Raw genomic sequence first — 44,676 nt, forward strand, 5'->3', positions numbered from 1 at the left:
TTACAAAATAAAAAGAAGGTTTTAGTATTTATTAAGTGGTAGAAAATCAGAAAAGTTATTTAGAAATTTTATTTAGTAGTAATACTTTAATTTAATATTTTTAATTGACCATAGTTGATATTTTTGGTTTTTGATATAAAATATTAATTTTTATAATGTATTGTATCTTTTTTATTTTTGGAGGATATATGAAAAAATTATTTTTAACTTTAACGCTTGGTTTTACAAGCTTATTGGCTAATGAAAAAATATTAAATATTTACGAAAGTCCCACTTGTGGATGTTGCGATCTTTGGGCTAATTATATGAAAGATAAAGGCTATAAAGTACAAATACACAAAAGTGAAGATTTTTTAAAAATAAAAGAAAAAATGAATATTCAGCCTATGTATCAAAGCTGTCATACTGGCGTGATTGATGACTATGCTATAGAAGGGCATGTTCCTGAAGATGCAGTTGCTTGGCTTTTGGAAAATAAACCTGAGGATGTTATAGGTATTTCTGCTCCTGGTATGCCTCAGGGAAGTCCTGGAATGGAACAAGGTTATGAAGAAGAATATCCTGTAGTTTTGATGCTTAAAAATGGAGATTATAAAATTTATGGGATCTATAAAGGACATAATTTAATCAAGACAAACTAAGCAATTTTGCTTAGTTTATTTTATATATTAATGGTATTCTTATATGAAAAGTTTTTTCATACTGTGGAAAATTCTTAGACGCTATATGTATAGTTTCTAAGGCACTATCGTTCAATAATTCATATTTTGATGGTTTTAATATTTTTAAGTTTAATAGATTTTTATCTTTAGTCCATGTAAATTCTACTAAAATTTCGCCACTCATCCGCATTTTTCGAGCTTGCCTAGGATAAATTAAAGCTTTATCTATAGCTTGCTTAACTTCTTTTAAAAGTTCATTGTTATTAGTTAAAGATATACTTTCTTGAGAATTTATCAGGATGTTTTTTTCTTGAGATGTTATTTTTTGAGATTTTATTTCCTCTTTTAATCGATTTGTTGCTTTAGTATCGGTTGAAGTATTTATTTTTTTAGGTTGAACGATAGGTTTTTCTTTTACTTGTTCTATTTTTTTTATTTTTTCTTGTTTAGATTGTTCGTTTTTTACTTTAGGAGAATCTTGTAAAAATTGTTTTATAGCTATATTAAATTTTTCTTCCTTTGTAGTGTTATGTTGTATATGTAAAAAATTCTTAGTATAAAGAAAAACAAAAAGTAAAGGTAAAAAGATAAATAAAGTAATGAAAAATGATTGATTTTTATGATTACTTATAAAAGTCTTCATCTTTTTTGCTCTGTTAAAATTTGAAAATTTTCATGATTTTTATTTTTTAAAATATCAATAATTTTTACAAAGCTTTCAAATTTTGCTTCTTTATCGCTTTTTAACTCTACCAAGGTTTTAGAATTTATAGTGTCAAAATTTTCTTTTATTTCTTCTATGGAAACTGTTTTTCCATCGATATAAAATTTATTTTCTTTATCGATTAAGATGCTTATTTTGTCTTTATTTTCACTTATGGAATTTGAATTTTCACTTTGAGGTAGATTGATTTTGATTTCACCATGTGCGATAAAAGTGGATATACTTAAAACAATGGCTAGTAAAACAAGCATTATATCTATAAAAGGAATAATATTTAAACCTTCATTTTTTGGCAATTTAAGCATTTTTATCCTTAAAAATACGATATGCATTACTCAAAGTTGATATTTTTCTAAGCAATCCATTATAAGCCATCAAAGAAGGGATGGCAACTAAAATTCCCAAAGCAGTAGCCTTTAAAGCTAGCGATAAGCCAATAACAATAGATTTTACATCAATATTTCCACTTGCTCCCATGTCGTAAAATGTAATCATAATCCCTACTACAGTTCCTAAAAGTCCTACATAAGGAGCGTTAGTGTAAATAATATAAAGCATAGTGATATTTTCACTAATTGCATCATCAAATTTTTCTTGGCATTGATAATCATTTAGTTTAATTTTTCTAAAAAATAAGATGCGTTCTATAGTGCACCATATAGCAATAAATGCCATTAACCCTAAAACAATAAATATAATTAAGTCAATATAAGTTTTTAAAAATTCCATACATCCTCGCTTTAAAAATTTTTGTGATTATATTACTGAAAATTAAATTATTTATTAATAACAATTATCATAATTGATATAATAAATTTATTTTAAATTAATAATTATTATCATAATATTCCAACTTTGAAAATTTTGTTTATTTATGAAAGGAAATAATGAAAAATTATTGCTTGTCAGTTTGTGTTGCTAGTCTTTTGGTCTGTAATGCTTTATCACAAGAAGTTTTATTAGATAGCTCTATAGTGAGTGCTTCGGGATTTTCTCAAGATATCAAAGAAGCTCCTGCTACTATAAATGTGATTGGTAAAAAAGATTTAGAGAGTAAGCCTTATAGAGATGTTGCTGAAGCTATTGCTGATATTCCTGGTGTAGATTTATTTGCTAGTAAGGGAAAAACTGGATCTTATAATATCACCATGAGAGGTATTACCGGATATACTTTAGTTTTGATTGATGGGCGCCGTCAAGGGATAGGTGGAGAAGTAGGACCTAATGGTTTTAATGAGATTTCAAATTCATTTTTACCTCCAATTTCTAGCATAGAAAGAATAGAAGTGATAAAAGGACCAATGAGTACTTTATATGGTTCTGAAGCTTTAGGTGGTGTTGTAAATATCATCACAAAAAAAGTAAGCGATAAATGGGAAACATCAGTTAGTTTAGATAGTATTTTTAATGCACATAAAGAATGGGGCAATACTTATGGCACAAGTATATATTCAAGTGGCCCATTGATGAATGATCGTCTAGGATTAACCTTACGTTTTAGAGAGTTTTATAGGGAGCAATCTAATGTTGAATTTAGTAATGGAAGTGGACAAAGAGTGCAAGGTGATCAGGCTCAAAGTCCTACAAAAGCTAATAATTTTAGTTTAGGAACTAGGTTAAATTACTTAGTAGATGATTATAATACCTTGATATTTGATATTGATTTTTCAAGAAATCACTATGATAATAAAAAAGGCCAACTAGGCACATTAACAAAACCAACAGATAAAAATGATGGCTCTTTAACAGGTGGTTATACAGACACTATGCAAGTGGATAAGTTGGTAACTTATTTAAGTCATGAGGGTGTGTATGAAGATTTTTCGATTACTTCTACCTTGCAGTATAACCGTGTAAGTAACGATGGGCGTGAGGTGGTTGGCCAGGCAAATCAGTCATTTTTAGGGCAAAATAGAGATATAGTTGCTGAAGATATTATCGTAGATACAAGATCAGTTATTCCTTTAGGTCAAAGTCATATTTTAAGCGTGGGTGGTGAATATAGACTTGAAAAAATGCAAGATAAAATCGCTAATCCTACGAATTTTGATCAGTATTTATTAGCTCTTTTTGCAGAAGATGAGTATAGTATAAGAGATGATTTAAGATTTACTTTTGGTGCAAGATATAATTATCATGAAATTTTTGGAAATAATATTTCACCAAGGGCTTATTTGGTTTATAATCCTACTAGCGAGCTTACTTTAAAGGGTGGTGTTTCAACGGGCTTTAGAACTCCATATGCTAATAGATTGATAGCTGGTGCTTATAATTATAGTGGACAAGGTAAGTACCCTATGTATGGAAATCCGAATTTAAAAGAAGAAACATCGCTTAATTATGAATTAGCTGCTGTTTATAATAATGACTTATTTTATATTTCAGCTACTGGGTTTTTGACAAATTTTAAAGATAAAATTTCTAGTCAAAAATTCGACAAAGATAGTATGATTTCGGGTATTGGAAAATGTGAAGCTGATATATGCTATCAGGCGATTAATCATGGCAAGGTTGAGTATAGAGGCATAGAACTTGGAGCTGGGATTACTCCTATAGAGCATTTAAATTTAGATCTAGCTTATACTTATCTTGATAGTGAAATTAAAGATGCGCAAGATAAAACCATGATAGGAAAACCAGAAATTGATAGTCTAAAACACAATATCATGCTAAAAGCAAGTTATAATATCTTTAGTAAATTCACTCCATGGATAAAAGGCGAATGGCAAATAGATCGTTATATGGGTGATACAAATATTAATAGAGAGTATTATCAAGATGTCTTTTTAGCTTCTATGGGTGTGCGTTATGATATTAATAAAAAATGGAATATTAATGCGGCAATTTATAATCTTTTTGATAAAAGTTTTACAAATGATTGGGAGTCTTATAAAAACAAAGGTGAAGATACTTGGGTAAATACTTATAATCGCATAGAAGAAGGAAGAAGAATTTATATTTCAATCAACGGCAGTTTTTAATTTTGTATAGTTGGGGAGCCAAAGAGCTTATTGAGAGCTTCTTTGGTTTCGTCTTTAGGATCGTATTTTTTAGCATCTTTTTTAAAATTTTCAAAATGTTCATTTAAATTCGGAGTACTTTTTATTTCTTGTTTTATAGGAGTTTTGAATATATCTTGTAATTTTTGGGTATCTATAGTTTCTATTTTTTGAATTTTAATTTGTGTTTTTTCTCCAAAAAGTTCATGAAGTAAGACTTTGATTAATTTAAAGCCATTGTTTAGGATTTTTCTATCATCATCTTTAGCATGTGAGCTAATACTTAAAATATCATCTTCAAAGGAAATAAACTGCGTAGTTTTTTTGAAAACTTCAGCTAAATCATAATCTCTTTTGTAAATAGCTTTTAACAAACTTTCATAAGGATTAAGTTTTTCTTCTTTAATTGTTTGTATAGAAAGAATTTCTTGTTGTTTTGGATTTGGTGTGTTATCTTGTTTTGGACTTTTGCTGTAAATAGCTTCATCAATACTTTTTAGATAAGTTGCTTCTATAAGCATGAAAGCCATAACACAAAGTACAAAACTATCATCATCGCTAGAATTTAACATAGTCTTAGCGCGCGAAAGAATTCTAAAAAATCTTTCGTAAATTAACATAGAAAAAAGATTGTTTTTGGCAAAAAATGCTTCTTTTAAAAAAAATATCATCTCATCGATGACATTACTTGCCTCGTAATCTTCAAATTCTTTTAAAAACTCAAGAACTTTATCTTTATCGCTAGCTAAAATGGCTTGATAAAATTCTTCAATTTTAGATGGATCTAAAAAGCCTAGCATCGCAGTAATTTTTTGTGTTTGTATATGATTTTGACAATATACTATGGCTTGATCTAATAAAGTTAGAGTATCTCTTAAAGATCCGTTTCCACTTCTTGCTATGAGTTTTAAAGCTTCTTTTTCATAATTGATATTTTCTTTTTCTAAAATCCACTCAAGATGATTTAAAATATCGTGGATAGAAATTTGCTTAAATCTAAAATGCTGTGTTCTTGAAAGAACCGTAGCAGGAAGTTTTAAAGGGTCAGTTGTTGCTAGTATAAATTTTACATAGCTTGGTGGTTCTTCCAAGGTTTTAAGCAAGGCATTTGCTGCTTGTGGGGTAAGCATATGCACTTCATCGATAATAAAAATTTTAAACCTAGCTAAAGATGGAGCGTATTTAACTTGCTCGATAAGCTCTTGAATATCTTCTAAGCTTCTATGGCTTGCAGCATCCATTTCTATAATGTCTATATTAGAGCCACTGAGTGAAGATAAACATTGAGAACATTCTCCACAAGGGTTAGCACTTGGTCCTTTTTCGCATACTAGGGCTCTTGAAAAAATTCTTGCACTTGAAGTTTTTCCACTTCCGCGTAATCCTGAAAATAAATAAGCATGTGCTAAGCGGTTATTTTCAAGAGCATATTTTAAGCTTGTAGAAACAGTATTTTGTCCTACAAGCTCATTGAAATTTTTTGGTCTGTATTTAACAGCAAGAGCTTGGAGCATTACTACTCATTCATGATGGATAACAACTCTTCATTGCTTTTGGTTTTTAGCATTTTAGAGTATAAGAATTTTAAAGCTTCTATATCATCCATTTGTGAAATAGCTGATCTAATCGCCCAAATTTTTTGAAGTTTTTCAACACCTTGGAGTAATTCTTCTTTTCTAGTGCCTGATTTTATGATGTTAATTGCAGGGTAAATTCTTCTGTCTGAAATATTTCTATCAAGAACGATTTCGCTATTTCCTGTTCCTTTAAATTCTTCAAAAATCACTTCATCCATTCTTGAGCCTGTTTCTATCAAAGCAGTTGCTATAATGGTTAATGAGCCACCATGCTCTATATTTCTAGCTGCACCAAAAAAGCGTTTTGGCTTATGCAAGGCATTTGCATCAACCCCACCACTTAAAACTTTACCACTGCTTGGTGTGGCAGTATTATAAGCTCTTGCTAATCTTGTAATAGAATCAAGTAATATAATGACATCTTTACCTGTTTCTACCATCCTTTTTGCTTTTTCTATAACAAGTTCAGCCACTCTAACATGATTATAGGCAGGTAAGTCAAAAGTAGAGCTAAAAACCTCGCCTTTAACACATCTTTGCATATCTGTAACTTCTTCAGGACGCTCATCTACTAAAAGTACAATCAAATGAGCCTCTGGATGATTTTTAGCAATAGCGGTAGCTAGTTCTTTCATTAACTCAGTTTTACCAGTTCTTGGAGGTGCTACGATTAAGCTTCTTTGACCTTTTCCTATAGGGGCAAATAAATCAAGCATTCTGCCTGTTAATTTTAAAGGATCATATTCTAATTTGATTTTTTCAGTTGGAAAAATTGGAGTAAGATTGTCAAATAAAGGTCTTTCTCTAGCTTCTTTTAATGGAAGATAGTTGATTGCTTCAATTTTTAATAAAGCATAGTATTTTTCTTGATCTTTTGGCTCTCTAACTTGACCAGTAACTATATCTCCTACACGCAGAGCAAATTTGCGAATTTGTGAGTTTGATACATAAGCATCATTTACACTATCGCTTAAATTTGAGTCCATTCCACGTAAGAATCCATAACCTTCAGGCGAAATTTCTAAAATTCCTGTAAAGAGTATAAAGCCACCTTTTTTGGTTTGTGCTTTTAGAATTTCAAAAATAAGATCTTGTCTTCTAAATTCTCTTGGATTTTCTATTTCTGCTTCATTTGCTATTTTTACTAAGCTTTCTAAATCAAGCAACTTTAAATCTTCTATTTTATAACCTTCAACAGGAATGTGTGTTCTTTGGTGTTGTTTCTTTTCTTTTGTATTTTCCATATATCCTCATAAAATGTAGAAAATGTAGTTTTTGTTTTAGTTTATTCAAAAAAGATTTTATTAAAAAAAATACTTTTTTGTCAAATTTTGGAAATTATAATATAGCTTTGTAAATAATTTTTAAAATTGAAAGTTTGAAAAAATGATAAAATATTGTAAAAACTTATAAAGAAAGTATAAAATGAGATGTAAGCATTGCCAATTAAGCTTTAAACAAGAACAAATGATAGAAAAAAATGGAAATTATTTTTGTTGTAAAGGCTGTGAAAGTGTATATGAAATTTTACAAGAGAATAATTTGGAGGAATTTTATGAAAAACTTGGTAATCAAACTTTAACCCCAGTAACAATAGAATATAGTATTAAAGACTATGAAAAATACATACAAAAAACAAAAGAAGGTTTTAGTGAGGTTTTTTTGCTAATAGAAGAAATTCATTGTGCAGCCTGTGTTTGGCTTAATGAAAAAATTCTCATTAAAAGCGAAGGAGTGATAGAGGTTGATATTAATTCTATTACCCATAAAGCTAGAATTGTTTTTGATGAAAAAAGTATTAATCTAGTAAAAATTATCCAAAATATAGAAAGCATAGGCTATAAAGCTAGTGTGTATTTACCTACAAAAAATGAACAAAGAGCAACTCAAACCAAAAGAGATTTTTATGCGAAATTAATAGTTGCTATAGCTTGCGTAATGAATATCATGTGGATATCTGTAGCTAAATATGCCGGGTTTTTTAGTGGTATGGAAGCTGATATTAAAGATATTTTACATTTTGCTGAATTTTTACTTTGCACTCCTGTACTTTTTTACACAGGCTCGATTTTTTATAAAAATGCCTATTATGCTTTGAAATTTAAAAATGTTAATATGGATACTCTAGTAATTAGTGGAGCAAGTTTAGCTTATATATATTCAGTGTGGGCAATGTTTTCAAGAGTTTCACAGGTATATTTTGACTCTGTGGCGATGATTATTTGTTTTGTTTTTATAGGAAAGTATTTAGAGCTTTTAAGTAAGAAAAAAGCCCTTGATACGCTCGATCATTTGAGATCATTTTTAGGTAATGAAGTAAGGGTATTAAAAAATGAAAAAATAGAAAATATTGATGTAGAAGAGGTGCAAATAGGAGATATTATAGAGTTAAAAGAAGGTGATAGGGTTTTAATAGATGGAGTGTGTATTAGTGGTAATATTAGTTTAGATATATCTAGTTTAAGCGGGGAGAGCTTACCACTTGATGTGCAAAAAGATGATATGATTTATTCTGCTTCTTTAGTTTTAAGCGGGAATGCTTTATGTAAGGCAAATGCGCCTTATAAGGATTCTAAATTAGCTAGGATTATTAATTTACTTGAAAATTCAAGTGCTAAAAAAGCCAAAATAGAAAAAATGGTACAGCAAGTAAGTAAGTATTTTTCGCCTATTATTTTAATTTGTGCTTTGTTGTGCTTTGTTTTTACTTTTTTTGTACTAAATTTAGGTTTTGAAGAAGCCATGATACGCATGGTTTCTGTGTTAATTATAGCTTGCCCATGTGCTTTAGCTTTGGCTACTCCGGTAAGTTCTTTAGTAGCAATTAGTGCTGGTTTGAAGGAAAAAATTTTATTTAAAGAAGCAGGTGTTGTGGAAGATTTGAGTAAGTGCAATGTGACTGTATTTGATAAAACAGGGGTTTTAACAAAGGCTAGTTTGGAAGTTAAAAAAAGCTTTTTAGACGAAAGGTTGGATAAAAATGAATTATTAAATTTCTTACATTTAACTAACCACCCAGTGGCTAAAAGTATTTTAAAATTTTTAGATAGAAAAATAGATAGTAGAATAGAATTTGAAAAAGTTCAAAATTTTCAAGCAAGAGGCTATAAAGCCTTTTTAGACAAAGATGAATTTTTAGGAGGAAACGAGAAATTTTTCAAAGAAAATCATATACAAGTGCAAGAATTTCAAACTACGCATTTTATATTTGCTAAAAATAAAACTATATTAGCAGTTTTTGAATTAGAAGATAGTATGAGAGAAAGCTCTGAAGAGTTGATTGAATTTATGAAAGAATGTAAAATGCAAATTTATATATTAAGTGGCGATAATTTAAATGCTGTGAGTAAGGTGGCTGAAAAATTAAAAATAAATAATTTCAAAGCCTCATGCATGCCAGAAGATAAGATGCAAACAATAGCTAGGTTAAATCAAATAGGTAAAGTTTTAATGGTAGGAGATGGAGTAAATGATGCTTTAGCACTTTCTTATGCAGGTGTTGGAGTTTCTTTAAAAGAAGGTTCTGAGCTTGCTATGGAAAATAGTGATATTATATTGTTAAAAAACGACTTGAAAAGCTTGCAAAAGGCTATACAAATAGCTAAAAAAACTTATCAAATTATTAAACAAAATTTAGCTTTTTCTTTATTTTATAATGCCTTGAGCATGCCTTTAGCTTTTTTTGGTTTGATTAATCCTTTAATTGCAGCTTTATCGATGTCTTTTAGTAGTATAATAGTGATTTTAAATGCTTTAAGGATTAAAAAATGAATGGTGTTTTAATGATGATGATAGGTGTTTCTATGGTTGCTTTATTTTTGGCAATTTGTGCTTTACTTTGGGGGATCAAAAATAAGCAATTTGACGATGATTATAAATTTACTACTTTAAATGATAGCGAAGAAGCTTTAAATGATGCAGTAATTTTGGAAAAAAGAAAAAAAGAAGCTTTGGAAAAGAAAAATCAAGAAAAACAGCCATAAAGGCTGTCAAATTATTTTTTTAAGCTCTCGATGTATTCTTCAATTGCTTTAAAATCTGCTTCTGTTAAACCTTTAAGGTTAATCTTCATGATTGCACCTTGGCCATAAGCATTTCTTTTACCTGCTGCATAATCTTTCATGTATTGTAATCTTTCAGCTGCAGTTAAAGTATTTAAAGCAGGAACTTTATTAAGATAAACTTTATCTGCTTTAGCACCATGACATACTGCACATTTTTTATAAAGTGTAGCACCATCCGCAGCAAAAGCTGAAACACTAAGACATGCCAAAGCTGATAAAACAAGTAGCTTTTTCATTGTATCACTCCTATATAAATTGAAAATAAAATGTTTTTAATTATATGCTTTTTTTATTTAAAGTCGCTTAAAAAACTTTTTTACTTGATAAATTATAAAATCTTAAAAAAAATTCATTATAATTTTTTTATGAAAACAAAGGCGTTATTTTTAGATAGAGATGGAATTATAAATATAGATAAAAAATATGTTCATAAGATTAGTGATTTTGAATTTTGTGATGGTATTTTTGAACTTTGTGAATTTTTTCAAAAGCAAAATTTTTTAATTTTTGTAGCTACTAATCAATCAGGTATTGCAAGGGCTTATTATAGTGAAAAAGATTTTGAAATTTTAAGCTCGTATATGCTAGGTGAGTTTTTGAAAAAAGGCATTAAAATAGAAAAAATTTATCACTGCCCACATTTAGAAAATTGTGAATGTCGTAAGCCAAAACCTGGCATGCTTTTAAAAGCACAAAAAGAATTTAATATAGATTTTTCACAATCTTTTTTTATAGGAGATAATTTAAGTGACATGCAAGCTGGAATTAATGCTGGTATAAAAAATCTATTTTTGATTAATGAAAATTATAATGATAATAAAAACTATAAGGTCTTTAAAAATTTAAAAGAACTTTTGTATTATTTAAAGGATAGGAAATGAAAATTGTGATAACAGGTGGAGCAGGTTTTATAGGCTCTGCTCTTGCTCTAGAATTTCAGGATAAACATGAGGTTTTGATTGTGGATAAAATGCGATCAAGTGCTACTTTTGAAAATGGAAATTTAGAAAGTTTTGGTCATTTTAAGAATATTTTAGATTTTGAAGGTGAGCTTTATGTGGGCGATATTAATGATGAAAAAACTTTAAAAGCTATAAAAGCTTTTAAACCTGATGTGATCTTTCATAAGGCTGCAATTTCAGATACAACTGTTTATGATCAAAACAAAGTTTTAAAGACCAATTTAAACACTTTTAAAGATTTTATAGAACTTGCTTTAGAACTTAATGCAAAACTAATCTATGCAAGTTCAGCCTCAGTTTATGGAGATGCTCCAAGCCCGCAAACTGTAAATTTAAGTGAAGCCCCTAAAAACCCTTATGCATTTTCAAAATTAATGATGGATAAATTAGCAAAAAAATACTTTAATAAAATGCATATAGTTGGGCTTAGATATTTTAATGTATATGGCAAGGGAGAATTTTTTAAAAATAGCACTGCTTCTATGATTTTGCAATTTGGACATCAAATTTTAGCGGGTAAAAGTCCGCGTTTGTTTGAAGGAAGTGATCAAATTTATCGTGATTTTGTGTATATTAAAGATGTTGTGAGTGCAAATTTACAAGCTTTAGAAGCAAAAAGTGGAATTTATAATGTAGCTACAGGTAAAGCAAGAACTTTTCAAGATATAGTAGATATTTTGCAAAAAGAATTAAACACTAATTATCCTTGTGAGTATATTCCTAATCCTTACAAAAATTCTTATCAATTCCATACTCAAGCAAAATTAGATGAGAGTTTTTCATATAAAGCTAAATTTAGTCTTGAAGAGGGTGTAAAAGATTATTTAGATGAGATCAAAAGGCTTTATGAAAAGGAAGTAAATGTTTGATTTTTTAAGTTCTAAAAAGCCAAAAATTTTAGTTGTCGGGGATTTTATGGTGGATCATTATATATGGTGTGATTGCACTAGAATTTCTCCAGAAGCTCCTGTAATGGTGATGAAATCACAAAAAGAAGATAAAAGACTAGGTGGAGCTGGTAATGTATATGCAAATTTAAAAAGTCTTGGTGCTGAGGTTTTTGCTCTGGGGCTTGTGGGTGATGATGAGAGTGGGAGGTTTTTAAAAGAGAATTTAAATGCAAAATTATTAGTAGAAAAAGATAGAAAAACCCCTCTTAAGAGTAGAGTTTTATCACATTCTCAGCAAGTTTTAAGACTTGATGATGAGAATGATTTTGATACTAAATTAGAAGATGAAATTATTCAAGAGTATAAAACAATTGCAAAAGATTATGATGCGATTGTTTTGAGTGATTATGCCAAAGGGATTTTAACTTCAAAAGTAACAAAAGCTTTGATAGAGCATGCAAATACTTTAAATTTACCTATTTTGATTGATCCAAAAGGAAGTGATTTTAGCAAATATCAAAATGCAACCTTGCTAACTCCAAATAAAAAAGAAGCTATTCAAGCTTTGAGTGTAGAAAAAATTGATAATTTAGAAAAAGCTTTGAAAAAATTAAAAGATGATTTAAATTTAGCTTATTCTATTATAACTTTATCTGAAGAAGGAATAGCACTTTTTGATGAAAAATTACATATTATTCCCGCAAAAGCTTTGGAGGTTTATGATGTAACAGGAGCTGGAGATAGTGTTATAGCTATGCTTGCTTATGCTTTAGCCTTAAAAGTTGATATTGTAAAAGCATGTGAGTTAGCAAATGATGCAGCAGCTGTTGTGGTAGCAAAAGTAGGAAGTGTGAGTGCAAGTTTAGAAGAGATTAAAAATCTAAAAAAAGCTTCTTTTGAAGATAAAATTAAAAGCAAAGAAGAGCTTGTGAAGTTGATACAAAATCAAAAAGTAGTTTTTGCCAATGGATGTTTTGATATTATGCATTATGGTCATATAAAATACCTTGAAAAAGCTAAAAAACTAGGAGATATCTTAGTTGTGGGTTTAAATTCAGATGAAAGCGTAAAAAGACTAAAAGGAAACTCAAGACCTATAAATTTAGAATTCCAACGCGCATGTGTGCTTGCGAGTATGTATTTTGTAGATTATGTAGTGATTTTTAATGATGATACTCCTTATGAACTGATAGAGTTTTTAAAGCCTGATGTGCTAGTTAAAGGAGCTGATTATAAAGGTAAAGAAGTAGTGGGTTCAAATTTAGTAAAAAAAGTAGAATTAATTGACTTTGAAGATGGATTTAGTACTACTAATATAATTAATAGGATTGCAAATGATAAATAAAATTGAAAAGGAATTTATTCAACATCAAAAAACTTTAGAGCAAAGTTTGAATTTAAAAGAGCAAATTGTTGCAGTTGCTCAAGAATTAAAAGTGTGCTTGAAAAGTGGTGGGAAAATTTTAATTTGTGGAAATGGTGGAAGTGCTGCAGATAGCCAACATTTTGCAGCTGAACTTAGTGGAAGATATAAAAAAGAAAGAAAGGCTTTAGCTGCTATTGCTCTAAGCACTGATACTTCTGCTTTAAGTGCTATAGGAAATGACTATGGTTTTGAATTTGTTTTTTCAAGACAAGTTGAAGCTTTAGCTAGCAATAATGATGTATTGATTGGAATTTCTACTAGTGGAAAAAGCCCAAATGTGATCAAAGCTTTTGAAAAGGCCAAAGAAATTGGCACTAAATGTATAGGACTTAGTGGAAAAGGTGGTGGAGCGATGAATGCATTATGTGAGCATAATATAGTCATTCCAAGCGATGATACGGCTAGAATTCAAGAAATGCATATTTTAATCATACACTGCTTATGTGATTTGATAGAAGAAGAATATTAAGTTTGGGTTATTTTCCCAAACTTAAATAATATTCAATTTGATCTTTTTGTAAAATTCTAATTAAATTTGTACTTCCTGCAACACCTACTGGAAATCCTGCAGTAAGGGTATAAACCCCATCTTTTTTCATAAGGCCTTTTTCAACTCCAAGTTTTACAGAATTGCTTAAAAGTTCTGTTAAATTTTCATGCTTTTCTATCAATATAGCAGGTTGAACTCCCCAAACTATACTTAAAAAATTTAAAGCTTTTTTAGAATGAGTAATAGCTATGATATCCATTTTTGGACGATACCTTGCTGTTTTAACTGCAGAAGCACCACTGCTTGTAATGGTAAAAATTGCATTTGCATTTAAATCAGTTGCTAGTTGTGTGCTTGATTTGGCAATGATATCAGTTTCGTTAAAACATTTAAAATTTTCAAATTTTTCATAAGGATAGTTTTTTTCTGTTTCTATAATGGTTTGAGTCATAATATCAACCGCATTTGCCGGATCAATCCCCACTGCACTTTCTTCGCTAAGCATAACCGCATCAGTGCCATCAAGTACAGCATTAGCAACATCTGAAATTTCAGCTCTTGTGGCAGTTTTTGATTTTGCAAGCGAAAAAAGCATTTGAGTAGCAGTGATTACAGGCTTATTGGCCTCATTAGCTTTTTTAATGATGAGTTTTTGTATATTTGGCACTCTATAATAAGGCACTTCAATGCCTAAATCTCCTCTTGCTACCATTATACCATCGCTGCTATTTATAATTTCATCGATATTTTCAACAGCATCAAATTTTTCTATTTTTGCAAAAATAGCAATTTTGGCATTATTTTCATCAAGTATTTTTTTAACTTCATCAATATCATGAGCATTTTGCACAAAAGATATAGCTAAAAAATCAACATCGTTTTTAATGCCCCATGCAAGATCGTCTTTATCTTTTTGAGTTATAACATCGATATTGATTTTTGTATTTGGAAAGTTAATTCCTTTATTTGAACTAAGCACCCCGCTATTTTCTACTTGGGTTTGGATAAAATCTTTTTCAACTTGTATAACTTTAGTTTTAATAGAGCCATCACAAAGATAGATGTATTCTCCCACTTTTAGCATAGAAAGAATTTCGGGATGATTAATACAGACTTTATAATGTTCATTAGAAAGTTTTTCGCCTTCAAAAGTATCTTTGTAGAAGTCTAGTCTATCTCCACTTTTTAGCTCAAAAGCTTCTAGAATTTTTAAGGTTCTAATTTTTGGCCCGCTAATATCTTGTAAAATTCCAATCCTTGCATTAAGTTCAGCTGCTACTTTTCTAATGGTGGCTAGATTTTGACTATGATATTCATGAGTTCCATGTGAGAAATTTAAGCGAAAAACATTCACTCCATTAATAATCATTTGTCTTATTGTAGTTTCATTTTCACTTGCTGGCCCAATTGTTGCGACTATTTTTGTTTTTTTTAACATTTCCTATCCTTTTTATAGCAGTTCACTAGTAAATAAATCTTCATTAAAATTAGCACCCAAGTATTGACAAATAAGTTTTGCATCTCTATAACCATTACCAAGACAACTCGTAGCACCTGGGCTTGGTGTCATATTAAAAATTATACCCGGAATTTCAGTGATGCTAGCCTCTCCAAGCATTAATTCTCCTGCTTTTTTATCAAGCACTTGAGGTCGCACTCCTCCAAAATTTTTAGCATAGTAAATATCATCTGTTTTTAAACTAGGAACTATTTTTTTAGCATCTTTTACAAAAAGTTTTTTGTTGATATAAGGAATTTCAAATAAATAATTATAAAGAATATAATTTCTAATAGTAGAATCTTTAAAAAGATTAAAACAAATTTTAATTACATTCATATCAAGATTAAGTGTTTTAAAAAATTCAGGTAAAGATTTAAAGCCATGGTATCTTTCTAGCATAGGAATAACTAAAGCAGTAGGACCAAAACGGGTGTTCATGTTAGTTAGTAAATCAGGATCGCCGTGTAATGCAGCAAATGGGAGTTTTGGATTTTGCACCATATAAACCTTACCATTTAAAATTTTTCTTTTTGCCATGTAAAAACTTCCTGCAACAGGAAAGCAAGATTTGTCTAAACCTATACCCATTTTATGTGCTAAAAATAACGAGTGTGCGCCTGCATTGACGATAATGGATTTTGCACTATATTCTTTAAAATCTCTTGTTTTTATATAAAAAATATCATCTTTTTTTTCTATAAACACAACTTCTTGATTGTAAGCAACATGAGTATCTTTACCTTGTTTGCAAGCTTGCTCTATGAGATTTTGACTCATAAGTCCAAAATCTACTGTGGTATAAATTTCACCTTCTTCTACACCCATAGCTACTATATTATCCGCCCTATCATTGACACCATCTTCACCTAAAACAACATTTGGTTCTATTTGTTTGATTTCATTTTTTGTGTAAAATTTAATATAAGGATATAATTCTTTAAATTCTTCATATCTATTTTTCATATATTCACATTCTTTTTCCCCAACTGCAAGTGCAAGTTTTTGGTGTGAATACATGAATTTATTTTGTGCATTTTGCAAGAGCCCATATTTTACAATCATATCTGCTGTTTTTTTAACTTTTTTTGCTTTTTCCAAGGTATAGTTAGTTTCTATATCACCGCAGTGGATGGTTTGTGAATTACTTGTGCTGTGACTATTTAATGTTGCAGCGTTATTGTATTTTTCTAATAATGCAATACTTTTAATATCAGTATATCTTGCTAATTCGTAAAATGCTGCAGCACCAGAAATCCCACCGCCAATCACTACGGCATCAAAGTGTTTTCGATCCATTATCATCAATTCCTTTTGTGTATGTTTGATTTTGCTAATAATATCAAAATATAGTTGTTTTGAGTTTAAATAAAGCTTATAATTGAAAAGCCAAAGATATGGTTAATCTTTTAAAGTATAAAATTTTCACAAACAGCTTTTTTCATACCTCTAAAAATCAAAAATTTATCATAAATTGCATAATCAAAAAAATTTGCAAGAAATTGCCCATCGCCACCTGTGAAATATAACTTTTTATCATATGCACTATCTTTTATAAGTAAATATATACTTTTAAAAACTCCATAACTTAAAGCATCAATAGTTCTTTGGGGAAAGGCATCAAAGTTTATTTGAGTGTTAAGTTCGTGTTTTAAGCGAGAAGAAATACTAGCAAAAGATTTTTTGTAGCTTTCAATACCAGGCAGGATAAATCCTCCAAGATGGATTGAATTTGAAACAATATCCACAGTTATTGCAGAGCCAGCATCAACTACTACCCCATCTTCTATGGTATAGCAAGCTGCTATTCTATCAACTCCTAAATTCTTATAAATAGTATCAAAATTAAAATATGGAGCAAGGTTAATAAATAAAGGATTTTGCTTTAATCTTTGCTCTAAATTTGGATTAACATTGATGTAAAACACTTTTTGTGTCGGCTCATACTGTAAAAATTGCTCTATGCTCATAGAATGAAATTTTTGCTCATTTAAAAAACTTGCAGTTGTATTGCCAATATCACACAAAAGCATAACTTTGAATTCCTTTGGTGAATAAATATTCTTTTGCTTTTGAGCAAATTAGAGACTGATGAAAAATAAAATGATTTTTAAATTTTAAATTTAAAATTTGACTTATGTTTTGAAAAATATTTTCAAATTCTAAACCATCTTTTTTTAAAATCTTACTTTTTGCAAAAGAAAATAAAAATAAGCAATATTGTTTTTTTGTATTTTCTCCATAAAAGCAAATTAGTTTTTTCTTTTTGCTAAAAGCATGGATATCCAAAGAATTAATATTTTTTAAAATAATTCCATGTTTAATAAGAATATCGCTAAGTTCTTGATTCATCTTAATTTAATTGTAAAACTTTATTGTTATAGAAAAATTTACCATTAGCCATAAAACTTTTTTTATCAATAGCTTCATTTAATTTATATACGGTAAAATCTTTCAGATTTGTATTTAATTTAATTAAATAGCCAGTTTTTTCAAATACATACAAAGAATCATTATATAATGTGCTTTTGGAAAATAAAGCAAATTGAAATTTTATTTCATCAATTTTTCTAAGATTATAATCATTTTTGATAACTCTTCCATCTTTTGTTAATATAAAAATTTCTTTATCGTTAATATTTACTTCTTTAATGTTTTCGTTTAAGTATAAAGTTCTATTTGGTGTTACAACGATGATTTTTTGTGCTGTTGCGGCAACCATTGTATCGTTTTTAACATGAAGATAGATGATATTATTAAAAAATTCTTCACTACTTACTAAAATTTCTTTACTAACTTTTAGTGTACTTTTGTTAAGTATGGCTAATTTTCCATTAAGCATAGGGTATATGATAATGGTATTTAAAAAATAAGGATTAGCATAGCGACTATCTTGAGCATAAGCAGTGCCTAAATTTTGTAGCATTCTTATACCAAGATTTTTATTAGCATACACTAAAGTATTACTTGCTAAAATCAAAGCTATATCATCACCGTCTACATTAGCACTTACTACACTTTCGTTAAATTTATGAGAAAATAATTCTTCACCTTGTAAATTTAAAATTTTAAAATTCCCATCATTATCAGCTATAAGAATTTCTTCTTGACGGATATTTAAAATATTATAGTTTTTATCTATTTTTAAAGCAGTAATATTTCCTTTATTGTCTATAAAAGTATTATTATTTAACTGAGCAATGTTGTTGTTAAAATTAACTATTTTTCCATTAATATTTTTAGAATTATAAGGAAGTTGTTCTAATTGTGTTGGTTGATAGTATTCCCTTTTAGTGCCACAAGCACTAAAAAATATTAAAGTAATAATAAATAAATAAAAATGCTTCATTTTATTCCTTGATAGTGTTTTAAGCTTGTGATGATTTGCCATAAAGGAGAATTTATAGGTATTTTATTAAATTCAACATCCGCGTTTTTAAAATCATTTTGTTTTAAAAATTCAAAACCTATTAATAGAGTATTATAATCTTTTAGAAAATCTGATTTTTGATTATTTTGGGCAAGCACTATTTGTTTTAACAAAGGATCTATATTAAGACTCAAGGTTTGATTAAGATCTTGATTATTTTGACCCATAATATATATGGTGTATAAATTTGCATTTTTTTGCTTTAATTCCTCAATTAATTTTTGATCTGAAGGATTTTTTAACAGATTATTAAAAATGATATTACTTTCTTGGATATTTTTTTCTTGTTTTATATTATAAATATAACTTCCACTAAAATAAAGAATTAAAAGAGTAATAAGAGCAATAAAATAATATTTGTATTTTCTTATAAAGCGTTCTGATTTGATAAAATTTTCCATCATTTGCTCTTGAGAGCTTAATTCTTCTTTTACTGCTTTCAAATTTTCTTTTAAAGCCATATTTTTCCTTTATTAATATAAAAAATGTTATTTTGTAATTTTAAAGTCTATAATTGTAACATATAAAAATGAAAAAATAAATTATTTTATGTTATAATTTTCAATCTAAACCAAAGAGTTTTATAAAATTAAAATTAAGGTAAATGATGCAAATTGATGATAAATTATTAACTAAACTTGAAAAGCTAAGTGCTCTAAAAATAGCAGATGAAAAAAGACAAGAACTAGAAGAGCAATTAAGCCAAATTGTTAATTTTGTGGAAAAATTAGATGAATTAAAACTTGATGATATAGAAGCCATGACTAGCACAACAAATGGTGGAACCTTATTGAGAAATGATGAGAGTAAAAAATCTGATGTGATAGATACGATAAGTAAGCATACTCCAAATTCTCAAGATGGATTTTTTATAGTCCCTAAAATAATTGAATAAAATATTTGGAGTTTAGCGTAGATGGAAAATTTTTCGTGGTTTGATGTTTTTGTTTTAGGTTTGACTGTAATTTTAGGCTTAAAAGGCTTGGTGAGTGGCTTATTTAAAGAAATTTTTGGTTTATTGGGTATAGTTGGTGGGGTTTTACTTGCTTCAAGATATGCTAAAGAGGTAGCAGAGATTATCAATAATAATTTTTATGTAATTGAAAATGAAAATCTTGCTATTTTTGCAGGTTTTTTAGTTTTGTTAATCGTGATATGGATAGCATGTATGGCCTTGGGAAATATATTATCAAAAATGTTTAGCATGAGTGGTCTTGGTTTTATAGATCGTATAGGTGGATTTTTATTTGGAAGCGCTAAAATATTTTTAATTTTTGCAATTTTAGTTGCTTGTATTAATAATATAGAATTTTTAAATTCAAGTTTAGAAAAATATGCAAACAATAGTCATACTTTAAATTTACTTAGAAAAACAGGTGAATTTATAATGAATACTGATTTTACTCAAAATAGTTTAGAAAAAATAGAAGAAAGAATTAAAGATTCTAATATAAGTCTAAATTCGGAGGTAAATAATGCAAATTGAAAATATAGAATATGATGTTTTACTTGAGCGCTTTAAGAAGACACTTAAGGATAATGGCTTAAAATATACCAAACAAAGAGAAGTGCTTTTGAAAACTTTATATAATAGTGATATGCATTATACCCCAGAAAGTTTGTATGTGGAAATCAAGCAAAAAAATCCTGAATTAAATGTAGGTATTGCTACAGTTTATAGAACTTTAAATTTATTAGAAGAATCGGGCATGGCTACTTCTATATCTTTTGGAGCTTCAGGGAAGAAATTTGAACTTGCAAATAAACCCCATCATGATCATTTAATTTGTAAAAGTTGTGGAGAAATAGTTGAATTTGAAAATTCTATTATTGAGCAGCAACAAATGTTAATAGCAAAAGAATATAATTTTAAATTAACAGGGCATTTAATGCAACTTTATGGGTTATGTCCGCAATGTAGTAAAAAATAAAGGTAAAATTAATGTTTGATAATATTTTAGAACAACAAAAAATTCAAAAAGCGCAAGAATTAAAAAAGCTAGGAATTAATCCATATCCACATTTTTTGAAAAAAGAAATGAGTATAGTTGAATATAAAAATAAATTTGCATACATTAAAGATACGCAAAATCAGCGTGATGAAAAAGTATATGGAGTGTTAGCAGGAAGATTAAAACTTCTTAGAATAGCTGGTAAATCGGTATTTGCCAATATAGAAGATGAGCAAGATAATATTCAAATTTATTTTAATCAAAATATTTTAGGAGAAGAATACTTTGCTATTTTAAAAAAATATCTTGAAGTAGGGGATATTGTTTTGGTTAAAGGTTTTCCTTTTATGACTAAAACAGGAGAATTTAGTCTTCATGTTGAGCAAATTCAAATAGCTACAAAAGCCATAGTGCCTTTACCGGAAAAATATCATGGGTTTACTGACATTGAGCAAAGATATAGAAAAAGATACCTTGATATGATCATGAATAGTGAAGTAAGAAAAGATTTTATTTTGCGTTCTAAAATTGTTTCTTATATTAGATCTTTTTTTGATAATAAAGGATTTTTGGAAGTTGAAACACCAATGATGCATCCTATTGCAGGAGGAGCAAATGCAAAGCCTTTTGTGACTTATCACAATGCTTTGGGCGTGGAAAGATTTTTAAGAATAGCTCCAGAATTATATCTAAAGCGTTTGATTGTAGGTGGTTTTGAGGCAGTTTATGAGATTAATAGATGTTTTAGAAATGAAGGGATGGATTTAACGCACAATCCTGAATTTACTACAATTGAGTTTTATTGGGCTTATCATAATTATCATGATTTGATGGATTTAACAGAAGAGCTTTTTGCTATGCTTTTGGATAAATTAAATTTAGGTAAAAAGCTCGAATTTGATGAAAAAATAATTGATTTTTCTAAGCCATTTGAAAGAATTACTTATAAAGATGCGTTAAAAAAATATGGTGGTTTAGATGATGAGCTTATTGATAATAAAGAATTAATCTTAGAAAAGCTAAAAAAAGATGGCTTTGAAGCCAATGAAAAATTAGAATTAGGTCATTTGCAAGCTGAACTTTTTGATAATTATGTTGAAGATAAGTTGATTAATCCCACTTTTGTAATAGATTTTCCTATTTCTATAAGTCCTTTGTCTAGAAGGAGTGACAAGGATAAGGATATTGCTGAAAGATTTGAATTGTTTATCGCGGGTAGAGAGATAGCTAATGGATTTAATGAGCTTAATGATCCGCTAGATCAATATGAAAGATTCTTAAAGCAAATTGAAGCTAAAAATGCAGGTGATGAGGAAGCATGTGAAATGGATGAAGATTTTGTTAATGCATTGGGCTATGCTATGGCACCAACTGCAGGTCAAGGCATAGGAATAGATAGGCTAGTTATGCTTTTAATCAATAAAAAATCAATTCGCGATGTAGTGCTTTTCCCAGCTATGAGGCCACTTAAAAATGAGGTAAAAGGAGAGTAAATGTTGGAAAATTTTGATAAAGAAATTTTTGATTTAACCCAAAAGGAGCTAGCAAGACAATGTGATGGTCTTGAAATGATAGCAAGTGAGAATTTCACTATACCAGAAGTAATGGAAGTAATGGGGAGTATTTTAACAAATAAATATGCAGAAGGCTATCCTGGTAAAAGATATTATGGTGGATGCGAATTTGTTGATGAAATTGAGACAATTGCTATAGAAAGATGTAAAAAACTTTTTAATTGTAATTTTGCCAATGTGCAGCCTAATTCAGGTTCTCAAGCAAATCAAGGTGTATACATGGCATTGTTAAATCCTGGTGATAGAATTTTGGGTATGGATTTAAGTCATGGGGGACATTTAACTCACGGTTCTAAAGTAAGCTCTTCTGGAAAAGTCTATGAAAGTTTTTTTTATGGGGTAGAGCTTGATGGGAGAATTAATTATGATAAAGTTAGAGAGATAGCAAAAGAAGTTAAGCCAAAACTTATTGTTTGTGGTGCTAGTGCTTATCCTAGAGTGATTGATTTTGCTAAATTTAGAGAAATAGCAGATGAAGTTGGCGCATATTTATTTGCTGATGTTGCGCATATTGCAGGATTGGTTGTAGCAGGTGAGCATCCTAGCCCGTTTCCCTATGCTCATGTTGTAAGCTCTACAACACATAAAACTTTAAGAGGTCCAAGAGGCGGGATTATTATGAGTAACGATGAAGAAATTGCCAAAAAAATCAATTCTGCAATTTTTCCGGGTATTCAAGGTGGTCCATTAATGCATGTAATTGCCGCCAAAGCTGTTGGATTTAAATATAACTTAAGTGATGAGTGGAAAATTTATGCTAAGCAAATCATTAAAAATACTGCTACCTTGGCTCAAGTTCTAATAGATAGAAAATATGATTTAGTTAGCGGTGGTACTGATAATCATTTAATTTTATTAAGCTTTTTAAATAAAGATTTTAGTGGTAAAGATGCGGATTTAGCTTTAGAAAGAGCAGGTATTACAGCAAATAAAAATACGGTTCCAGGGGAAACTAGAAGTCCATTTGTAACGAGTGGTTTAAGACTTGGAACAGCAGCTTTAACAGCAAGAGGTTTTAAAGAGGAGCAAATTGCTATTGTTGCAAATTATATAGCTGATATTTTAGATGATATACAAAATACAAAACTACAAGAAGAGATTAAAGTTAAACTGAAAAATTTGGCAAGTAATTTTATTATTTATGAAAGGGCTTTATTTTGATTACAACTATGGATTTGGCTTTAATTAAAATGGTTACAAGCCATTATTATATTAAGCGTAATGCTATAATTAACAAATATGAGCATAAAGGTAGAATTTTTTTTGATAAATTCGAAAAAGTAAATGCTCCTTTGACAGCTAATGTTATACAAGAACATATGGAAAAAAAGATTATTGTAGCACACTCTTTGATTAATAGTTTTGATAAGGTTGAAAATATTGTATTTGATTACAATGGTTTTAACGCAGAGCGTTTTTGGCATAGAGCACAGCTTGTTTTAAGGGAAGAAGGTTTTATAAATTTTACTGCCTATAAAACAAGAACTAACAATCATTTGCATTTGTATATCCATAAAGGACATACTACTTTTAATGAAGCATGCTCTTTGGGATCAAAATTATCTTTGCTTTTTTCTCAAAAAATGCCTGTAGAGTGGAAAGTTTTTCCTAGTATGGATATACCTAAGGAATTTAATATTTTAACTTTACCTTATGAGGTTTATCAAAAAGAGCGTGGCGCTTCTTGGTCTAAACATATGTAATTTTTGAAAGGATGAAAAATGGAAGAAAACAACAAAAATGAATTTGATGATATTATCTTGCAAAAAAGCAATAAAAGTGAAAAACTTAAAAAAATTTTACTCAGATCGATTATTTTAATTATTGTGTTTTTGGTAGTAATGATAGCAATGAAGTTAATTAATGATCCAGGCGAGGAAAAATCACTACAAATGCCATCAGAGCCGCAAGAGCAAGCTTCTTATGAAAATAATTTTAATTCTTTGCCTATTACAGATAATACTAAAGAAGAGGATGAATTTGAAGCTTTAGCTAGAAAACTGAAAGAAGAAAGTTCATTGGCTGATGCAAATAATACCATAGAGGAAAAACAGGAAATTCCAAGCAATAGTGTATTAGATCAAATTACATCAACAGAACCAAAAGAAGAACCAGCTAAGGTGGAAGAAAAACAAGAAGAGATTAAGCCTGTAGAAAAATCTATAGAAAAACCAATTCAAAAACCTTCTGAAAAATCAAAAACTAATGTTGTTGAAAAGCCAAAAACCCCAGAGCAAAGCAATGCAAATGAATTGTTTGAGAGCATAAAAACACCGCAGACTCAAACACACCTTGCAGCAGGTACTTATATCCAAGTTTTTTCTTTAAATAGTCTTGATCCTAAATCAAAAGAATTAAATATACTTAAAGAAAATGGATATGAATATAAAATTTACAAAACAACAGTAAATGGCAAAGAACTTACAAAAGTTTTAGTTGGGCCTTATAAAGAAAGCGAATTAAAAGCTGAATTGGAAAAGGTGCGTTCTAAAATCGCAAAAGGTGCTTTTACTTTTAGAGTAAAATGAAAATTTTCACAGTTATAGGTGATCCTATTGTGCATTCTAAATCCCCAAGAATGCACAATAATGCTTTACAAGTTCTTAAAAAAGACGCAATATATACAAGATACCATTTAAAAAATAAAGCAAAATTAAAAGAAATTGTTCAAAAATTTGATGGAGCAAATATTACTATACCTTTTAAAGAAGAAGCGTATAAAATTGCAGATTTTTGTGATGAAAGTGTTAAGCAAATAGGATCTGCCAATACTTTAATAAACAAAGATGGTAAAATTTATGCTTGCAATACAGATTATTTGGGATTTTTAAAAGCAATTGAAAATTTTTTTTCTATTAAAAATGCTTTGATTTTAGGTGCTGGTGGCACCGCTAAAGCTTTAGCTTATGCTTTAAAATCTATAAATATTGAAGTTGCAATAGCAAATCGCTCTAGTGCTAGATTTGAAAATTTAACCATCTATCCATGTTTTTTATATGATCAACTTGATTTAAATACACAATTTGATTTGGTAATAAATACGACTAGTGTGGGTTTACATGATGAAAGTTTACCTTGTGAAGAAAGGATTTTAAAAAATATTTTTCAAAAAGCTAAGTATGCTTTTGATGTTATTTATAGTAGAGAAACATCTTTTTTAAAGTTAGCACGAGAAAATGGATTAAAAATAAAAGATGGCACGCAAATGCTTTTATGGCAAGGTGTTTTTGCTTTTGAGTTATTTTTAGAGTGTCAAAAAACAGAAGAAATTTATAAAGCCATGGAGATGGCTTTAAAACTTCCTTAGTGACTAAACCAAGATTTGATTTTATCAAACAAGCTTTCTTGTTCTATAAAAGCTTCCTCATTTTCTAAGCCAAAGCTTTTTTCAAGTTGCAATAGTAGATTTTTTTGTTCATCAGTAAGTGTTTTTGGAAATTTTATTTCAATTTGTACAATATGCGAACCAAGTTTTCCATTGTGAATATTTTTAACACCTTCGTTAGCTAATTCAAATTTTTGTTTATCTTTTGCACCCACCGGAAGTTTAAGATCAGCTTCTCCTCTTATGGTGGAAATTTTAATTGTCTTTCCAAGAGCAGCTTGGGTAAAAAATACAGGTACTATGGTATATATATCATCATCATGTCTAATAAATTTATTATCATCTTCTACAACGATTTTGATATACAAATCACCTCTTTGAGAAGAATTTGGAAGCTTATTTGCTTTGTTTTGCACTCTAAGACTCATACCACTATCAATACCTTCTGGTATATCAAGTTCTATATGATCTTTTATTTCTTCATAACCATTTCCATGGCATGTCTTACACTTATTTTTTATTATTTTCCCACTGCCCTTACAATGATCACAAGTTTGTACAAAAGTCATAAAACCTTGTCTAACACCAACTTGTCCTTTTCCTCCACAATGAGAACAAATATCTTCTTTTCCATTTTCTGATCCACTACCATTGCATATTTTACAAAATGTTTTATAGGTAAAATCAATTTCTTTTTTGCAGCCAAAAACAGCCTCTTTGAAGCTAATCTTTACCGCTATTTTTAAATCATGTGGATATTTATTTCCTCTTTCTTTTTTACGCGTTGAGTTTCCAAAACCAAATCCATCTCCAAAAAAACTTGAAAATATATCCCCTAAATCAACATCTCCAAAACCACCAAAACCACCGGCTTGTCTTTTTAATCCTTCTTTGCCGTATCTATCATATATACTTCGCTTTTCATCATTGCTAAGTACTTCATAAGCTTCATTGACAAGTTTAAATTTTTCTTCAGCTTCTTTATCTCCTTGATTTCTATCAGGATGATATTTTAATGCCATTTTTCTATAAGCTTTTTTTATAGTTTCTTTATCTGAAGTTTGAGAAATTTCTAATATTTCATAATAATTAAGTTCCACTTTTTTCCTCTCTTGAAAAATTAATATTATAATTTTAGCAAAAAAATAAATGAATAGTTAAATTATGTGTTATAATATTAAGTTTGTAACATATTTTCACTAATAAGGGGTAGAGATGATTAATGTTTTAATGATCGAAGATGATCCAGATTTTGCAGAGTTTTTAGCAGAATATTTGGCCCAATTTAATATCAAAGTTACTAATTATGAAGATCCGTATTTGGGAATGAGTGCTGGTATAAAAAATTATGATTGTTTAATTCTTGATTTAACTTTACCTGGACTTGATGGTCTTGAAGTTTGTCGCGAAATAAGAGAAAAATATAGTATTCCTATTATTATTTCTTCAGCTAGAAGCGATTTAAGTGATAAAATTGTAGGACTTCAAATAGGTGCGGATGATTATCTACCAAAGCCTTACGATCCTAAAGAAATGCATGCAAGAATTATGAGTTTAATCCGTCGTTCAAAACGCGTAAATGAAACTCCTGAAAAAATAATCAATTCAGCTTTTAAAATTGATGAAAAAAGACATGAGATTAGTTACAATGAAGAGGTTTTAATTTTAACTCCTGCTGAATATGAAATTTTAAGTTATATGATAAGACAACATGGATTTTCAGTTAGCAGAGAGCAGCTTGTGTATCACTGCAAAAGCTTAAAAGATAAAGATTCTAAAAGTTTAGATGTAATTATTGGTAGGCTTAGAACTAAGATCGGCGATAGTTCGAAGGCACCAAAGCATATTTTTTCAGTTAGAGGGATAGGATATAAATTAATAGGATGAAAGTAACTATTAATCTTAAGATTACCGTTCTTTTTGCAACGGCTTTTTTGTTTGTTTGTGCTTTGTTTGTGCTCTTGGGTAAGGTTCAGGTTGATTCTTATTTAACCAATGAGCAAAATAGACAAAAAGAAATTGTAGAAAAAATTATATATAATTTAGAAAGAAAAGAAGGTTTTTCAATTCATGATTATCTTCTTTCTAAGTCTTTTAAAATAGTTGAAAATGAACGCAGTGCAAAACATATAGTTGCAAAAGGTGAAAAGGTGCTTAAGGTTAATTCTGCTTACGGTAGTTTTTCTTCTATTATTTACCATAATCAAATTTTTTTTTATGTTGAACAAGTTAATTTAAAGCAGCTTTATGAGCTAAATGCATCTACGCGTTTAGAGTATTTGTTTTTACTAAGTTTCTTTTTTAGTTTGATTTTGATTATATTTTTATATTTTTCTGTTTTAAGATCTTTAATGCCTTTAAAAATTTTAAAAAAGAAAATTAAAAATATTAGTGCTGGAAAAATAGAACCTTTATCCGAATATTCACAAATTAATGATGAAATTTCAGAAATTTCTTTTGAATTTGATCATGCTATTAATAAAATACAAGAATTAGTAAAATCAAGACAATTTTTTTTAAGAATGATTATGCATGAACTTAAAACACCTATTGGAAAAGGTAGGATAGTTTGTGAGATGCTAGACAATCAAAAACAAAAAGACCGCTTAGTAGCGATTTTTGAAAGACTTGAATTATTGATTGATGAATTTGGTAAAATTGAAAAAGTTTTATCTAGAAATTGCCAACTAAATTTGCAAACTTATCATTTGAGCTTAATTTTAGAGCAGGCTGAAGATTATCTCATGAGAGATGATTTTTATCAAAAAGTTAAGATTTCTTACAAAGAAGATACTATGATTGTTGCTGATTTAGAACTTTTTTCCTTAATGCTTAAAAATTTGATTGATAATGCTATTAAATATTCTGACGATAAAGCTTGTGAGATTATATGTTCAGGGGACTATGTAATTGTTAGAAATAAAGGGGTTCAACTTAAAAAAACTTTTGATTATTATTTGAAACCTTTTGTAAGAGAACAAAATACTCAAGTTGAAGGTATGGGATTGGGGCTTTATATTATCAATAATATTTGCAATCTTCATGGTTATAATTTAACTTATAGTTATGAAGATGGTTATCATATTTTTAAGATTGTTTTTTCAAGGTTAAAATGACTTGAAAGATTTAGAAAAATTTAATGAATTGGTAAATGCATTTTCTGCATTGCCTACTATCGGTAAAAAGTCTGCATTAAGACTTGCTTATCATGTTTGTATAAAAGATCCTTTGCTAGGTTCTAAACTTGCTTATAGTATTGAAGAATCCATTAGAGGGATTAAAAAATGTATACAATGCGGGGCTTTAAGTGAAAATGAATTATGTGAAGTTTGTTCTGATATAGAAAGAAATAGTAATATTATTTGTATAGTGCAAGATCCTAAAGATGTATTAATTTTAGAAGATAGTAAAAGCTATGATGGGCTTTATTTTGTACTAGAAAATACCAACGAAGAAAATATTACTAAATTAAGAGTAATGATTGAAAATAAAAATACTAAAGAAATTTTTTTCGCTTTTACTCAAGGCTTAAATTCAGACGCTGTAATTTTTTTTATAGAGGAAAAATTAAAGGATTTAAATTTGAGTTTTTCCCAAATAGCCCAAGGTATTCCAAGCGGTGTTAGTTTGGAAAATGTCGATTTTATATCTTTACATAAGGCTATTAATCATAGAACTAAACTTGATTGATATATTTTTTAAGTAAAATTATCCATTCATTTTTGCTAATGTCATTTATAATTTCATCGGCAAAATCGCAATTTTTAACTCTATTTTTGGTAAAAAGTAAAATTTTATTTTGTGAATTTTGTATTTTATATTCATGTAGTATTTGAGTAAAATGTAAAATATCGAACTTTATGACTTCATAATCAACCAAAATTAATCTAAAATTTAATTTTAAAGCGTTCTTAAAATCACTTAGGCTATCTACGATTTGATTATTTGAGCAAAATTGATTGGTTATATTTAAAATTAGATTATTTTCAAAACTAGAAGATTTAAAAATCAATACATTGTATAAATTTGCTATTTGATAACTTTCTTCTTTAAAATTTGTACTTAAAAAATTGATAAGATCTTTGACATTGACATCTACAAATGTGTAGTTTAGCGTATTTTTTATTTTCTTCTTTGAAATAATAAAGGAATATTTTTTCTCTACTTTTTGAAAATCATCAAAAATTTCACTACTAATGCCTATATCTAATAAAATACATTGTAATAAAAAATTTTCAATCATATCATCATTTACAATGCATGCGTGGATATTCTTAAAAATAATATTTTTTGTTTTTGTATTTATTTGATATTTTTTTAAAATCGGCTTTAGTGTAATGGAATTTTCTAATCGCATATAGTTAAAACTTTGAATAAGATATTGCAAGTTTTTTTGTAAAAGTTTGTTTTGTATTTTTTGATCTTGCAATTGTTTTTGCGTTAGCTCAAATGATGTTTTTAATTTTTCTTTTAGATCTATTAAAGAGGTTGAACTTGATAATTTTAAAAATTTTTCTATTTCTTGAATAATGATATTATCTTTTTTAAGTTTTTGATTTTTTATAATTAAATAAATATATGTAGCGATAAATATTAAAATACTAATAGAGGTATAAATATAGAATAATTTTTGATCAATTGGATATAAAAAATAATAATTGAAAAAACATAAAATCAAAGTTAAAGAACTAATAAAAAATATCATAAATTTTCCTTAATTATTTTGGCTATTTTTATATTAGAAAGTGATTTTAATTCATTAAAATCGGCTTTACTGATTTTATCAAAACTACCGTAATAATCTAAAAATTTTTTAATATAACCTTGAGAGATTCCAAGTTGTATCAACTTAGAGCTTTGTAGGTCCTGTTTTCTTTTTGTTTTTTGGTGAAAACTAATTGCGAAGCGATGTGCCTCATCGCGTAATTTTTGCAAAAATTGCAATTTTTTATCATCGGTAGAAAGTTGAATTTTTCCTTCTTGAGTATAAATTTTATCTTTCGCACTTCCTTTTGCTCTATAAGCTTTAGCATCTATTTTTTCTTTAGATATAGCTAAAATATCCACATTTGCTCCAGAACTTTTAATAATATCATTTGCTAGTTTCAATAAGGCATTCCCGCCATCAATCAGCCATAAATCAGGCGGTGGATTTTTATCAAAGGATAAAGCTCTTTTACTAAGGATTTGAAGCATTTGATCATAATCATTTTTATAAGATAAATGATAGTGTCTATAAGAGCTTTTATCAAATTTCCCATCTTTGAAGGTTACTAAAGCACCTACAATTGCATCACCTTGCATATGAGAATTATCAAAAATTTCTATATGATTGGGATAATTTTGCAGATTGAAAAAATCTTTTAATTCTTTTAAAAATAAATAATTTTCATTTTTTAAATGCTTTTGTATGTTTATTTTTGCATTTTCTAGAGCAAGCTCGCATAGGGCTTTTTTTTCACCAAGTTTTGGCGATTTAAGGTAAAATTTTTTAGAAAATCTCTCGCTGAGTAGATCTTGCAGTAGCTTCATGTCTTCAAAATCTTTGTGTGTATAAATATGAGTTGATTTTATTGGAGATTCTTGTGTGTAATTTTCTAGAATATATTGTTTATAAATTGCATTTAAGTCAAATTCGTTTTGACTATTAAGAGCTAGTATTTTATGATTTGAACTAATGATTTTACCATTATTTATTACAAAACGCACCATGGAGAGTATGTTTTCTTCGCAATAAATAGCATAAATATCAAAATCTTCTAATTTTGCAAGGTCTATTTGTATTTTTACACTTAAATCTTCAATTGTTTTAATTTGATCCCTTATAAGAGCTGCTTCTTCGTAGTTTTCACTCTTTGCGTATTCAAGCATTTTATTTTCTAAATTTTTTGTTAAAGATAAGGGATTTAAAAGAGCTTGTGTGGCTTTTTGGATAATTTTTTCATATTCTTGTTTAGAGATTTTTTGCTCGCATGGACCTTTGCAACGCTTAATCTGATAAAAAAGACAAAGTTCTTTGCAAGATTTCTTTTGTCTTAGCTCAAAAGATAAATATAAAGCATTTAAAAGCTCTTTCGCTCCTTTAAAAAAGGGACCAAAATATTTTATTTTATTTTTTTTGATAATTTTTCTTGTAATTTCAAATCTTGGAAAATCTTCATTTAAGTCTATATAAATATAAGGGTAGGTTTTATCATCTCTTAATAATATATTGTATTTTGGGTGTAATTGTTTTATAAAAGAATTTTCTAGTATTAAAGCATCGGCCTCGCTTTTTGTGGTAATAAATTCTAAATGATGGGTTTGACTAATCATCTTTTGAATTCTTAAACTATTGCTAGGATTTGGGCAAAGATTTGGAGTGAAATTAAAATAACTTCTAACGCGGTTTTTTAAATTCTTGGCCTTACCTACATATAAAAGCTTACCTTGTATATCAAAATACTGATACACGCCAGGTAAATTAGGCAAGGTTTTGAGTTCATTTTCAAGCATTTTTTATAAGCTTTCGCAGTTCTTCAAATTTATTATATAAAATAGGATTTTCAAAATGGTTTTTAAAATTTCCATTAGAAAGTTCTAGATGAGTTTTTTTATGTGCGTTAAAAGTATTGTTTTTGGATATAAAGTTTTTGTCGCTAAGTATTTTTACATTTTCCACTTTTGCAAAATTACTCATTGGCTTAGCTAAAATATAGTTTTTTATGAGACTTTTAATCATTTTTTTGGTATTATCGTGATTAAGTTCCATATATGCAATGTGGTGTTTAACTAAAATAATCAAAGTATTATTTTTTATAAAGAGTTTAGTAATCATTTGTTGGTGATTATGGTTAAACAGTTTTAAAAACTCTTTATATTGCAAAAGTGCTTTTAAAGGTTTATAATGTTTATATTTTTCAGAATTAGCAAATATATCAATAACATCACGACTTGTTTTAATATCATTTTTAACTTCCATTTAATTATTGTAACATTTTTTTTATTAATATTTTTAAGTGCATGTGGTTATAAAGCTGCTCCATTTTATGAAATAAAAGATAATAATGGCAGCGTAAAGGAAATAAAAAAATTCCAATCTTTGGAGAGTGAAATATGAGTAGAATACTTTTTTTGCTTTGTTTTAGTATTAGCTTTTTATTAGCAGGTCAAACTCATGAGTTAAATTTGGCTTTTAGTGCTTTGGGTATAGGTGTTTTAATAATTTTTATATTAGGTTATTATTTTATCGCAGCAGAAGAAAAATATCATATCAACAAAACTAAGCCTGCTTTGTTTATAGGAACATTTTCTTTTATTGTCATTGGTATATATATGGTAGTAAATGATTTAGACACGCAAATACTTGAAGAAAGTGTTAATCATCTTATCTTGGAAATCGCACAAATTGTGTTTTTCTTAATAGCAGCAATGACTTTTATAGAAGCATTAATAGAAAGATCGGTTTTTGAAACTTTAAAATATAAGCTTGTAAGCAAGGGTTATACTTATAGAAAATTATTTTGGCTAACAGGAATTTTGGCTTTTTTTATCTCTCCGATTGCAGATAATCTTACCACAGCTTTGATTTTATCTACTGTGCTTTTAACTATAGATAAACATAATAAAGAATTTTTAATCCCAGGTGCTATAAATATTGTAGTAGCAGCTAATGCTGGTGGAGCTTGGTCGCCATTTGGTGATATTACTACTTTGATGGTTTGGACGGCAAAAAAAGCTACCTTTTTTGAATTTTTTGCTCTTTTTCCTGCTTCTTTTATTGGATGGTTTCTTACGGCTTATTTGCTATCGCGTTATGTGCCTGATGTTGAGCCAAATTTTCATAAAGATAATCTAGAAAAAGTTGAAATTAAACCAGGTGGTAAAGTATTTATTGTGCTTGGTTTTTTAACTATCGCTTTAGCAGTTTTTATCCATAGTATTTGCGATTTGCCTGCAATGTGGGGTATGATTTTTGGTCTTTCTTTGCTCAGCTTATATATGTATTTTTTCAATAGAAAACAAGGTAAAAAAGATTTAAATATTTTTCATTATATGACGCGTATTGAAATGGATACTTTATTATTTTTCTTTGGAATTTTATCTGCTGTGGGCGCTTTACATTTTGTTGGATGGCTTGCTTATGCTTCCGATCTTTATACAAAATTTGGAGCTACTAGTATTAATATAGGCGTAGGATTTTTATCTGCTATTGTAGATAATGTTCCGGTTATGAGTGCGGTATTAAAAGCTAATCCAAGTATGGATGATACTCAATGGCTTTTAGTAACTCTTACAGCAGGAATTGGAGGATCATTAATAAGCTTTGGCTCAGCAGCTGGTGTGGGGGTAATGGGAAAAATGAAAGGAATTTATACTTTTAATTCTCATTTAAAATATGCATGGACGATTTTAGTTGGATATATAGTATCTATTATAGTTTGGTATATACAATTTCAATTGTTAAATTTATAAAGGAGTTAGATGAAAAAAGCAGATATTTTGGTTTTGGACTTTGGTTCGCAATATACACAGCTCATTGCAAGAAGATTAAGAGAGCAGGGCGTATATGCAGAAATTTTACCTTTTAATGTAAGTTTAGATGAAATTAAAATTAAAGAGCCTAAGGGTATTATTTTAAGCGGTGGACCGGCTAGTGTATATGCAAATGATGCTTATTTTTGTGATAAAGGTGTTTTTGATTTAAATATACCAGTTTTAGGAATTTGTTATGGTATGCAACTTATGGCACATCATTTTGGTGCAAATGTAGCTCCAGCAGGTCATAAAGAATATGGCAAAGCAACTATAGATATTCAAAATGATAGTGACTTGTTTAAAAATTTACCTAAAAAACAAACAGTATGGATGAGTCATTCTGATAAGGTAGAAAATTTACCACAAGGTTTTGAGGTTTTAGCAACAAGCGAAAATAGTCCTTTTTGTGTATTTGGAGATGAAAAGCGTAAATTTTTTGCTTTACAATTTCACCCTGAAGTTCAACATAGTGAGTTTGGAAAAAGCATCTTAAAAAATTTCGCTAAGTATGCATGTAATTGTGATAGTATATGGAATATGGGATCTTTTGCAAAAACTCAAGCGCAAAAAATTAAAGAAGAAGTAGGTAATGATAAGGTATTATGTGCTGTTAGTGGTGGGGTTGATAGCAGTGTAGTGGCTGCATTACTAGCAAGTGCGATAAAAGATCAAGTGGTAGTAGTATTTGTTGATAATGGTCTTTTAAGAAGCGGTGAAAAAGAGCAAGTTGAATATATGTTTAGACATACTTTAGGTATTGATCTAATTAGTATTGATGCTAGGGAGATTTTTTTAAGTCGCTTAGCAGGTGTTAGGGATCCTGAACAAAAGAGAAAAATTATAGGAAATACCTTTATAGAAGTTTTTGAAGAAGAAGCTAAAAAACATAAAGATGTAAAATATTTAGCACAAGGAACTTTATATACTGATATTATTGAAAGTTCGGTTGTAGGAGCTAGTAAAACCATAAAATCTCATCATAATGTGGGTGGGTTACCTGAAAAGATGAATTTAAAACTTATTGAACCTCTAAAAGAAATTTTTAAAGATGAGGTAAGAGCTTTAGGAATAGAACTTGGCTTGAGTAAAGATGTAGTTTATCGTCATCCTTTTCCAGGTCCAGGGCTTGCTATACGCATTATGGGTGAAGTAAATGAGCCTAGTTTGGAGCTTTTGAGAAAAGCTGATGTGATTTTGATTGAAGAATTAAAAAGCAGTGGTTGGTATGATAAAACATGGCAGGCTTTTTGCGTGCTTTTAAATGTGCAAAGTGTTGGCGTAATGGGAGATAATAGGACTTATGATAATGCAGTTTGTGTGCGTGTGGTGAATGCAAGTGATGGTATGACAGCTACTTTTTCTCATTTACCTTATGAGTTACTAGAAAATATTTCACGCCGTATTATTAATGAAGTAGAAGGAATTAATCGTGTGGTGTATGATATTTCTAGTAAGCCGCCAGCGACTATTGAATGGGAATAGTTATTTAGTGCAAAAATAAACAAAAGCAGGAGGGAGATTTTGCCAAATGATAGGTGAAATTTCTACCTTGCTAAAAGTAGTAAAAAGTTTTTTCTTAAAAGCTCTTCCTTTTGGCGTGGGCAGTATATATGCAAATGTTGCAAAGCAACCATTTTCCTCTAAAACTTCATGAATGGATTTTAATAATAAATCTTGTTCTTTGGGATTTAATAAAGCCCAAGGAATTCCAGAAATAATTAAGTCTGCGTTGTTGATTGCTCTTTTTTCTAACATATCAGGTAGAAATTCCGCTGATCTAATTTCTAAATCTATATTTTTTATATTTTGTTGTAGTTTTTTTGCCATATGTGGATTAATTTCAACTGCAAAAAATCTTGCATCATGATTTTTTTGCTTAAGGATATATTTGGTAAAACTTCCTGTTCCAGGTCCTATTTCAATAATATTTTTTGCATGTTGGACATGAGAGGTTATGAGTTTGCTTAGTTTTTTTGAGCTTGCACAAAATGCTCCTGTTTGTTTTGGATTTTTAAAGTATTGATATAAAAACATAGATTAAATACCTAAGATAGTTATTTTTAATAAATTTTAAAATATTATTGTAAATTTATGAAAACAAAGTTAAAATAAGAATTTAATTTTTCTTTAGATCAAGGATTTGGATATGCATGGAAAAATAATGGTTTATGTGGATGGTACTGGAAGAGGAACAGTAATTAATCTTGCAAAAACATTTTTTGAATTTAACAAACATGCTTGGCACGATAAAAGAAGCATGCCAACGGTTGGTATGTTTGTTGAGTTTAGATCCGATGGAAAGCATATTACAGATTTAAGACCTTCTAAATTTCAAGAATTTGGAGATAATGATTTTATTAAAGAAAGAGATTTTTGGAAAACAGATAGTGATGATGAATTGGAGGATTTAAGACTAACAAGACGTGATGCTTATGTTCAAGAGCTTTATAGAGAAACCGATTATGATAATCTTGATAAGATTACTCTAAATTTGACTATCCCACAAGCTATTCAAAGGTATTTTTATAATGAAACACTATCAATCAATGCTGTGAAAGATATTAATACAGATGAGGTGCCATATATTATAGATTTTTTTGCTATGAAGCGTTTTTTACATAAAGCTTTGGATACTTTGCTTTTTTCAGATAATACCATTAACCAAGCTGACTTTTCTGCTATGAAAAATATTATAGTACATCTTGAAATGGCTTATAAAGATATGAAAGATAAGCAAAAACATATCAACATGGAGCGTTTGTATGATGAAGTCTTTTTGTCTCATCAATGTCATTATCAAGCACTTCTTGCTTCGATCGACAATAGGAAAAATAGAAAATTAGCACTTGATCGCCAAATGAGTACTTTGATTACAGATATTAAATCAAAACAAGCGAGAATAGAAACAGAAAGTGGCAAAAAACGACAAGAATTTGAAGAAATGATACAAAGTAAAAAACAAAAGCTTGTTGAAATAAAAAATGAAGTAGATTATTTTACAAAAAGCATTGAAAAATTAGAGGCAATGAGAAAGTCTTTCTATGAAAAAAATCTTACCATTTTTAATAATAGTTTTAATATGGCTAGAGAGAAACTTTTTGAGAAAATTAAACAAGGTTTAAATATATGTGCTACAAAATTAGATATAGAAATTTGGAAAAAATCTTTAAAATCAACAAGTATAAAAAATTCTTATTTTAAAACTGCAAGCGAAATTTCTTTCTGCACTCTTTCTTTTGCTGAACTTTATTTAAATAGATTAAATAAACATGCACTAAATCCAAATGATCAATTACTGCTTTCTTATGTTAAAAAAGTAAGAAAAGAATGTGAAAAAAGTTTTTTAATAGTTACTTCCAATCCTGATTTATATGTTAATATGAAAATCCAAATTTTTGCAATGAATCCTTATTATGTTGTTAAGCATGCACCTAAAAAAGTAAATTATCAAGGATTGATGAAAAATACTGAATTTGATATAGTTTATGTAGATGAAAAAACTATTTGGGCATCTGTTGCTGATGTTATTTTAGAAGGAAAGTATTTTTTAAAAAAGGACTCTAAAACTAAATTCAAAATTTTATAAAAATCCTTTTAAACCCTATTTTTAAGTTTTCTTAGTTATAATTAGAATGCCTAAATGGTTCGATATGGTATTAAAGAGGATCCAACACATTAATTATAAGCTGTGATGTGTGATTTACCGTGTTCTGTGACTTCGTTTGAGTTTTGAAAAAAGCGAGAAGCTGCAGCCTTTAAAAATCACCTAATGGCATACTTTGACTTTTTGAGGGTCAGACACTTATACTCCGGCCATTTGGGTTTTGATATTTTAAGGAAAATAATGAAAATTTTAATATTAGGAAGCGGTGCTAGGGAATATTCTATCGCTTTGGCTCTTCAAAAAACAAATGATAATTTGGAATTTTATTTTGCACCAGGAAATGGTGCTACCGCTAAAATAGGAACAAATCTTAATATGAAAGATCCTAAGGTTATTACAGCTTATGCAAAGGCATCTGAGATTGATCTTTGCATAGTTGGAAGTGAAAATTTTCTAGCAGAGGGTATAGTAGATCTTTTTAAAGAAAATAATATTGCTATTTTTGGTCCTACTAAAGCTGCTGCTATGCTTGAAGCTTCAAAATCTTATATGAAGAGTTTTTTAAAAAAATATAAAATTAAAACAGCTAAATTTTTAAATACAACAGATTATGAGAAAGCTAAGAAATTTATTATGAGTTTAACTCCTCCTATAGTGGTAAAAGCAGATGGTTTGTGTGCGGGCAAAGGTGTGATTATTGCTCAAAGCCATGAAGAAGCTTTAGAGGTTACTAAAAATATGCTTAGCGGAGAGAGTTTTGGTGAAGCTGGTAAGATTGTTGTTATAGAAGAATATCTCAACGGATTTGAATTAAGTGTATTTGCAGTTTGTGATGGAGATGATTTTATATTGTTACCTGCTGCACAAGATCATAAAAGATTACTGGATAATGATAAGGGACCAAACACAGGAGGAATGGGTGCATATGCTCCAAGTATTTTAGCAAGTGAAAATTTATTAGAGCAAGTAAAAAAAGATATAGTAGTACCAACTCTTAAAGGTATGAAAGAAGAGGGTGCTGAATTTGTTGGAGTATTGTTTATAGGTTTGATGGTTGTAAATAATAAACCTTATGTTTTAGAATACAATGTGCGTTTTGGTGATCCTGAGTGTGAAGTTTTGATGCCTTTGATAGAAAATCCTTTGGATTTATTTTTAGCATGTGTGAATAAAAATCTTGCAAATACTCGTATAAAAATCAAAGATGAATTTGCAGTAGGTGTGGTTTGTGCAAGTAAAAACTATCCTTATAAAGATTCTCCAAAAGCATTAATTGATATAGGAGAAATTCCGCAAAATTCTCATATTTCTTATGCTGGAGTAATTTTAGAAAATAACAAACTATATGCTAGTGGTGGTCGTGTATTAGTTTGTGTAGGAACTGGAAAAAGTATTGAAGAAGCGCAAAAAAACGCTTATATGCTTTGTGATAATGTTCATTTTAAAGGAAAACAACATAGAAAAGATATTGCTTTTCAGGTTCTTAAATGAGTGCAAATCAAGAATTATTTGACAAACTAGAAAAAGAAGAGCTAAAAATAGCAAGTTTTAAAAAAAGATTTTTAGCTTATATTGTTGATAGTTTTGTGATTTTAGCTATTGTGAGTATTATTTTATTTGATAAGATTAGTTCTATGCAAACTTATGATGAAATTCACAATCTTTTAATACGTTTTGCTGGTGGAACTTTAATTTTGCAATTTACATATCATAGTTTATTTACATATTTATATGGCGCAACTTTAGGAAAAATGCTTTTGAAGATTATGGTTATTGATCAAAACTTATTAGATAAACCAAATTTCATTCAAAGTGCTTTAAGAGCAGGTGTGAGGCAAATTAGTGATATGTTGTATGGTTTGGGTTTTGCTTGGGCTTTAAGCAATATCGTTTTAAAAACTTGGCATGATTATGCGGCCAAAACAGTGGTGATAGATCTTGCGTAAAATATTACTTTCTTTGGCTTGCATAGGAAGTTTATATGCTTCTAAAGTAGATATCTATGCTTTGGATGTTGTTAAAAAAAATGATATTATAGAGGCAAAAAATAATGTAGTTGTGGTATCTGATTTTTATTTGATAACTGCAAGCGAGGCTAAATTTAATGAAACAACAAAAGATTTGGAGCTTTTTGGAGATGTTAATATCTTAAGGGGGCAAAAAGAAAGAACTAATTCTACTTATACGAAGATTAACTTAAAAGATAACACTACAGCTTTTAAAAATTTATTTTTTTCAAATAATGATTTGGAGGTTTGGCTACAATGTCATCAAGCTAAAATTGATGACAAATTTGTAATGAGTAAAAAGTCTGTTGTATCTAGTTGTAATGTTGAAAATCCTGATTGGGAAATTCGTTTTGATGAAGGCAAATTAAACAAAGAGAGTAATTTTTTACATCTTTATAATGCAAGATTATATGTAAAAAATGTTCCGGTAATGTATTTACCTTATTTTGGTTTTAGTGTAGATACTAAAAGAAAAAGCGGATTGTTAATTCCCCAAGTAGTTTTAAAACAAAGTGAGGGGCTATATTATAATCAGCCAATTTATTATGTTATTGATGATAATGCGGACATTCAATTTGAACCTCAGATTAGAACAAAAAGAGGTTATGGCTTATACTCAACTTTAAGATTTATTGATACCCCTTATTCTCAAGGTGAAATTAGCGGTGGTATTTTTGGTGAAAAATCAAGTTATAAAAGAGAAGAAAATTTAAAAAATAAAGAACACTATGGTTTAGGGGTTAAATATTCCAATGAATCTTTATTTAAAAGTCTTTTAGGTGAAGAATTTCAAGAGGGTTTATGGGTTGATGCTACTTATTTAAATGATGTTGATTATATGAATTTAAGTTCTAGCGCAAAAACCGAAGCTTCTTTAGTTACTTCTAAAATAAATTATTTTTTATCAGATGATGATAATTATTATGGTGCTTATGCAAAGTATTATATAGACACTTCTAAAATTAGCAATAAAGATACTTTACAAGAATATCCATCTTTTCAATATCATAGATATTTAAATGGATTTTTTGATAATTATATACAATATAGCTTGGATGCTTCTTTTCATAGGTATTATAGACATACGGGTATTTATGCTAAAACTTTAGATTTTGATTTACCTTTAATTTATCATACGAGTTTTTTTGATGATTTTTTAAATTTTGCTTTCACAGAAAGGATATATGCAAATTTTGTAGATTATTCTAATACAGATGTTAAAAATCAAGAACATTTATTTAGAAATTCTCATAATTTTTCTTTATATACAGATCTTTCAAAGCCATATGAAAATTTTTATCATACTCTATATTTAGGGGTTAATTATTTTCTACCTGGAGCTAAATCAGGTGAAATCACTGAAGATTTTGTAGAGTTAAAAAATGATCCTGAGCAACTTAATTTTTCAATGTATCAGTATTTTTATAATACTTTAGGCAAAAAAAAATTATATCATAACTTGAAGGTTAAATACTTTACTAAAGAAGGTAGCTTTGGTGCTTTTGATAATGTTGTAGAATATTTTTACAATGATTATATAAGTTTAAGAAATGAAGCTGAATATTCTGGAGTTGATAATCGTTTTGATAAGGTTTTTAGTGAAGCTTTGTTTGATTATGGTGAATGGAAGATTAGTTTAAACCATGCTTATAGAATGTATGAGAATGAAAAATATAATTTTATAGGAACTAAAGCCCAATATGATATAAATACTAATTATCAAATTTTTGGCGGATTGTGGTTTGATTTGAACAAAGATCCTGAAAAATGGGAGATAGGTTATACTTATCAAAGAAAATGTTGGAATTATTCTTTGATGTATCGCAAAGATATTTCACCTAAACTTACAAGTGGTGGTATTAGTGCTAAAGATCAAAGTGGTGTATATTTTATGTTTAATTTTTATCCATTAGGCGGAGTATCTTATGATTTTTCTTTAGAGGAAAATGAAAGGTCGATATGATATTTTTTGAAGATGAAAAAGATGCACTTGAGAAATTATATGATATATTACCATTAAACAAACTAAAAGATTATATTATTATTACACCTTCTTTAAAATCGATAGTTTTTGTTGATACACTAGCACAAAAATTAGAAATTCCATATGATTTTTTATTTACAGAACAAATTAAAGCTCCTAATAATGATGAATGTCAAATAGCTATGATTAGTGAAACAAAGGAGTTGGTTTATAATGAGGCTTTAGTTAAAGCTTTTGATATAAGTTTAGATTATATTTATGGTGAAGCCAATAGAACCTACGAAGAAAAAATTTTAAAAAATGTGTATCGTTATAGAAAAGGAAATCTTTTAAAGGATTTAAAAGGGGGAAATATTTTAATATTGCATGAAGGTTGCGAAAGTGGAATTACTGCTTCTTCATGTATTAAAAGTTTGTTAAAAGAAGAAGTAAATAGTATTGTTTATGCTACTGCTTTAATGCCAAGTGATGTATATGAATATATCGGTGTTTTTGTAGATGAGGTTTATTGTGTGCAAAAAATTGATCATTTTGTGAATATTGAGTTTTATTTTAAAAATAAAACGATTTTGCAAGCTCATGAAATTTTAGATATTTTAGAAGAAAGTAAATATTATCTTCCATTAAAGAGATAAATTTATATCTAAACAATCGGTTGTTTAGATATAAATTTATAGGCAAAACAAAAACAGGCTTTTTAAGTTTTAATTTTTAAAATTTAAAAAGCTTATTTGGTTTTTGCCTATGATGAAAATATTAAAGGAAAAATCATGCGACATGAAATAAATATTAATAATCATCTTGAAATATTTGAGACTAATAAGGTTGCAAAACAAGCAGCAGGTGCAGTTTTAATGCAAGAAAAAAATGCTGTAGTTTTGGCAACTGTTGCTAGAGAAGAAAAAATGGTAGAAGAGGATTTTTTACCTCTTACGGTACAATATATAGAAAAAGCTTATGCAGCAGGAAGAATTCCAGGTGGTTATGTAAAAAGAGAAACTAAACCAGGTGATAATGAAACTTTAAGTGCAAGGATTATAGATAGAAGTTTAAGACCTCTTTTCCCAAAAGGCTATGCCTATCCAACTCAAATTGTAGTAATGGTTCTTTCTGCTGATCCTGAAGTAGATCTGCAAGTGATGAGTTTAAATGCCGCAAGCATTGCTTTATATTTAAGTGATATTCCTATAAAAGCGCCAGTTTGTGGTGTAAGAATAGGTCGTATGAATAATGAATTTGTTTTAAATCCAAGCAATAGTGAATTAAAAAATAGCACCCTAGACCTTTATGTGGCAGGTGTTAAAGATGAGCTTTTAATGATAGAAATGAGAGCTTTAGCAAACAAACAAAATGGTCAACATTGTATGAACGAGCTTAATGAGGATGATGTTTTAAAGGCTTTAGAATTTGCAGGTAATGCGATTTTGCGTGGCTCTAATGAATATGAAAGAGTTTTTGCTGCTTATAGAAAAAATTCCAAACTTGAATTTAAAATAGAAACAGATGGTGGCAAAATTGTTGATTTTATTAAAAATTCCTATATCTCAAAGCTTAAAATTGCAATTAACCAAATGGCAAAAAGTGAAAGAGCAAGTGAAATCTCACAAATAGCAAAAGAGATTGAAAATGAAGCTAATGCTATTGAAAATGAATGGAAAATTGAAGATATTGAGAAAGCTTTATATTTGTGCAAAAGAGAGCTTGTTAGAAGTCAAATTCTTAATGAAAATAAAAGGGCAGATGGTAGAGGCTTGAAAGATGTTAGAAAGATAGATATAGAGACAAATATTCTGCCAAATGCACATGGATCGTGTCTTTTTACTAGAGGGCAAACTCAAGCTTTGGTTATAGCTACCTTGGGAAGTGATAATGATGCGCAAATGTCAGATTTACTAACAGAAAAAAATCCTATATGCGAAAAATTTATGGTAAATTATAATTTTCCAGGTTTTTCCGTAGGTGAGGCTACTCCTATAAAAGCTCCAGGTAGAAGAGAGTTAGGGCATGGAAATTTAGCAAAAAGAGCTTTACATCCTAGTATTGATACGGATTATATTCATACTATTCGTTTAGTGTCTGAAATTTTAGAAAGTAATGGTTCTAGTTCTATGGCTACTGTTTGTGGTGGTGCTTTGGCTTTAAGAGCCGCAGGGGTAAAAAGTGAAAAACTAGTGGCAGGTGTGGCAATGGGACTTGTTTTTGAAGATGAAAAATATGCTATTTTAACAGATATTATGGGTCTTGAGGATCATGATGGAGATATGGATTTTAAAGTAGCAGGAAGTTACAAGGGAATCACTGCTTTGCAGATGGATATAAAACTTGGCGGTATAGAGCAACAAGTTTTAAAAGAGGCTTTATATCAAGCAAAAGAAGCTAGGGAGCACATTTTACAATTAATGGAAGAGGCCAATCAAAACATAGTTGTTAATGAAGCAATTTTACCAAAGATTGAAATTTTTAATGTAGATCCAAGTAAAATCCCTGATATTATTGGCCAAGGTGGTAAAACTATAAAAGAGATTATAGAAAAATTTGAAGTTAATATTGACTTAGATAGAGATAAAGGTGAGGTTAAAATAGCAGGAATTAATCATGATTTTATTTCTCAAAGCAAAGAATATATATTAAATTTAGTTCATTCTAAAGGTTCTAATAAAAAGCGCGATAGAAAAGAAGTGCCTAAATTTGATATCGGAGAAGAATTTATAGGAAAAGTTCAAAAAGTTGTAGAATTTGGAGTTTTTGTAGAACTTAGAGATGGCGTAGATGGTTTATTGCATAATTCTAAATTCAAGGAAAAGCTAGAAATTGGTAACGAGGTTAAGGTTAAGGTGGCAGAAATTAAAAATGGAAAAGTGTCGTTGGACTTAGCTTAATTGTTTAAATTTAAGCATATTTAAGAATATGCTTAAATTTTTATTTTAGATCTTGACAAAAAAATATTCTTTTGGCATAATTTCATTTTTTGATTGTCTCGTTAGCTCAG

General features: G+C 28.9%; 44 protein-coding genes. 27 read left to right on the top strand and 17 right to left on the bottom strand.

What is annotated here, in order from left to right:
* The first annotated feature begins 188 nt into the window (after window positions 1–188).
* Window positions 189–641 (top strand): DUF411 domain-containing protein, encoded by a 453-nt coding sequence (locus L8X97_RS06720; RefSeq protein ID WP_220567152.1) that lies wholly within the window; start codon window positions 189–191, stop codon window positions 639–641.
* 10 nt (window positions 642–651) lie between these two features.
* On the opposite strand, the gene L8X97_RS06725 is transcribed toward L8X97_RS06720, so the two are convergent.
* From L8X97_RS06725 to exbB, 3 genes are read right to left on the bottom strand one after another with little or no spacing between them, the layout of a single operon-like run.
* Window positions 652–1,305, bottom strand: a complete 654-nt coding sequence (locus L8X97_RS06725) for an energy transducer TonB (protein WP_263659790.1) — start codon at window positions 1,303–1,305, stop codon at window positions 652–654.
* Entirely contained in the window at window positions 1,302–1,691 is a 390-nt protein-coding gene (gene exbD, locus L8X97_RS06730) for a TonB system transport protein ExbD (protein WP_133319845.1), read from the bottom strand. The genes L8X97_RS06725 and exbD overlap by 4 nt, the downstream gene beginning before the upstream one ends.
* The gene (gene exbB, locus L8X97_RS06735; RefSeq protein WP_133319846.1) at window positions 1,684–2,115 is read right to left on the bottom strand and encodes a TonB-system energizer ExbB; all 432 of its coding nucleotides are present in this window, start codon (window positions 2,113–2,115) and stop codon (window positions 1,684–1,686) included. Before exbB ends, exbD begins: the two co-directional genes overlap by 8 nt.
* 158 nt (window positions 2,116–2,273) lie before the next feature.
* Here exbB and L8X97_RS06740 point away from each other — a divergent pair, with 158 nt between their 5' ends.
* Window positions 2,274–4,367, top strand: a complete 2,094-nt coding sequence (locus L8X97_RS06740; protein WP_263662914.1) for a TonB-dependent receptor domain-containing protein — start codon at window positions 2,274–2,276, stop codon at window positions 4,365–4,367.
* On the opposite strand, the gene L8X97_RS06745 is transcribed toward L8X97_RS06740, so the two are convergent.
* On the bottom strand, window positions 4,364–5,899 hold the full coding sequence (locus tag L8X97_RS06745; protein WP_263659792.1) for a DNA polymerase III subunit gamma/tau: 1,536 nt from the start codon (window positions 5,897–5,899) through the stop codon (window positions 4,364–4,366). The genes L8X97_RS06740 and L8X97_RS06745 overlap by 4 nt on opposite strands.
* A gap of 2 nt (window positions 5,900–5,901) precedes the next feature.
* Window positions 5,902–7,206, bottom strand: a complete 1,305-nt coding sequence (gene rho / locus L8X97_RS06750; protein ID WP_039617780.1) for a transcription termination factor Rho — start codon at window positions 7,204–7,206, stop codon at window positions 5,902–5,904.
* A gap of 181 nt (window positions 7,207–7,387) precedes the next feature.
* Between rho and L8X97_RS06755 the strand changes: the two genes are divergently transcribed.
* Window positions 7,388–9,733 (top strand): heavy metal translocating P-type ATPase, encoded by a 2,346-nt coding sequence (locus L8X97_RS06755; RefSeq protein ID WP_263662916.1) that lies wholly within the window; start codon window positions 7,388–7,390, stop codon window positions 9,731–9,733.
* Window positions 9,730–9,945 carry a cbb3-type cytochrome oxidase assembly protein gene (locus tag L8X97_RS06760; protein WP_133319850.1) on the top strand — a complete coding sequence of 72 codons (216 nt, stop codon included), beginning with the start codon at window positions 9,730–9,732 and terminating at the stop codon, window positions 9,943–9,945. The genes L8X97_RS06755 and L8X97_RS06760 overlap by 4 nt, the downstream gene beginning before the upstream one ends.
* Window positions 9,946–9,956: 11 nt before the next feature.
* On the opposite strand, the gene L8X97_RS06765 is transcribed toward L8X97_RS06760, so the two are convergent.
* Window positions 9,957–10,262, bottom strand: coding sequence for a c-type cytochrome (locus tag L8X97_RS06765; RefSeq protein ID WP_133319851.1), 306 nt, complete (start codon window positions 10,260–10,262; stop codon window positions 9,957–9,959).
* 129 nt (window positions 10,263–10,391) lie between these two features.
* Between L8X97_RS06765 and L8X97_RS06770 the strand changes: the two genes are divergently transcribed.
* From L8X97_RS06770 to gmhA, 4 genes are read left to right on the top strand one after another with little or no spacing between them, the layout of a single operon-like run.
* Window positions 10,392–10,907 (top strand): D-glycero-alpha-D-manno-heptose-1,7-bisphosphate 7-phosphatase, encoded by a 516-nt coding sequence (locus tag L8X97_RS06770; RefSeq protein ID WP_263659794.1) that lies wholly within the window; start codon window positions 10,392–10,394, stop codon window positions 10,905–10,907.
* Complete coding sequence (gene rfaD, locus L8X97_RS06775; protein WP_263659795.1) at window positions 10,904–11,857, top strand: ADP-glyceromanno-heptose 6-epimerase; 954 nt, start codon at window positions 10,904–10,906, stop codon at window positions 11,855–11,857. Before L8X97_RS06770 ends, rfaD begins: the two co-directional genes overlap by 4 nt.
* Complete coding sequence (rfaE1, locus tag L8X97_RS06780; protein WP_263662918.1) at window positions 11,850–13,223, top strand: D-glycero-beta-D-manno-heptose-7-phosphate kinase; 1,374 nt, start codon at window positions 11,850–11,852, stop codon at window positions 13,221–13,223. The genes rfaD and rfaE1 overlap by 8 nt, the downstream gene beginning before the upstream one ends.
* Window positions 13,213–13,773, top strand: coding sequence for a D-sedoheptulose 7-phosphate isomerase (gene gmhA / locus L8X97_RS06785; protein ID WP_263659797.1), 561 nt, complete (start codon window positions 13,213–13,215; stop codon window positions 13,771–13,773). The genes rfaE1 and gmhA overlap by 11 nt, the downstream gene beginning before the upstream one ends.
* A 7-nt stretch (window positions 13,774–13,780) precedes the next feature.
* Here the strand turns inward: gmhA and pyk are convergent, their stop codons facing one another.
* From pyk to L8X97_RS06815, 6 genes are all read right to left on the bottom strand, one after another.
* Window positions 13,781–15,232 carry a pyruvate kinase gene (pyk, locus tag L8X97_RS06790; RefSeq protein WP_133319856.1) on the bottom strand — a complete coding sequence of 484 codons (1,452 nt, stop codon included), beginning with the start codon at window positions 15,230–15,232 and terminating at the stop codon, window positions 13,781–13,783.
* A gap of 12 nt (window positions 15,233–15,244) precedes the next feature.
* Window positions 15,245–16,591: an FAD-dependent oxidoreductase gene (locus L8X97_RS06795; protein WP_263660760.1), complete on the bottom strand. Its 1,347-nt coding sequence runs from the start codon at window positions 16,589–16,591 to the stop codon at window positions 15,245–15,247.
* Between the two features lie 110 nt (window positions 16,592–16,701).
* Window positions 16,702–17,325 (bottom strand): type III pantothenate kinase, encoded by a 624-nt coding sequence (locus L8X97_RS06800; protein ID WP_133319858.1) that lies wholly within the window; start codon window positions 17,323–17,325, stop codon window positions 16,702–16,704.
* Window positions 17,312–17,644, bottom strand: a complete 333-nt coding sequence (locus L8X97_RS06805; RefSeq protein WP_220567165.1) for a hypothetical protein — start codon at window positions 17,642–17,644, stop codon at window positions 17,312–17,314. Before L8X97_RS06805 ends, L8X97_RS06800 begins: the two co-directional genes overlap by 14 nt.
* Before the next feature lies 1 nt (window position 17,645).
* A complete protein-coding gene (locus tag L8X97_RS06810; protein ID WP_263662920.1) occupies window positions 17,646–18,641 on the bottom strand; it encodes a hypothetical protein in 996 nt (331 codons plus the stop codon).
* On the bottom strand, window positions 18,638–19,183 hold the full coding sequence (locus L8X97_RS06815; RefSeq protein WP_263662921.1) for a hypothetical protein: 546 nt from the start codon (window positions 19,181–19,183) through the stop codon (window positions 18,638–18,640). The genes L8X97_RS06810 and L8X97_RS06815 overlap by 4 nt, the downstream gene beginning before the upstream one ends.
* 146 nt (window positions 19,184–19,329) lie before the next feature.
* Here L8X97_RS06815 and gatC point away from each other — a divergent pair, with 146 nt between their 5' ends.
* Genes gatC through L8X97_RS06855 form a run of 8 tightly spaced genes read left to right on the top strand, consistent with a single transcriptional unit; the run spans window position 19,330 to window position 25,555 of the window.
* Window positions 19,330–19,617: an Asp-tRNA(Asn)/Glu-tRNA(Gln) amidotransferase subunit GatC gene (gene gatC / locus L8X97_RS06820; RefSeq protein ID WP_263662922.1), complete on the top strand. Its 288-nt coding sequence runs from the start codon at window positions 19,330–19,332 to the stop codon at window positions 19,615–19,617.
* A gap of 21 nt (window positions 19,618–19,638) precedes the next feature.
* The gene (locus L8X97_RS06825; protein WP_263659800.1) at window positions 19,639–20,208 is read left to right on the top strand and encodes a CvpA family protein; all 570 of its coding nucleotides are present in this window, start codon (window positions 19,639–19,641) and stop codon (window positions 20,206–20,208) included.
* Window positions 20,198–20,653: a Fur family transcriptional regulator gene (locus L8X97_RS06830; RefSeq protein ID WP_043019516.1), complete on the top strand. Its 456-nt coding sequence runs from the start codon at window positions 20,198–20,200 to the stop codon at window positions 20,651–20,653. The genes L8X97_RS06825 and L8X97_RS06830 overlap by 11 nt, the downstream gene beginning before the upstream one ends.
* Window positions 20,654–20,664: 11 nt before the next feature.
* Window positions 20,665–22,167, top strand: a complete 1,503-nt coding sequence (gene lysS / locus L8X97_RS06835) for a lysine--tRNA ligase (RefSeq protein ID WP_263662923.1) — start codon at window positions 20,665–20,667, stop codon at window positions 22,165–22,167.
* Window positions 22,168–23,409: a serine hydroxymethyltransferase gene (locus L8X97_RS06840; RefSeq protein ID WP_133319865.1), complete on the top strand. Its 1,242-nt coding sequence runs from the start codon at window positions 22,168–22,170 to the stop codon at window positions 23,407–23,409.
* The gene (locus tag L8X97_RS06845) at window positions 23,406–23,951 is read left to right on the top strand and encodes a DUF1882 domain-containing protein (protein ID WP_133319866.1); all 546 of its coding nucleotides are present in this window, start codon (window positions 23,406–23,408) and stop codon (window positions 23,949–23,951) included. The genes L8X97_RS06840 and L8X97_RS06845 overlap by 4 nt, the downstream gene beginning before the upstream one ends.
* 18 nt (window positions 23,952–23,969) lie before the next feature.
* Window positions 23,970–24,776 carry an SPOR domain-containing protein gene (locus L8X97_RS06850; RefSeq protein ID WP_263659801.1) on the top strand — a complete coding sequence of 269 codons (807 nt, stop codon included), beginning with the start codon at window positions 23,970–23,972 and terminating at the stop codon, window positions 24,774–24,776.
* Window positions 24,773–25,555, top strand: coding sequence for a shikimate dehydrogenase (locus L8X97_RS06855; RefSeq protein WP_263662924.1), 783 nt, complete (start codon window positions 24,773–24,775; stop codon window positions 25,553–25,555). The genes L8X97_RS06850 and L8X97_RS06855 overlap by 4 nt, the downstream gene beginning before the upstream one ends.
* Here L8X97_RS06855 and dnaJ read toward each other — a convergent pair.
* Window positions 25,552–26,673 (bottom strand): molecular chaperone DnaJ, encoded by a 1,122-nt coding sequence (gene dnaJ, locus L8X97_RS06860; protein WP_263662925.1) that lies wholly within the window; start codon window positions 26,671–26,673, stop codon window positions 25,552–25,554. The genes L8X97_RS06855 and dnaJ overlap by 4 nt on opposite strands.
* Before the next feature lie 115 nt (window positions 26,674–26,788).
* Here dnaJ and L8X97_RS06865 point away from each other — a divergent pair, with 115 nt between their 5' ends.
* Genes L8X97_RS06865 through recR form a run of 3 tightly spaced genes read left to right on the top strand, consistent with a single transcriptional unit; the run spans window position 26,789 to window position 29,263 of the window.
* On the top strand, window positions 26,789–27,460 hold the full coding sequence (locus tag L8X97_RS06865; protein WP_066006696.1) for a response regulator transcription factor: 672 nt from the start codon (window positions 26,789–26,791) through the stop codon (window positions 27,458–27,460).
* Window positions 27,457–28,689 carry an ArsS family sensor histidine kinase gene (locus L8X97_RS06870; protein WP_220567174.1) on the top strand — a complete coding sequence of 411 codons (1,233 nt, stop codon included), beginning with the start codon at window positions 27,457–27,459 and terminating at the stop codon, window positions 28,687–28,689. The genes L8X97_RS06865 and L8X97_RS06870 overlap by 4 nt, the downstream gene beginning before the upstream one ends.
* Before the next feature lies 1 nt (window position 28,690).
* Window positions 28,691–29,263, top strand: a complete 573-nt coding sequence (gene recR, locus L8X97_RS06875) for a recombination mediator RecR (RefSeq protein ID WP_263662926.1) — start codon at window positions 28,691–28,693, stop codon at window positions 29,261–29,263.
* Here the strand turns inward: recR and L8X97_RS06880 are convergent.
* From L8X97_RS06880 to L8X97_RS06890, 3 genes are read right to left on the bottom strand one after another with little or no spacing between them, the layout of a single operon-like run.
* Window positions 29,250–30,278, bottom strand: coding sequence for a hypothetical protein (locus L8X97_RS06880; protein ID WP_263662927.1), 1,029 nt, complete (start codon window positions 30,276–30,278; stop codon window positions 29,250–29,252). The genes recR and L8X97_RS06880 overlap by 14 nt on opposite strands.
* A complete protein-coding gene (gene uvrC, locus L8X97_RS06885; protein WP_263662928.1) occupies window positions 30,275–32,068 on the bottom strand; it encodes an excinuclease ABC subunit UvrC in 1,794 nt (597 codons plus the stop codon). The genes L8X97_RS06880 and uvrC overlap by 4 nt, the downstream gene beginning before the upstream one ends.
* Window positions 32,061–32,534 (bottom strand): hypothetical protein, encoded by a 474-nt coding sequence (locus L8X97_RS06890; protein WP_263662929.1) that lies wholly within the window; start codon window positions 32,532–32,534, stop codon window positions 32,061–32,063. The genes uvrC and L8X97_RS06890 overlap by 8 nt, the downstream gene beginning before the upstream one ends.
* Before the next feature lie 134 nt (window positions 32,535–32,668).
* On the opposite strand from L8X97_RS06890, the gene nhaD reads away from it, so the two are divergent.
* Window positions 32,669–34,027, top strand: a complete 1,359-nt coding sequence (gene nhaD / locus L8X97_RS06895; RefSeq protein ID WP_263662930.1) for a sodium:proton antiporter NhaD — start codon at window positions 32,669–32,671, stop codon at window positions 34,025–34,027.
* Window positions 34,028–34,036: 9 nt separating this feature from the next.
* Entirely contained in the window at window positions 34,037–35,572 is a 1,536-nt protein-coding gene (guaA, locus tag L8X97_RS06900) for a glutamine-hydrolyzing GMP synthase (protein WP_220567179.1), read from the top strand.
* On the opposite strand, the gene L8X97_RS06905 is transcribed toward guaA, so the two are convergent.
* Window positions 35,573–36,124, bottom strand: a complete 552-nt coding sequence (locus L8X97_RS06905) for a class I SAM-dependent methyltransferase (protein WP_263661656.1) — start codon at window positions 36,122–36,124, stop codon at window positions 35,573–35,575.
* A gap of 112 nt (window positions 36,125–36,236) precedes the next feature.
* On the opposite strand from L8X97_RS06905, the gene L8X97_RS06910 reads away from it, so the two are divergent.
* The 6 genes from L8X97_RS06910 to L8X97_RS06935 all read left to right on the top strand — a co-directional run bounded on the left by L8X97_RS06910 (window position 36,237) and on the right by L8X97_RS06935 (window position 44,566).
* Window positions 36,237–37,676, top strand: coding sequence for a hypothetical protein (locus L8X97_RS06910; RefSeq protein ID WP_133319879.1), 1,440 nt, complete (start codon window positions 36,237–36,239; stop codon window positions 37,674–37,676).
* A 258-nt stretch (window positions 37,677–37,934) separates the two neighbouring features.
* Window positions 37,935–39,185, top strand: a complete 1,251-nt coding sequence (purD, locus tag L8X97_RS06915) for a phosphoribosylamine--glycine ligase (RefSeq protein ID WP_263662931.1) — start codon at window positions 37,935–37,937, stop codon at window positions 39,183–39,185.
* Complete coding sequence (locus L8X97_RS06920) at window positions 39,182–39,640, top strand: RDD family protein (RefSeq protein WP_133319881.1); 459 nt, start codon at window positions 39,182–39,184, stop codon at window positions 39,638–39,640. Before purD ends, L8X97_RS06920 begins: the two co-directional genes overlap by 4 nt.
* Entirely contained in the window at window positions 39,630–41,666 is a 2,037-nt protein-coding gene (locus L8X97_RS06925) for an LPS-assembly protein LptD (protein ID WP_263659814.1), read from the top strand. The genes L8X97_RS06920 and L8X97_RS06925 overlap by 11 nt, the downstream gene beginning before the upstream one ends.
* Window positions 41,663–42,322: a phosphoribosyltransferase family protein gene (locus L8X97_RS06930; protein WP_263659812.1), complete on the top strand. Its 660-nt coding sequence runs from the start codon at window positions 41,663–41,665 to the stop codon at window positions 42,320–42,322. Before L8X97_RS06925 ends, L8X97_RS06930 begins: the two co-directional genes overlap by 4 nt.
* 135 nt (window positions 42,323–42,457) lie before the next feature.
* The gene (locus L8X97_RS06935) at window positions 42,458–44,566 is read left to right on the top strand and encodes a polyribonucleotide nucleotidyltransferase (RefSeq protein ID WP_263659813.1); all 2,109 of its coding nucleotides are present in this window, start codon (window positions 42,458–42,460) and stop codon (window positions 44,564–44,566) included.
* The last annotated feature ends 110 nt before the right edge of the window (window positions 44,567–44,676 follow it).

The sequence above is a fragment of the Campylobacter sp. CNRCH_2013_0671h genome (genome assembly GCF_025773055.1).
GTDB lineage: Bacteria > Campylobacterota > Campylobacteria > Campylobacterales > Campylobacteraceae > Campylobacter_D > Campylobacter_D lari_D.

Bases quoted from the DNA above. Each gene is read 5' to 3' on its own strand.
- L8X97_RS06720 (WP_220567152.1), top strand. From the start codon at position 189: ATGAAAAAATTATTTTTAACTTTAACGCTTGGTTTTACAAGCTTATTG.
- L8X97_RS06725 (WP_263659790.1), bottom strand. From the start codon at position 1,305: ATGAAGACTTTTATAAGTAATCATAAAAATCAATCATTTTTCATTACT.
- exbD (WP_133319845.1), bottom strand. From the start codon at position 1,691: ATGCTTAAATTGCCAAAAAATGAAGGTTTAAATATTATTCCTTTTATA.
- exbB (WP_133319846.1), bottom strand. From the start codon at position 2,115: ATGGAATTTTTAAAAACTTATATTGACTTAATTATATTTATTGTTTTA.
- L8X97_RS06740 (WP_263662914.1), top strand. From the start codon at position 2,274: ATGAAAAATTATTGCTTGTCAGTTTGTGTTGCTAGTCTTTTGGTCTGT.
- L8X97_RS06745 (WP_263659792.1), bottom strand. From the start codon at position 5,899: ATGCTCCAAGCTCTTGCTGTTAAATACAGACCAAAAAATTTCAATGAG.
- rho (WP_039617780.1), bottom strand. From the start codon at position 7,206: ATGGAAAATACAAAAGAAAAGAAACAACACCAAAGAACACACATTCCT.
- L8X97_RS06755 (WP_263662916.1), top strand. From the start codon at position 7,388: ATGAGATGTAAGCATTGCCAATTAAGCTTTAAACAAGAACAAATGATA.
- L8X97_RS06760 (WP_133319850.1), top strand. From the start codon at position 9,730: ATGAATGGTGTTTTAATGATGATGATAGGTGTTTCTATGGTTGCTTTA.
- L8X97_RS06765 (WP_133319851.1), bottom strand. From the start codon at position 10,262: ATGAAAAAGCTACTTGTTTTATCAGCTTTGGCATGTCTTAGTGTTTCA.
- L8X97_RS06770 (WP_263659794.1), top strand. From the start codon at position 10,392: ATGAAAACAAAGGCGTTATTTTTAGATAGAGATGGAATTATAAATATA.
- rfaD (WP_263659795.1), top strand. From the start codon at position 10,904: ATGAAAATTGTGATAACAGGTGGAGCAGGTTTTATAGGCTCTGCTCTT.
- rfaE1 (WP_263662918.1), top strand. From the start codon at position 11,850: ATGTTTGATTTTTTAAGTTCTAAAAAGCCAAAAATTTTAGTTGTCGGG.
- gmhA (WP_263659797.1), top strand. From the start codon at position 13,213: ATGATAAATAAAATTGAAAAGGAATTTATTCAACATCAAAAAACTTTA.
- pyk (WP_133319856.1), bottom strand. From the start codon at position 15,232: ATGTTAAAAAAAACAAAAATAGTCGCAACAATTGGGCCAGCAAGTGAA.
- L8X97_RS06795 (WP_263660760.1), bottom strand. From the start codon at position 16,591: ATGGATCGAAAACACTTTGATGCCGTAGTGATTGGCGGTGGGATTTCT.
- L8X97_RS06800 (WP_133319858.1), bottom strand. From the start codon at position 17,325: ATGCTTTTGTGTGATATTGGCAATACAACTGCAAGTTTTTTAAATGAG.
- L8X97_RS06805 (WP_220567165.1), bottom strand. From the start codon at position 17,644: ATGAATCAAGAACTTAGCGATATTCTTATTAAACATGGAATTATTTTA.
- L8X97_RS06810 (WP_263662920.1), bottom strand. From the start codon at position 18,641: ATGAAGCATTTTTATTTATTTATTATTACTTTAATATTTTTTAGTGCT.
- L8X97_RS06815 (WP_263662921.1), bottom strand. From the start codon at position 19,183: ATGGCTTTAAAAGAAAATTTGAAAGCAGTAAAAGAAGAATTAAGCTCT.
- gatC (WP_263662922.1), top strand. From the start codon at position 19,330: ATGCAAATTGATGATAAATTATTAACTAAACTTGAAAAGCTAAGTGCT.
- L8X97_RS06825 (WP_263659800.1), top strand. From the start codon at position 19,639: ATGGAAAATTTTTCGTGGTTTGATGTTTTTGTTTTAGGTTTGACTGTA.
- L8X97_RS06830 (WP_043019516.1), top strand. From the start codon at position 20,198: ATGCAAATTGAAAATATAGAATATGATGTTTTACTTGAGCGCTTTAAG.
- lysS (WP_263662923.1), top strand. From the start codon at position 20,665: ATGTTTGATAATATTTTAGAACAACAAAAAATTCAAAAAGCGCAAGAA.
- L8X97_RS06840 (WP_133319865.1), top strand. From the start codon at position 22,168: ATGTTGGAAAATTTTGATAAAGAAATTTTTGATTTAACCCAAAAGGAG.
- L8X97_RS06850 (WP_263659801.1), top strand. From the start codon at position 23,970: ATGGAAGAAAACAACAAAAATGAATTTGATGATATTATCTTGCAAAAA.
- L8X97_RS06855 (WP_263662924.1), top strand. From the start codon at position 24,773: ATGAAAATTTTCACAGTTATAGGTGATCCTATTGTGCATTCTAAATCC.
- L8X97_RS06865 (WP_066006696.1), top strand. From the start codon at position 26,789: ATGATTAATGTTTTAATGATCGAAGATGATCCAGATTTTGCAGAGTTT.
- L8X97_RS06870 (WP_220567174.1), top strand. From the start codon at position 27,457: ATGAAAGTAACTATTAATCTTAAGATTACCGTTCTTTTTGCAACGGCT.
- L8X97_RS06880 (WP_263662927.1), bottom strand. From the start codon at position 30,278: ATGATATTTTTTATTAGTTCTTTAACTTTGATTTTATGTTTTTTCAAT.
- uvrC (WP_263662928.1), bottom strand. From the start codon at position 32,068: ATGCTTGAAAATGAACTCAAAACCTTGCCTAATTTACCTGGCGTGTAT.
- L8X97_RS06890 (WP_263662929.1), bottom strand. From the start codon at position 32,534: ATGGAAGTTAAAAATGATATTAAAACAAGTCGTGATGTTATTGATATA.
- nhaD (WP_263662930.1), top strand. From the start codon at position 32,669: ATGAGTAGAATACTTTTTTTGCTTTGTTTTAGTATTAGCTTTTTATTA.
- guaA (WP_220567179.1), top strand. From the start codon at position 34,037: ATGAAAAAAGCAGATATTTTGGTTTTGGACTTTGGTTCGCAATATACA.
- L8X97_RS06905 (WP_263661656.1), bottom strand. From the start codon at position 36,124: ATGTTTTTATATCAATACTTTAAAAATCCAAAACAAACAGGAGCATTT.
- L8X97_RS06910 (WP_133319879.1), top strand. From the start codon at position 36,237: ATGCATGGAAAAATAATGGTTTATGTGGATGGTACTGGAAGAGGAACA.
- purD (WP_263662931.1), top strand. From the start codon at position 37,935: ATGAAAATTTTAATATTAGGAAGCGGTGCTAGGGAATATTCTATCGCT.
- L8X97_RS06920 (WP_133319881.1), top strand. From the start codon at position 39,182: ATGAGTGCAAATCAAGAATTATTTGACAAACTAGAAAAAGAAGAGCTA.
- L8X97_RS06930 (WP_263659812.1), top strand. From the start codon at position 41,663: ATGATATTTTTTGAAGATGAAAAAGATGCACTTGAGAAATTATATGAT.
- L8X97_RS06935 (WP_263659813.1), top strand. From the start codon at position 42,458: ATGCGACATGAAATAAATATTAATAATCATCTTGAAATATTTGAGACT.